The organism is Thioalkalivibrio denitrificans (assembly GCF_002000365.1).
In the GTDB taxonomy this organism is placed as follows: Bacteria; Pseudomonadota; Gammaproteobacteria; order Ectothiorhodospirales; family Ectothiorhodospiraceae; genus Thioalkalivibrio_A; species Thioalkalivibrio_A denitrificans.
Genome location: NZ_MVBK01000062.1, coordinates 1 through 52,435, shown reverse-complemented (window position 1 = coordinate 52,435; position 52,435 = coordinate 1). Strand labels below are relative to the sequence as shown.

The 52,435-nt window shown below is 66.2% G+C and carries 46 protein-coding genes and 1 pseudogene; 24 read left to right on the top strand and 23 right to left on the bottom strand.

From position 1 onward, the window contains the following. Positions 1-117: 117 nt before the first annotated feature. The 8 genes and pseudogenes from B1C78_RS11210 to gloA form a co-directional block, all read right to left on the bottom strand. The gene (locus B1C78_RS11210) at positions 118-543 is read right to left on the bottom strand and encodes a DUF4168 domain-containing protein (RefSeq protein WP_077279257.1); all 426 of its coding nucleotides are present in this window, start codon (positions 541-543) and stop codon (positions 118-120) included. 190 nt (positions 544-733) lie between these two features. Beyond that, positions 734-2,072 (bottom strand): annotated as a pseudogene (locus B1C78_RS11205) (sigma-54-dependent transcriptional regulator). Then, a complete protein-coding gene (locus B1C78_RS11200; protein ID WP_077279256.1) occupies positions 2,065-3,522 on the bottom strand; it encodes a sensor histidine kinase in 1,458 nt (485 codons plus the stop codon). Before B1C78_RS11200 ends, B1C78_RS11205 begins: the two are co-directional and overlap by 8 nt. 203 nt (positions 3,523-3,725) lie before the next feature. Then, complete coding sequence (locus B1C78_RS11195; RefSeq protein ID WP_077279260.1) at positions 3,726-4,184, bottom strand: YqaA family protein; 459 nt, start codon at positions 4,182-4,184, stop codon at positions 3,726-3,728. 16 nt (positions 4,185-4,200) lie between these two features. After that, entirely contained in the window at positions 4,201-4,575 is a 375-nt protein-coding gene (locus B1C78_RS11190) for a CoA-binding protein (protein WP_077279255.1), read from the bottom strand. Between the two features lie 10 nt (positions 4,576-4,585). After that, positions 4,586-5,056, bottom strand: coding sequence for a Cif family virulence factor (locus B1C78_RS11185; RefSeq protein ID WP_245795404.1), 471 nt, complete (start codon positions 5,054-5,056; stop codon positions 4,586-4,588). Positions 5,057-5,077: 21 nt separating this feature from the next. Continuing rightward, positions 5,078-6,001 (bottom strand): alpha/beta fold hydrolase, encoded by a 924-nt coding sequence (locus B1C78_RS11180; protein ID WP_077279259.1) that lies wholly within the window; start codon positions 5,999-6,001, stop codon positions 5,078-5,080. A gap of 97 nt (positions 6,002-6,098) precedes the next feature. Further along, the gene (gloA, locus tag B1C78_RS11175) at positions 6,099-6,638 is read right to left on the bottom strand and encodes a lactoylglutathione lyase (protein ID WP_077279253.1); all 540 of its coding nucleotides are present in this window, start codon (positions 6,636-6,638) and stop codon (positions 6,099-6,101) included. A gap of 290 nt (positions 6,639-6,928) precedes the next feature. Here gloA and B1C78_RS11170 point away from each other — a divergent pair, with 290 nt between their 5' ends. Next, on the top strand, positions 6,929-7,378 hold the full coding sequence (locus B1C78_RS11170) for a hypothetical protein (RefSeq protein WP_077279252.1): 450 nt from the start codon (positions 6,929-6,931) through the stop codon (positions 7,376-7,378). A 108-nt stretch (positions 7,379-7,486) separates the two neighbouring features. Here the strand turns inward: B1C78_RS11170 and B1C78_RS11165 are convergent, their stop codons facing one another. The 7 genes from B1C78_RS11165 to prlC all read right to left on the bottom strand — a co-directional run bounded on the left by B1C78_RS11165 (position 7,487) and on the right by prlC (position 14,043). Next, on the bottom strand, positions 7,487-7,690 hold the full coding sequence (locus tag B1C78_RS11165) for a tautomerase family protein (protein WP_077279251.1): 204 nt from the start codon (positions 7,688-7,690) through the stop codon (positions 7,487-7,489). Positions 7,691-7,745: 55 nt separating this feature from the next. Next, positions 7,746-8,060 carry a DUF1840 domain-containing protein gene (locus B1C78_RS11160; protein ID WP_077279250.1) on the bottom strand — a complete coding sequence of 105 codons (315 nt, stop codon included), beginning with the start codon at positions 8,058-8,060 and terminating at the stop codon, positions 7,746-7,748. Positions 8,061-8,067: 7 nt separating this feature from the next. Next, on the bottom strand, positions 8,068-8,394 hold the full coding sequence (locus B1C78_RS11155; protein WP_077279249.1) for a cupin domain-containing protein: 327 nt from the start codon (positions 8,392-8,394) through the stop codon (positions 8,068-8,070). A gap of 11 nt (positions 8,395-8,405) precedes the next feature. Further along, the gene (locus B1C78_RS11150) at positions 8,406-9,041 is read right to left on the bottom strand and encodes a ParA family protein (protein ID WP_077279248.1); all 636 of its coding nucleotides are present in this window, start codon (positions 9,039-9,041) and stop codon (positions 8,406-8,408) included. Between the two features lie 232 nt (positions 9,042-9,273). Beyond that, a complete protein-coding gene (gene ubiD, locus B1C78_RS11145; RefSeq protein WP_077279247.1) occupies positions 9,274-10,746 on the bottom strand; it encodes a 4-hydroxy-3-polyprenylbenzoate decarboxylase in 1,473 nt (490 codons plus the stop codon). Positions 10,747-11,139: 393 nt separating this feature from the next. Then, positions 11,140-11,907, bottom strand: coding sequence for an exodeoxyribonuclease III (xth, locus tag B1C78_RS11140; protein WP_077279246.1), 768 nt, complete (start codon positions 11,905-11,907; stop codon positions 11,140-11,142). A 54-nt stretch (positions 11,908-11,961) separates the two neighbouring features. After that, positions 11,962-14,043, bottom strand: a complete 2,082-nt coding sequence (gene prlC / locus B1C78_RS11135; RefSeq protein ID WP_077279245.1) for an oligopeptidase A — start codon at positions 14,041-14,043, stop codon at positions 11,962-11,964. Between the two features lie 256 nt (positions 14,044-14,299). Here prlC and B1C78_RS11130 point away from each other — a divergent pair, with 256 nt between their 5' ends. Further along, complete coding sequence (locus B1C78_RS11130) at positions 14,300-15,175, top strand: phosphate ABC transporter substrate-binding protein (protein ID WP_077279244.1); 876 nt, start codon at positions 14,300-14,302, stop codon at positions 15,173-15,175. A gap of 424 nt (positions 15,176-15,599) precedes the next feature. Here the strand turns inward: B1C78_RS11130 and gyrB are convergent, their stop codons facing one another. The 4 genes from gyrB to dnaA form a co-directional block, all read right to left on the bottom strand. Next, the gene (gene gyrB, locus B1C78_RS11125; RefSeq protein WP_077279243.1) at positions 15,600-18,020 is read right to left on the bottom strand and encodes a DNA topoisomerase (ATP-hydrolyzing) subunit B; all 2,421 of its coding nucleotides are present in this window, start codon (positions 18,018-18,020) and stop codon (positions 15,600-15,602) included. An 81-nt stretch (positions 18,021-18,101) separates the two neighbouring features. Next, entirely contained in the window at positions 18,102-19,172 is a 1,071-nt protein-coding gene (gene recF, locus B1C78_RS11120; RefSeq protein WP_077279242.1) for a DNA replication/repair protein RecF, read from the bottom strand. Positions 19,173-19,208: 36 nt separating this feature from the next. Next, a complete protein-coding gene (gene dnaN, locus B1C78_RS11115; RefSeq protein WP_077279241.1) occupies positions 19,209-20,309 on the bottom strand; it encodes a DNA polymerase III subunit beta in 1,101 nt (366 codons plus the stop codon). A 236-nt stretch (positions 20,310-20,545) separates the two neighbouring features. Beyond that, positions 20,546-21,907 (bottom strand): chromosomal replication initiator protein DnaA, encoded by a 1,362-nt coding sequence (gene dnaA / locus B1C78_RS11110; protein WP_077279240.1) that lies wholly within the window; start codon positions 21,905-21,907, stop codon positions 20,546-20,548. A 212-nt stretch (positions 21,908-22,119) separates the two neighbouring features. Between dnaA and rpmH the strand changes: the two genes are divergently transcribed. From rpmH to mnmE, 5 genes are read left to right on the top strand one after another with little or no spacing between them, the layout of a single operon-like run. Next, positions 22,120-22,254, top strand: coding sequence for a 50S ribosomal protein L34 (gene rpmH / locus B1C78_RS11105; protein WP_077279239.1), 135 nt, complete (start codon positions 22,120-22,122; stop codon positions 22,252-22,254). Positions 22,255-22,267: 13 nt separating this feature from the next. After that, positions 22,268-22,636 carry a ribonuclease P protein component gene (gene rnpA / locus B1C78_RS11100; protein ID WP_175628287.1) on the top strand — a complete coding sequence of 123 codons (369 nt, stop codon included), beginning with the start codon at positions 22,268-22,270 and terminating at the stop codon, positions 22,634-22,636. After that, positions 22,621-22,860: a membrane protein insertion efficiency factor YidD gene (gene yidD, locus B1C78_RS11095; RefSeq protein ID WP_077279237.1), complete on the top strand. Its 240-nt coding sequence runs from the start codon at positions 22,621-22,623 to the stop codon at positions 22,858-22,860. Before rnpA ends, yidD begins: the two co-directional genes overlap by 16 nt. 12 nt (positions 22,861-22,872) lie before the next feature. Then, positions 22,873-24,564 (top strand): membrane protein insertase YidC, encoded by a 1,692-nt coding sequence (gene yidC / locus B1C78_RS11090; protein WP_077279236.1) that lies wholly within the window; start codon positions 22,873-22,875, stop codon positions 24,562-24,564. A gap of 52 nt (positions 24,565-24,616) precedes the next feature. Continuing rightward, on the top strand, positions 24,617-25,957 hold the full coding sequence (gene mnmE, locus B1C78_RS11085; RefSeq protein WP_077279258.1) for a tRNA uridine-5-carboxymethylaminomethyl(34) synthesis GTPase MnmE: 1,341 nt from the start codon (positions 24,617-24,619) through the stop codon (positions 25,955-25,957). A gap of 70 nt (positions 25,958-26,027) precedes the next feature. On the opposite strand, the gene B1C78_RS11080 is transcribed toward mnmE, so the two are convergent. From B1C78_RS11080 to B1C78_RS11065, 3 genes are all read right to left on the bottom strand, one after another. After that, positions 26,028-26,216, bottom strand: coding sequence for a carbon storage regulator (locus B1C78_RS11080; protein ID WP_077279235.1), 189 nt, complete (start codon positions 26,214-26,216; stop codon positions 26,028-26,030). Positions 26,217-26,250: 34 nt separating this feature from the next. After that, the gene (locus B1C78_RS11075) at positions 26,251-27,303 is read right to left on the bottom strand and encodes a WD40 repeat domain-containing protein (protein ID WP_139349905.1); all 1,053 of its coding nucleotides are present in this window, start codon (positions 27,301-27,303) and stop codon (positions 26,251-26,253) included. Between the two features lie 104 nt (positions 27,304-27,407). Then, the gene (locus B1C78_RS11065) at positions 27,408-31,673 is read right to left on the bottom strand and encodes a contractile injection system protein, VgrG/Pvc8 family (protein WP_077279232.1); all 4,266 of its coding nucleotides are present in this window, start codon (positions 31,671-31,673) and stop codon (positions 27,408-27,410) included. A 362-nt stretch (positions 31,674-32,035) separates the two neighbouring features. On the opposite strand from B1C78_RS11065, the gene B1C78_RS11060 reads away from it, so the two are divergent. The 12 genes from B1C78_RS11060 (at position 32,036) to B1C78_RS11005 (ending at position 45,466) form a co-directional block, all read left to right on the top strand. After that, complete coding sequence (locus tag B1C78_RS11060; protein ID WP_139349904.1) at positions 32,036-32,650, top strand: hypothetical protein; 615 nt, start codon at positions 32,036-32,038, stop codon at positions 32,648-32,650. Then, on the top strand, positions 32,647-33,108 hold the full coding sequence (gene tssJ, locus B1C78_RS11055) for a type VI secretion system lipoprotein TssJ (protein ID WP_077279230.1): 462 nt from the start codon (positions 32,647-32,649) through the stop codon (positions 33,106-33,108). Before B1C78_RS11060 ends, tssJ begins: the two co-directional genes overlap by 4 nt. Before the next feature lie 25 nt (positions 33,109-33,133). Beyond that, a complete protein-coding gene (gene tssK / locus B1C78_RS11050; RefSeq protein WP_175628288.1) occupies positions 33,134-34,474 on the top strand; it encodes a type VI secretion system baseplate subunit TssK in 1,341 nt (446 codons plus the stop codon). Positions 34,475-34,482: 8 nt separating this feature from the next. Then, entirely contained in the window at positions 34,483-35,247 is a 765-nt protein-coding gene (gene icmH, locus B1C78_RS11045; RefSeq protein WP_077279228.1) for a type IVB secretion system protein IcmH/DotU, read from the top strand. Further along, positions 35,244-38,858 carry a type VI secretion system membrane subunit TssM gene (gene tssM, locus B1C78_RS11040; RefSeq protein WP_077279227.1) on the top strand — a complete coding sequence of 1,205 codons (3,615 nt, stop codon included), beginning with the start codon at positions 35,244-35,246 and terminating at the stop codon, positions 38,856-38,858. The genes icmH and tssM overlap by 4 nt, the downstream gene beginning before the upstream one ends. A gap of 10 nt (positions 38,859-38,868) precedes the next feature. Continuing rightward, positions 38,869-39,879, top strand: a complete 1,011-nt coding sequence (tagF, locus tag B1C78_RS11035; RefSeq protein WP_077279226.1) for a type VI secretion system-associated protein TagF — start codon at positions 38,869-38,871, stop codon at positions 39,877-39,879. A 2-nt stretch (positions 39,880-39,881) separates the two neighbouring features. After that, positions 39,882-41,420 (top strand): TssA family type VI secretion system protein, encoded by a 1,539-nt coding sequence (locus B1C78_RS11030; protein ID WP_077279225.1) that lies wholly within the window; start codon positions 39,882-39,884, stop codon positions 41,418-41,420. A 35-nt stretch (positions 41,421-41,455) separates the two neighbouring features. After that, positions 41,456-41,992 (top strand): type VI secretion system contractile sheath small subunit, encoded by a 537-nt coding sequence (gene tssB, locus B1C78_RS11025; RefSeq protein WP_077279224.1) that lies wholly within the window; start codon positions 41,456-41,458, stop codon positions 41,990-41,992. A 35-nt stretch (positions 41,993-42,027) separates the two neighbouring features. Further along, positions 42,028-43,563, top strand: a complete 1,536-nt coding sequence (gene tssC / locus B1C78_RS11020; RefSeq protein WP_077279223.1) for a type VI secretion system contractile sheath large subunit — start codon at positions 42,028-42,030, stop codon at positions 43,561-43,563. A 283-nt stretch (positions 43,564-43,846) separates the two neighbouring features. Beyond that, positions 43,847-44,332 carry an Hcp family type VI secretion system effector gene (locus B1C78_RS11015; protein WP_077279222.1) on the top strand — a complete coding sequence of 162 codons (486 nt, stop codon included), beginning with the start codon at positions 43,847-43,849 and terminating at the stop codon, positions 44,330-44,332. Positions 44,333-44,390: 58 nt separating this feature from the next. Further along, positions 44,391-44,798 carry a type VI secretion system baseplate subunit TssE gene (gene tssE, locus B1C78_RS11010; protein WP_077279221.1) on the top strand — a complete coding sequence of 136 codons (408 nt, stop codon included), beginning with the start codon at positions 44,391-44,393 and terminating at the stop codon, positions 44,796-44,798. A 38-nt stretch (positions 44,799-44,836) separates the two neighbouring features. Next, a complete protein-coding gene (locus B1C78_RS11005) occupies positions 44,837-45,466 on the top strand; it encodes a hypothetical protein (protein ID WP_139349903.1) in 630 nt (209 codons plus the stop codon). Positions 45,467-45,474: 8 nt separating this feature from the next. On the opposite strand, the gene B1C78_RS17430 is transcribed toward B1C78_RS11005, so the two are convergent. Then, entirely contained in the window at positions 45,475-45,738 is a 264-nt protein-coding gene (locus tag B1C78_RS17430) for a hypothetical protein (protein WP_139349902.1), read from the bottom strand. A gap of 277 nt (positions 45,739-46,015) precedes the next feature. On the opposite strand from B1C78_RS17430, the gene B1C78_RS10995 reads away from it, so the two are divergent. The 5 genes from B1C78_RS10995 to B1C78_RS10975 all read left to right on the top strand — a co-directional run. Beyond that, positions 46,016-46,561 (top strand): hypothetical protein, encoded by a 546-nt coding sequence (locus B1C78_RS10995; protein ID WP_139349901.1) that lies wholly within the window; start codon positions 46,016-46,018, stop codon positions 46,559-46,561. 61 nt (positions 46,562-46,622) lie between these two features. Further along, positions 46,623-48,365 carry a type VI secretion system baseplate subunit TssF gene (gene tssF / locus B1C78_RS10990; protein WP_077279217.1) on the top strand — a complete coding sequence of 581 codons (1,743 nt, stop codon included), beginning with the start codon at positions 46,623-46,625 and terminating at the stop codon, positions 48,363-48,365. Next, positions 48,329-49,339, top strand: coding sequence for a type VI secretion system baseplate subunit TssG (gene tssG, locus B1C78_RS10985; protein ID WP_077279216.1), 1,011 nt, complete (start codon positions 48,329-48,331; stop codon positions 49,337-49,339). Before tssF ends, tssG begins: the two co-directional genes overlap by 37 nt. Next, the gene (gene tssH / locus B1C78_RS10980; protein WP_077279215.1) at positions 49,336-52,011 is read left to right on the top strand and encodes a type VI secretion system ATPase TssH; all 2,676 of its coding nucleotides are present in this window, start codon (positions 49,336-49,338) and stop codon (positions 52,009-52,011) included. Before tssG ends, tssH begins: the two co-directional genes overlap by 4 nt. 27 nt (positions 52,012-52,038) lie before the next feature. Continuing rightward, positions 52,039-52,435 (top strand): hypothetical protein (locus B1C78_RS10975; RefSeq protein WP_139349900.1); only part of this gene is annotated, 397 nt, incomplete at its 3' end.

Here is a 52,435-nt window from a genome sequence, read left to right as displayed (position 1 = left end):
GGTCGGGCTTCAGCCCGACACGGACACCGCCACCCACTTGCCTCTTGTCTCTTGCATCTTGTCTCTGCCCACAAAAAAGCCCCGCCCTCGACAGAGGGCGGGGCCTTTTTGTGCGGCTTACATCCGTTCCTGAGCCATCTGCTGAACCTGCTGCATCATGGCGGGATCCTGCTGCAGAGCCATGGCCACCTGGTTGTACTCCTCGACGCTCAGACCGTTGTCCTCCACGGCGCTGATCATCTCTTCCTGGGCCTCCTGCTGCATGGCCTGGGCATCCGCCTCGCTCTCGACACCCTGCAGACGCTCGGCGAAGTCCTCGCGGATATGCTGCACTTCAACGAAAGCATCCACGAACCGGTCCAGGGTGTCCGGATCGATCTGGGCCCCGGGCTGCTGCTGGTCCATGCCGGGCTGGCCGGCCGGCGGGGCGCCTTCCTGGCCGGTCGGGGGCTGGCCCTGCTGCTGGGCGATGGCCGCGCCGGACAGCCCGAGCAGGGCAGCCATGGCCAGGGCGAGGGGGAGTTTGCGGAATTGACGGGTCATGTGTCTTGATCCTCCGGATCTTTGGGTGAAAGTTCACCCTTTACTGCCTACAAGGACCATGCCAGACCAGCGCGGGTGCCGATAATGCGCTCTAACCGATTCTTTTTAAGGAAAATCTCTACCCGACCTGCTGCCCGGTCGGAGCCGATCAAGCCGTGTCAGACTGGCACATGGGCCTGACTGACCCGTGTCAGTCCACCCCGAGGCGGCGGTAAAGCGTACGCCGGCCGATGCCCAGCACACGGGCGGCCTGGCGCTTGTTGCCGTCGACCCGGTCCAGCACATGGCGGATGTAGCGGTCCTCCACCTGGGCCAGTGTTGGCATGGCCTGTTCATCCCCCCAAAGGCCGTCAGCCGGCTGAGGCGCCACCGGGCCCGCCAGCACCCGGTCGGGCAGATCGGACTCGCCGATCTCCGCGCCCCGGCAAAACGCCACCGCGCGCTCCACGATGCTGGCCAGCTCGCGCACGTTGCCCGGAAAATCGTAACGGCGCAGGGCGCGCAGCGCTTCCGGGCTGATCCCGCCGATGTCCCGGTCCAGCGCGGCTGCGGAGCGCCTGAGAAACGCCAGCGCGAGGCGTTCCACGTCCTCGCCGCGTTCACGCAGGGGCGGGATCGTGATGTGGAACGTCTCCAGGCGGTAGAAGAGATCCTCGCGGAAGCTGCCATCGTCGATCATGGGGGCAAGATCGCGGTTCGTGGCCGCCAGCACCCGCACGTCAGCGGCCTCCTCGCGATTGGCGCCCACGGGGCGCACGCGCCCGTCCTGCAGCAGACGCAGCAGCTTGGCCTGCATCGGCGGCNNTGCCGCCGTGCGCCTCCGCAAACAAGCCCTTGCGGGCGCCGGTGGCACCGGTGAACGCACCGGGCGCATGACCGAACAGCTCGGATTCCAGCAGCTCCGTGGGAATCCCGGCACAGTTGATGGCCACGAAGGGGCCGTTGCAGCGCTCGCTCTCGGCGTGCAGTGCGCGGGCCACCAGTTCCTTGCCGGTACCCGATTCTCCGGTGATGAGCACCGGCCCCGGGGCACGGGCGATCCGGCGTATGGCATCGAACAGCGCCAGCATCGCGGGGCTGGCGCCGATGAGCCCATGGAAATCCGACATGTTGAGGAGTTGGCGGTAGCGGGCCACTTCCGCCTGCAGGGCGCGGGTGCGCAGCACGCGCCGCACGGCCAGGCCGAGGTGGTCCAGATCCACGGGCTTGGTGAGGAAATCATCGGCCCCCTGGCGCAGCGCTTCCACCGCTTGGGGGATGGTGCCGAACGCGGTGATGATGATAAAGCCGGGGGCCGCCGGCAGGCGCCGGCAGTGACCCAGCAGCTCCATGCCGTCGGCCCCGGGCAGACGCAGGTCGCTCACCACCAGGTCGAAGTCCCGGGCATCCAGTCGGGCCACGGCCTGCTCCGCGTCACCCACGGCCACCACCGGGTACCCGGCATCGACCAGTTCGTCGTGCAGCAGGGCCCGATGGCCCGCGTCGTCCTCCACCACCAGAATGCTCGCCGTCGGGACAGGCTCATCCATGGGGCACCTCCAGAGGCAACAGGAGGGTGAAGCGGGCACCGCCCAGGGGGCTTCGGTCCACCCGCAATTCGCCGCCATGGTCGTTCACAGCCGCGTGGGCAACGGAGAGTCCCAGACCGGTGCCCTGCCCCACCGGCTTTGTGGTGAAGAACGGCTCGAACAGGTGCTCGCGAATGTCCGGGTCAACCCCCCGGCCATCGTCCTCCACAACCAGGCGCAGGGCCTTCCGTTCCAGCGCCCAGCTCAGCGACACGCGCTGCCGCGCCGCTTGGACCCCGTTCTCCAACAGGTTGCCCAGGGCCTGTTCCAGGCGCGGACGGTCAAGGGGCAGGTCCGGCATGTCTTCGGGGCCGTGCAGGGCAATCTCCACGGGCGCGCCGGCCTCCTGCAATCGGCGGGCGACGGCCTGCGCGATCACGGGGACCTGCTCCGGTCGCCGGTGCAGCGGGTTGCGCCGCCCGAAGTCCATGAGCTGGCGCACGATGCGCTCCATGCGTGCCACCTCCGTGCGGATGCCGGTCAGGTCACCGTGCAGGGCGTCGCCGTCGGGCAGCCGGCGCAACGCACGCTGGGCCGTGCCGTCGATGACGCCCAGGGGAGAACCCAGCTCATGGGCCACACCCGCCGCCAGCTGACCGATGGCCGCGAGCTTCTCCGATTCCCGTAACCGGGCCTCCAGGGCCTGTTGCTCGGCACGCTGGTGCGCCAACGCCGTCTCGGACCGGTCCGTGCTGTCCAGCATGGCATTCATGGCCTTGGCCAGGGTGCGCAACTCGTGGGGCCCGGCGGGACTGACGCGGTAGCCGCGCTCGCCACGGCCCACCCGCGCCATGCCCTCCACCAACTGGTTCACGTGACGCCCCACGGCCCGATGGTGTCCGAGGGTCACCACACCGAAGAACAGGAGCGCCAGCGCACCGAGCACCATAAGGGCCTCGCGCCGCAGCTGGGCGAGGTCGTCCTGGAAGTCCGCACGGTGACGCGTCACCTGCAGCAGCCCGCTGATGCGACCCCCGGCGTCCGACAGGGGCATGAAGAATGAGTACACGGGCTTGCCCGCACGCTCTTCGAACAGGCCCCGGGTGCCGCCGGCGGTGATGTCGCGCGCCTCCCGGCGAATCACCATGGACGGCCCGCGCGGACCGCTGGCGGCCACCAGCTCACCGCGCTCGTCGTAGACGTAGGCGCCGTAGACCTGGTCGATGCGAAATGCGGAGTCCAGGGCCTGTTGCACGCCGCCGCGTTCGCCCCGCTCCAGTGACCGGCTCAGCGGCAGCTGGATGGCCCGGGCCACCAGCTCAATATCCTCCTGAAGCCGTTCCTCCATACGGGCCTCCACGGCCCGCAGGCCCCACGCCCCGACCAGCAGCATGACGCCGAGCAGGGGGACGATCACGAACGCGAGCAGGGTGGTGCGCAGACTGTAAGGGGAGAGATAGGGAAGACCCATGACCTGCGGTCCCCTGGGATGAATGAATGTGCCATTTTAGCACACTGGGCGGCGTCGTTCTTTGCGGACAGGAAAAGCAACTTCCAGCGCAAAGGCGCGAAGACGCAAAGGACGCGAAGAAGATCTTTTTGAACAAAAACCCTTTGCGATCTTTGCGTCTTCGCGCCTTTGCGTTGGAAGTATTCTTTCCTGCCCCCCCCCCCTCAGCCCCCGAACGGAACCAGCCACAACAGGACCGCATACCGGGCCGCCTTGCCGATGGCGATGGCCAGGGCGCTGAGCCAGAAGTTGATGCGCAGCCACCCGGCCGCGAGGCACAGGGGATCACCGATCACCGGCAGCCAGGAGAGCAGCAGCACCGGCCAGCCATAGCGGCGCACGCGAAACAACGCCTTTTCCTGTTCGGGGCGGACCAGCCGGCGGGCCGGGTAGCGGGTGGCGATCCACCAGCCGATCCACCAGTTGGTGAGCCCGCCCAGCGTATTGCCGAGCGTGGCCACCCAGAGCAGATGGATAGGTGTGAAACCGCTCAGCGCCGCCGCCACCAGCACGCCTTCCGAGGAGCCCGGCAGGAGGGTGCTGGAGACGAACGCACTGGCAAACAGCACCCACAGGGCGTTCTCCTCGCTCCACCAGGACATCGGTCGCCACCAGTCACCCATGGTCATGGCCCGCCGTTCAGAAGCGTCCGCCGTCGAGCATGCGCAGGATGCAGTCGTGGGCCCAGGGGATCCCGGCGTCGTTCAGGGCGGCCTCGAGCCACGGGGATTCGGTGCCCGGGTTGAGGATCACCCGGCCGGGGGCGAGCGCCACGATCTCCGCGATCCGGGCCTCGCTGCGCGCGGGACCCAGGTACAGGGCGAGGGTGTGTACGGGCCCGGTGACCGCGTCCAGGGCGGGCACCACCGGCCAGCCGCCGATCTCCCCGGGGCGCGGATGCACGGGGATCACCCGATGGCCGTGGCGCGTCAGGGCCAGCACGGCCTGGTGGGCATAGCGTTCCGGCTTGGGGCTCGCGCCGAGCACCACCACCGTCTCTTGCATGGGTGTCATGAAGGTCTCGCTAGAAGGGCAGATCGCCGCGATCGGGGCGGCGCCAGTCGATCTCCACCGCCTGCCACTTTCCGCCGCCCGCGTGGCGCAGCGTCAGGTCGAAACGGTGCAGGTCGGCACGAAGCAATCCGATGTCCTGCTCCGGGAACGGGCGCCCGGCCATGGCCACATAGACGGTCAGGTGCGCCCGATCCGGCTCCGGGAAGCGCAGATCCTGCACCCGCGTGAGCAGATGAACCGACTGGTGCCGGAGAAACACGAGCCGCAGGATGTTGACCAGATCGTCTTTCCCCCGGCCCTGTGCGTCGCTGTAGTCGTCGGCGATGAGCGCGCGCAGGGCCGACAGGTTGCGCGCTTCCGCAGCCTCGCGGGCCTCGGTCACCAGCGCGCGGATCTGCTCTTCGGCGGGCGGCAGCTCGCGACCGCAGGCCGAGAGGAGCAAGGCCGCAAGGACCATCAGGACAACCAGGATCCGGTTCATGGGGCGCATTGTATGGCATGCCTAGTGTCCTGAGTCAGCGCATTCGCGATGCACGGCGCCTTCGTGCCGCTCGCCGTTCATCCAGGCCAGGATCTCCGTGGCCACCCTCTCCCGGTCGGGGCCATGCAGGAGCAGGTGCGGCCAGTCTTCCCGGATTCGCAGGTCCACCGCGCCGGTGGCATGGTGACGGACCAGGTGGCAGATGGCCACGCGCCGGATGGTGCGGTCACCCGCACCGTAGAGCACGAGCATCGGAGTCTCCACCGAGGCCGCGCGCAGCGATGCGGTCTCGGCGAGCCACACCACACCCGCATAGGTGTCCGCGCGAATGCGCCGCAGGACTTTCGGGTCATGGCGAAAACGTTGCACCGCCTCGGGTGCGAGCACGCCCTCGTAGTCTTCGCGCACGGTGACGGCGAAACGCGGCATGATCCGCTCCGCCAGCCACAGCCCGCCGTCCCACAGAGGTTTGACGGGAATGCCCTCGCGCACACCGGGCGCCGCGAGCACGATGCCGTCCACCGGCGGCGGATCCTCGCCGCCCATGAGCGCCACGGCCACGGAGCCACCCATGCTCTCGCCCAGCACGAACAGGGGCGTGTCCGTGTCCTCTCGGCGCAGGACTGCAATCAGGTCGCGCAGGTCGTCCACGAGGGCGTCGCTTCCGGCCCACAGGCCGGGATGCGGCGCGTCGCCGAAACCGCGCTGATCCATGGCGATCACCGACACGTCGCGCGCGGCGAACCAGGGGCCCAGCTGATCGAAGGCGCCCCGGTAATCCCTGAAACTGTGCAGCGCCACCAGGCGCGCCGCAGGCGTGTCCGCCTCCCAACGCGACACCGGCAGACGAGCCCCGTCACGAGCCACCAGCGCATCGGCTTCGAGGATCGGGCGTTGCACCGCTTCACCCGGCGGCACACGCACCGGCGTACACGCAGCAGACATGACGACGACCACAAGCACAAGCCAGCGCATCACTGTTCATCAACCGCCACGAGGGCCTGCAGACCCGGTTCCCACTTCCCAATTCACCCTTCCCACTTCAGGACCGTCCCAGCCCGGTCAATCGTGCCGGCTCCAGGATCTCGATCCAGTAACCGTCGGGATCGGTGACGAACGCCACATGTTTGATGCCGCCCTCATCCGGGCGCTTCACGAACGGCACCTCGTGGCTGTCCAGCCACTGCACCGCCGCATCCAGGTCGGGCACCGAGAAGCAGATGTGCCCGAACCCCTGAGGCTTGGAATTGCCGTCGTGATAGCGAAAGTCCGCATCCTTTTCCGTGCCCCAGTTGTGGGTCAGTTCAAGGATTCCCCGCTGTGAAAAGGTCCAGCGCGTGCGCTCGTCCACATCCTCGGGAACAACCTCCCCCTCGTCCAGGGCGGCGAGAAAATAGAGCGAAAAATCCAGTTCCGGGAAGTCCAGCTTGCGCAGCAGGCGCATGCCGAAGACCCTGCTGTAGAACGCCAGCGACCGCTGGGGGTCCTTGACGCGCAGCATGCTGTGATTCAGACGAAACCCGCGTGTCTCGGGCGCGACGGACTCCGTCATGCCCGGCTGCTGCTCGGTGTTGAAGGCCATCAAGGTATCCTCCGGTATGAATGGACTGGCACACAAACACTGACACCGCGGCGGCGGCGGGGTTTCCATTGGCGCGTCAATTCGTCGCCGTTGATCATGCTCGGCACATGGGCTTTCGGCTCGCTTGGTTGGTCAATGCAATGTTTCGGTTGCCGACATGAGTCACGGGAAGGGGATGTTTCGCGTGCGCGGCGGTTTCGCGTTTCTCCCACAGTGATATAGACTCCCCCTGATCGCGTGACAAAGCGACTGCAACTGCAAGGCTCAATACACACCACGGGAGTGACAATATGGCCGCAAAGAAAAAGGCTCGCAGGAAGGCACAAAAGAACATCGCACCGGGGACCACCTTCAATCGCGCCATTGAACGTGCGCAGAAGGCCGTCGATCGTGCCGAATCAAAGATCGAGTCGGCCAACAACAAGCTGGCACGCATGATGGACCGCCTGGAAAAGGCCAAGGCGCGCGTTATGAAATCCAAGGGTGCGGCGAAGGAAAACGCAAGGGCATCTGCTGCCAAGGCGCGCGATGAAGTGAAGAGCGCCAAGCAGGCCATCCGCGAAGCGACCGCCGAACACAAGCAGGCCGCAGGCTGGCTCGCGCAACTTCAGACCCGCGCCACGCGCCTGGAAACAGCCGCCACGCGGGAACTGAAAAAGATGGAAGCGGCGCTGGAAAAGAAGCTGCGCAAGCTCTCCAAACCCAAGCGTCGTCGCGCCAGGAAGAAGAAGTCCGCCTGAGGAAATCCGCACCGGATGCGGCGGCTGCCGCATCCGGTCGGGTGCAACGGATTTACAGGTCGGCGCAGCCGGTCATCGCGCAACGGGCCGGGCCGGCGCGCCATGCGTTCACTCCCCGCGGGCTCGCCTCACGGTGATGCTCTCGCCCGCGACGCCCCAGTTATCCGTATCCACCTCGTCGATCACCACCACGGTGGTCTTCGGGTTCTTGCCCAGCACATCCACCAGCAGCTGCGTGGCGCCCTGAATCAGGGCCTGTTTCTGTTCGGGTGTCGCACCCTCGCGGGTGATCTTGATGTTCACGTAAGGCATGGGCGGACTCTCCACTGAATGGTCTGTTGGCGACGACGCCGGTGAGCTATGCGGGTTAGTGTGCGTCCCACAGAACATACTCACCCTGCTGTTCGGCGGCTTCCAGCAACGCCAGCAGGGGCAGCGCGCGTTGTGCGATCGGCACCGGCGGGTCCTCGTCGTCTTCACTATCCGGGACAGCCCCCGAAGGCGGCGGCGCGCCTGCAACGCGAAGACCGGCACGCAACCTGGCCAGCGCCCGGGGCACATCCTCGGCCGCCAGGGCGCCGGGTATCGTGCCACTGTGGCCCATCAGCCGGATGAGCTCCTCGGCCACCTCCCGGAGATAGGTGATATCACCGTGTGCCGGGCTTTTGAAAGTGACCGGCACAGCAGCGTCAGGTGAACAGGATGGTCAACAGCGCGGTGGCGTCGGTCTGCGCGTGCACCGCGTGGACTTCGCCCCCCTGCAGGTAAAGCAGCTGTCCGGCCGTCAACAGCCGGTCCTCCGATCCGACCCGAAAACGGAAGCGGCCCGAGAGGCACTGGAACACGAGCGGGCCGTCGACGCGGTGTGCCTCCCAGGATTCGCCCGCACGCAGCACAATGCGTGCAAGTTCCATGTGCGTCTGTTTCGCAATGGTCTTCGAGTGGGCGCCGGGGAGCTCGTCACCCCAGGTGGCGAGATCCACGACTTCACCGGGCCGGGCGTGACGGGTCGCCATGGCGACCCCGATCAGGGACGACTGCGCTTGCTGTTGAGCCAGCGGATGATGGGGGCCCACTGTTCCCGGTCCACCGCCGTGGCGTAGGGGGCCATCTCGTGGATGCCGATGCCACGCTCCGCCGCGCGGATGTAGTTCATGGAATCGCGCAGGTGGGTCAGGAACGGAACCTTCAGGGTGCCCAGGAACTCCTCCAGCTCCCAGTAAATGTTGGTCACCTCGCGGGCCCGGTTGGCCACCAGCGCGAGCTTGACCTTTTTGCCGGAGACCGGCGCGGAGGCCTTTACCTCCTGGATGAATTTCGCCACGGCGCGCATATCGATGGGCGAGGGCAGCACCGGGATAAGCACCGTCTCGGCGCGCCGCAGGAGCGCCGTCAGCTCCTTGCCGTGCACCGCGGCCGGTGGATCCATGACCATGATGTCCGCCTTGCGCATGCCCTTGAGCCCCTCGCTGGCGGCGGCCATGCCGTGGATCTTCGGCCGCCCGCGCCCGCGCGCCTCCAGCCACGACAGGCTCGAGCCCTGGGGGTCGAAGTCGGCGAGGATGACGTCCTTGCCGTCCTGGGCATAGTAGGCGGCGATGTTGGTGGCCAGCGTGGTCTTGCCTGAGCCCCCCTTGGCGTTCAGAACCATGATTCGGCGCATGTGGATCTCCCCTGCTTCTTATTCGTGTCCGATGGCCCGCTTCAGAGTGTGGACCATGCCGGGGGGGATTTAAAGGCGATGGCCGTCTTCAGTGGCTAGTCTCAAGTGGCAAGTGGCAAGGGAAACCACCCTCACCCCAGCCCTCTCCCTGAGGGAGAGGGAGGATAAGACCCCCTCCCCCGCGAAGCGGGGGAGGGCTGGGGTGGGGGCCCTTGCCTCTTGTCTCTTGTCTCTAGCGCTTTCCTATCTTCAAACTCTCCCACAGTTCGTCGACCCGCTTCTTCACCGCCTCGTCCATGACGATGGGGCGGCCCCATTCGCGGGTGGTTTCGCCGGGCCACTTGTGGGTGGCGTCGAAGCCCATCTTGGAACCCAGGCCGGAGACCGGGGAGGCGAAGTCCAGGTAGTCGATGGGCGTGTTCTCCACCATGACCGTGTCGCGGGCCGGATCCATGCGCGTGGTCATGGCCCAGATGACGTCCTTCCAGTCCCGGGCGTCAACGTCGTCGTCGGTCACGATGACGAACTTGGTGTACATGAACTGGCGCAGGAAGGACCACACACCCATCATCACCCGCTTGGCGTGCCCCGGATACTGCTTGCGCATGGTCACCACGGCCAGCCGGTAGGAGCAGCCTTCCGGCGGCAGGTAGAAATCCGTGATCTCCGGGAACTGCTTCTGCAGGATGGGGATGAAGACCTCATTGAGGGCCACGCCCAGGATGGCGGGTTCGTCGGGCGGGCGGCCGGTGTAGGTGCTGTGGTAGATGGGGTCCTTGCGCGAGGTGATGCGCTCCACCGTGAAGACGGGAAAATCGTCCACCTCGTTGTAGTAACCGGTGTGGTCCCCGAAGGGGCCTTCCGGCGCCGTGTCCCCGGGGCGGATCACGCCCTCGAGCACGATCTCCGCAGAGGCGGGCACCAGCAGATCCGAGCCCAGGCACCTGACGAGTTCTGTTCGCGAACCGCGAAGAAGCCCGGCAAAGGCGTGTTCCGAGAGGCTGTCGGGCACAGGGGTCACCGCGCCCAGGATGGTGGCCGGGTCAGCCCCCAGGGCCACCGCGATGGGGAAGGGTTCGCCCGGGTGCGCCTCGCACCAGTCGCGGAAATCCAGCGCGCCGCCCCGGTGGGAGAGCCAGCGCATGATCACCCGGTTCGGGCCGATCACCTGCTGACGGTAGATGCCCATGTTCTGGCGGTCCTTGCGCGGCCCCTTGGTGACGACCAGGCCCCAGGTGATGAGCGGCCCCGCGTCGCCGGGCCAGCAGGTCTGCACGGGCAGGGTGGAAAGGTCCACCGCACCGCCCTCGCGCACCACGGCCTGGCACGGGGCGCTGCCCACCTTCTTGGGCGCCATGTCCAGCACCTTCTTGAACACCGGCAGGGTCTTCCAGGCATCCTTCAGCCCCTTGGGCGGATCCGGCTCCTTGAGAAACGCCAGCAGCTTGCCCACCTCGCGCAATGCCTCCACAGAATCCTCGCCCATGCCCAGCGCCACCCGCCGGGGCGTGCCGAACAGGTTGCCCAGAACAGGGATCGTGTGCCCCTTCGGCTTCTCGAAGAGCAGGGCGGGTCCTTCGGCGCGCAGGGTGCGGTCGCAGATCTCCGTCATCTCCAGATGCGGATCCACCTCCACGCTCACACGCCTGAGTTCACCCAGCGCTTCCAGCTGGGCAATGAAGTCCCTGAGGTCACGGTATTTCATGATGCGCCGATGTTACCGCGAATGCGGCTTTGGGAGGAAAGGCCTTCCTGCTTTGGCGAAGCACACGATAGACGCCAGGAAAGAAAAAAATCGTTCTCTCGCAAAGAGCGCAAAGTACGCCAAGAAAGGCCAAGAGGGTCTCTTATAACAAACAGAAAAAATGCGTAGAGACTCCGTTTCCGGTCAGTCCTCGTCGAGGCGCTGAGTGCTATACAGCGCTTGGGAGCATGTCCCAGTCATCGAACGGATTCGGGGTCGGGTTCGCGGCACTCACCCAACCTAAAGGATTCCTTCTTTTCTTGGCGTACTTTGCGCTCTTTGCGAGAGAACATTCTTGTCCTTACGCTTCGTGGTCAAGAGGCATACGGTCGGCACTGCGGGCGGTGGGACGGTTTACAGCACGAATTCGGCCACCACCGGCGCGTGGTCGGACGGGCGTTCGAGACGGCGCGGGGCCACGTCGATGGTGCAGGCGGTGCAGGCCTCGGTCATGGGGGGGCTGGTGAGGATCAGGTCGATGCGCAGGCCCATGTTGCGGCGGAAGGCGGCGGCGCGATAATCCCACCAGGAAAAGCTCTGCTCGGGCTGCTCGAACTTGCGGAAGCAATCGCTCAGGCCCAGAGCGAACAGCTTTCCCAGCGCCTCACGCTCGGGCGTGGAACACAGGATGCGTTCGTGCCATGCCTCCGGATCGTGGACGTCCTGATCCTCGGGCGCAACATTGAAATCCCCGAGTACCACGAGACGTTCGTGGCGTTTGAGCTCCCCGGCGATCCAGGTGGTGACCTTGTCCATCCACGCGAGCTTGTAGGCGTATTTCTCCGAACCCACTTCCGAACCGTTCACCACGTAGAGGTTGATGATGCGCACCCCGTCCACGGTGGCGGCGAGGATGCGGCGCTGGGGGTCGTCCAGCCCCTCGATGTCGGTCAACGGATCAACGGGTTCAGACTTCGCGAGCACGGCCACCCCGTTATAGGTCTTCTGCCCCGAGTACACGCAGCGGTAGCCGGCCTCGGCGATGGCCTCCACGGGGAAGGCGTCGTCGGTAAGCTTGGTCTCCTGCAGCGCGAGCACGTCCGGGCTGTTGGCAGCCATCCAGTCGAGCACGTGGGGCAGACGCACCTTGAGGGAGTTGACGTTCCAGGTGGCTATTTTCATGAAGGCAGGGACAAGGGCAAAGGTCCAAGGGTAAAAGGGAAGGCCAGGACAGTGCTACGCTTTAATCCCCGTTGTACCTTGTATCTTTTCCCTTGTATCTGCCGTCAACCCCGAATGACGGAGCAGGGCCTCGATGTCCGGCTCGCGCCCCCTGAATGCCTTGAACAGATCCATGGCGGGCTGTGAGCCGCCCCGCTCCAGCACGTTTTCGAGGAAGGACCGGCCCACCTCGGGGTTGAACAGGCCCTCCTCCTCGAAGCGCCCGAAGGCGTCGGCGGAGAGTACCTCGGCCCACTTGTAGCTGTAGTAGCCCGCGGCGTAGCCGCCGGCGAAGATGTGGGAGAAGCCGTGTTGGAAGCGGTTGAAGGCGGGCGGCTTCACCACGGCCACCTGGGCGCGCACCTGGTCGAGGATCTCCTGGATGCGCCCGCCTCGCGCCGGATCGTATTCCCCGTGCAGCCGCATGTCGAACAGCGAGAACTCCAGCTGGCGCACCAGCTGCATGGCCGCCTGGAAGTGGCGGGTGGCGATGAGCTTGTCGAAGAGGTCCTCGGGAAGCGGCTCGCCGGTCTCGTAGTGGCCGGCAAACAGATCCATGGCTTCGCGCTCCCAGCACCAGTTCTCCATGAACTGGCTGGGCAGTTCCACGGCGTCCCACTCCACGCCGTTGATGCCGGCGATATCCGGATAGTCCACCCGGGTGAGCATGTGATGCAGACCGTGACCGAACTCGTGGAACAGGGTGATCACCTCGTCGTGGGTGAACAGCGCCGGCTTGTCGCCCACCGGCGGCGTGGAATTGCAGGTCATGTAAGCCACCGGGATCTGCACCCGGTCGCCGTCCCGCAGCCGGTTGCGGCATTCGTCCATCCACGCACCGCCGCGCTTTTTCGGCCGTGCGTAAAGGTCCAGGTAAAAGGCCGCGCGTGGCGCGCCGTCCGGATCGCGAATCTCGTAGAAACGCACATCCGGATGCCAGACATCGACGCCTTCGACCTCCACGATGCTCACCTGGTAGAGGCGCTCCACCAGCCGGAACAGGCCGGGAACCACCCGGTTCACCGGGAAGTAGGGCTTGAGGTCCTCCTGGGAGAGCGCGTAGGCGTGCTGTCGGAGCTTTTCGCTGGCATAGGCGATATCCCAGGCCTGCAGATCATCGAGGCCCAGGTGCTGTGCGGCAAAGTGGCGCAGTTCGTCCAGCTCCTCCTGGGCACGGGGCCTGGCACGCTCGGCCAGATCGGTGAGAAAATCGATCACCGTGGCCGGCGAGTCCGCCATTTTAGTGGCCAGGGACAGGTCGGCGAAGCTTTCGTAGTCGAGCAACCGGGCCTGCTCATGGCGCAGGGCAAGGATCTGTTCCATGAGCGCGCTGTTGTCGTACTGGCGGTCGTGCGGCCCCTGGTCCGAGGCGCGGGTGACGTAGGCGGTGTACACCGCCTCGCGCAGCGCACGGTCATCAGCGTGTGTCATGACGGCGTAGTAGGAGGGGAACTCCAGGGTGATGAGCCACCCGTCCAGGTCCGCGTGACCCGCCGCCTGGGCGAGCATGTCCAGGGCCGAGTCCGGCAGGCCTGCGAGGGCGGCGCGGTCGGTCACGTGCTGCTTCCAGGCGTGCGTGCTGTCGAGAATATTTTCCTCGAAGCGCGACTGGAGGTTCGACAGCTCCTGCGCAATGGCCTTGTAACGGGATTTCTTCTCCTCGGGCAGATCGACGCCGCTCAGGTGGAAGTCCCGCAGCGCATCCCGGATCACCTTGCGCTGCGCCGGGTCCAGGCGCTCGGCGCCCGGACCCTCGGCAATCGACTGGTAGGCCCGGAAAAGCGCCACGTTCTGGCCCAGCTCCGTGCCGTACTCCGAGAGCTTGGGCAGGCAGGCGTTATAGGCCGCGCGCAGGGCCTCGGTGTTGACCACGGAGTTCATGTGGCGCACCGGAGACCAGATGTGCCCGAGGCGGTCCTCCATGAGACCCAGGGGATGAATCAGGCTGTCCCAGGTGAAGGGGCCGGGTGCTTCGACCAATTCTTTGATTTTCTGTCGGTTTTCTTCGAGAACCTGGTCGATGGCCGGCTCCACGTGTTCCGGACGAATGCGTGAGAACGGCGGCAGATCAAAGGCTTCCAGCAGGGGATTGCTCATGGGGTACAGGTCGGCTTGCTCAGAGGACGGGGGCTAAATGTAGCACGCGTGCGGTGCGGGTATGGAATATGCCCGGTGCACCGACCTGCTCAGGAGCTTAAGTCCTTATTAGAAAAGTGGTTTCTAGCTACGCTTGGCGACGTTTTGCTACCGAATAGTGTGAACTAAGTTGCACTTTGGGCCAGCAGGGTGTTTAAGGAAACTTGGGTAAAAGGGGCCGCCAGAGCCCTGTAACCATAACGGAGGACAGAGAGTCATGTTTCGCAAACTACTCGCCGTACTGATGCTGGGGTTGATGGCCAACCTGGCCCACGCCGAATCCACGCTCACCTGGGCCGGTTGCGGCATTTCGCGCAACGCCTTCATGGACGAACTGTCCGCGGCCTTCAAGGAACAGACCGGAATCACCATCGAGGTGGTGGGCAGCGGTGCCACGCAGGGCATTCGTCAGCCATCGGCCGGGATTTCGGACATGGGCGGCACCTGCCGCCTGCCGCTACCCAACGAGCCCGCCGAGGCCCTGGCCCACCTGGAACCCGTGGCCTGGGACGCACTGGTGGTGATCGTGCACAAGGACACCCCGGTGGACAACATCACCCTGGAGCAGGTACGTGACCTGTTCCTCGGGCGCATCACCAACTGGAACCAGCTGGGCGGCCCGGATCAGCCCATGGAAGTCTTCGCCCGCCAGGGCAAGATCTCCGGCGTGGGCCGTATGGTGCGCCACCTGGTCTATGCCAACTTCGACCAGGAGTTCACCGCCACGCGCTTCTTCCCGTCCAGCGGTCCCCTGGAGCGTGCCGTGGAGGAAACGCCCTGGTCCATCGGTATCACCGGGATCAGCAGCGCCCAGCGCCGTGATCTGAAGATCCTGAACCTGGACGGCATGGAGCCCAGCTACGACAACATCCGCACCGGCGCCTACACCCTGTACCGCCCGCTGTACATCGCCTACGACCCGAGCAACCCGAAGGCCGACCAGATCCAGGACTTCGTGCGCTTCGTGGGCAGCCGCGAGGGTCGTGAAGTGATCCGCCGCAACGGCTGCGTGCCCTACACCGATGCCCTGGCCCTGATCATGAAACAGCTGGACCAGGAACGCCGCGCCCGCGACATGGGGGTTTACAACTGATCGACGCTTGACACCCTCCAGTGCAAGCATTAGGCCCGGCTGTGAACACAGTCCGGGCCTTTTTCTTTGGGCTTTCGCGATGTTTGTCTAACCACGAAGCACACGAAGGGCACGAAGAAAAGATGATGTGCTGTGGAGATTGGGGCTCCGGCTGATACCGAAGATCCGCCTGTCCGTTGGGTGGCTTCGTTGACAAAAAAAGCGGGACTCTCGCAAAGACGCGAAGCCCGCAAAGAAATGATCAATTCATGATTCTTGTGTTTTCTTGGCGGGCTTCGCGTCTTTGCGAGAGACATTTTTCCTGCCCCAACGAAGCCGCCGAACGTCAGTGCGGGTCGGAAAGGTGAGAGAAATCCCGGATCTCCACAGCCAAAAAATCCTTTCTTCGTGCCCTTCGTGTGCTTCGTGGTTAAAGCAAGTCCGTTCAGATATCGATATTGGCCGCCGTCAGGGCGTTGGTCTCGATGAATTCGCGGCGGGGTTCCACCTGGTCGCCCATGAGCGTGGTGAAGACCTCGTCGGCGCGCACGGCGTCCTCGATCTTCACCTGCAGCAGCCGGCGGGTGTCGGGGTTCATGGTGGTCTCCCAGAGCTGCTCCGGGTTCATCTCGCCGAGGCCCTTGTAGCGCTGCACGCTGAGGCCGCGCCGGGCCTCGCCCAGAAGCCAGTCCATCACCTCGCGGAAGCCGGATACAGGCTGGCGGCGCTCGCCGCGCTGGACGTAGGCGCCCGCGTCCAGCAGGCCGTCCAGGCGTTCGGCCAGGTCGCGCATGGCGCGGAATTCCGGTGAGGCGAAGAAATCCCGTCCGAAGCGTTCCACCTGCTCGGCGCCGTGCACCGTGCGCACCACGTGGACCTCGGAACCGCCCTCGCCATCGGGGTTGGCGCGCACCGCGTAGCGGGTGGCTCCGGCGGCGTCACTGCGCAGGCTCTCCACCAGGTCGTCGAACCATGCGCGCACGGCCTCAGGGTCCTGGATCCGGGTGGGGTCCAGGGGCGGGGCGAACACCATGCGCTCCAGGAGCGTGCGGTCATGACGGCGGGCGAGACGATCCACGGCCCCCATGACACCGATGTAGCGGCGCGCCAGGTCCTCCAGGGCCTCGCCGCTGATGGGCGGGGCCTCCGGATTGATGAGCAGCTGGGCGCCTTCCAGAGCCAGCTGGAGGAGCAGGTTGTTGAGCTCCACTTCGTCCTTAACATATTGTTCTTGCTTGCCTTTTTTCACCTTATAGAGGGGCGGCTGGGCGATGTACACGTGCCCGCGCTCGATCAGCTCCAGCATCTGCCGGTAGAAGAAGGTCAGCAGCAGGGTACGGATGTGGGACCCGTCCACGTCCGCGTCGGTCATGATGATGATGCGGTGGTAGCGGAGCTTGTCCGGGTTGAACTCGTCCTTGCCGATGCCGCAACCCAGCGCGGTGATCAGGGTGCCCACCTCCGCCGAGGAGAGCATCTTGTCAAAGCGGGCCTTCTCCACGTTGAGGATCTTGCCCTTGAGCGGCAGGATCGCCTGGGTGCGCCGATCGCGCCCCTGCTTGGCGGATCCCCCGGCGGAATCGCCCTCCACCAGGAACAACTCGGAGAGCGCGGGATCCTTTTCCTGGCAGTCGGCCAGCTTGCCGGGCAGACCGGCCACGTCCAGCGCCCCCTTGCGGCGGGTCATTTCCCGGGCCCGGCGCGCGGCGTCCCGGGCACGGGCGGCGTCAATGATCTTGCCGGTGATGATGCGGGTTTCGGGGGGATTTTCCAGCAGGAAGGACTGCAGGTGGTCGTAGAGGATACCCTCCACCACGGCCTTGACCTCTGAGGACACCAGCTTGTCCTTGGTCTGGGACGAGAACTTCGGGTCGGGCACCTTCACGGACAGCACGGCCGTCAGACCCTCGCGGGCATCGTCCCCCGTGGTACTGACCTTCTGCTTCTTGAGAATCCCTTCGGCCTCCATGTACTGGTTGAGCGCCCGGGTCAGCGCCGCGCGAAAGCCGGCCATGTGGGTGCCGCCGTCCCGCTGCGGGATATTGTTGGTGAAGCAGAAGATGTTCTCCTGGTAGGAGTCATTCCACTGCAAGGCCACTTCCACGGTGATGCCGTCACGCTCGGCATTGCAGTAGATGACCGTGGGGTGCAGCGGCGTCTTGTTCCGGTTCAGGTGCTGCACAAAGGCGCGGATGCCGCCCTGGTACTCGAACACATCCTCCTTGCCGTCGCGCTCGTCGGTGAGCTGGATGCGCACCCCGGAATTCAGAAACGATAGCTCCCGCAGCCGCTTGGAGAGGATGTCGTAATGGAATTCGGTATCGGAGAAGACCTCCGTGCTGGGGCGGAAATGGACCCGTGTGCCCGTCAGCTCGCTGTCACCCACCACGGCCAGGGGCGCGTCCGGGACCCCCATGCGGTAGATCTGCTTGTGGACCTTGCCATGACGGTAGATGGTCAGCTCCAGCCACTCGGACAGGGCATTGACCACGGAGACGCCCACGCCGTGCAGGCCTCCGGAAACCTTGTAGGAGTTGTCGTCGAACTTGCCGCCGGCATGCAGCACGGTCATGATCACTTCCGCCGCCGAGCGGCCCTCCTCCGGGTGGATATCCACGGGGATGCCGCGGCCATCGTCGGAGACGCTGACCGAGTTGTCGGTATGGATGGTGACCTGGATCTTCGAGCAATACCCCGCCAGGGCCTCGTCGATGGCGTTGTCCACCACCTCGAACACCATATGGTGCAGCCCGGTGCCGTCATCGGTATCCCCGATGTACATGCCGGGGCGCTTGCGGACTGCGTCGAGTCCCTTGAGAACCTTGATATTGGAGGAATCGTAGGTCTTGACCTGGGGTTCCGTCATGCCGTTTCCCTTTCGAAGCACAAGCGGGCATTATACCACTTCACACCCCCTGAACGGTGGCCTTCACCGGGTCTGCAGCAATCAGCTCACCACCCGAACCTGGCCATGTTCCACGTGGAACATTCGCGCCTGCGCCCAGCCGCTGACGTCCAGTGACCCGGCATCGATCACCGTCACAAAGACCTGCGCCCCCAGCTCCCGAAGCAGCTGCAGCACTCGCTCGCGCCGCGCCGCATCCAGTTCCGAGGCCAGATCGTCCACCAGAACGATGGGCGCCCGCCCGGTTTCCAGCTGCAGCACCCGCGCCTGTGCCAGCTTGAGCAATATCACCAGGGATTTCTGCTGGCCCCTGGAGGCCACCTCCGCTGCCGGACCACCATCCAGACGCCAGACCAGTTCCGCCCTGTGCGGTCCGGCGTGTGTGAAGCCCCCTGCCACATCCCGGGCCATCTGGCGCTCCAGTGTCTCGCGAAGGGTCGTGCCTTGCGCCCACCCCCGCCGGTACTCCCAAGCCAACGCCGCCATCTCCGGCCATCCGGCCAACAGTGATGTCAACGCGTTGTCCAGGGCCGCCACGTACGCCGCCCTGCGCTCATGCAGTCGCTCCCCGGCTGACGCCAGTTCGTCATCCCAGGCACGCAGCAACCGCGGATCAGCTCCGGATCGCAGAGCGGCATTGCGCTGTTGAAGCAGCTTTCGATAGCGAACCCAGATCCCGTGAAAGTCCGCTTCCCGATGAAACGCCCCCCAGTCCATGAATGCCCGCCGTTGACCCGGCGGCCCCGCCACCAGCACATGGCTTTCCGGATGGATGGCCAGCACGGGAAGCTCCCGGGCCAGTTCTGCCATCCCGGCCGCCCGCCTGCCACGAATCCGCACTTCCGTCCCGCCGGCGGACTTTCGGATCCCCACCGGATACCCACCCTCTCCGACGGTGCCGCTGACCAACAGGGCATCGGCACCGCGACTCAACACGGGGTCCAGTTGACGTGTGCGAAAGGAATGGCCGGTCGCCAGCAGATGAATGGCTTCCAGGAGACTGGTCTTGCCGGCACCGTTCAGGCCGGCGATCACATTGATCCCGTCGACGGGGTCCAGGCGCATGTCGCGCAGGATGCGCACACCGTCCACCTGCAGCCGAGTCAGGGTCATTGAGATCCAGGCCCCCCGCGGGGGGCGAATGGCGGGTTACAGGCGCATGGGCATGACCACGTACAGGGCATCCTCGGCGCCCGGGTCACGCAACAGCACACTCGAACTGGGATCCTTGAACGTGGCTTCCACCGTATCCCCTTCCACCGTGTTCAGCACGTCCAGCAGATAGGTCACGTTGAAGCCGATCTCCATGGCGGTGCCGGAGTAGTCGGCCTCGATCTCGTCCTCGGCCTCTTCCTGCTCCGGGTTGTGGGCCTGGATGCGCAGCTGACCCTCGCCCAGCACCAGGCGAATCCCCCGGTACTTTTCGTTGGAGAGGATCGACGCCCTGGACAGGGCCCGGCGCAGGCTCTCCCGCTCGACGACCATGACCTGGTCGCCGTCCCGGGGAATGACCCGCTCGTAATCCGGGAAGCGCCCGTCGATAAGCTTGGAGGTGAAACGCAGCCCCGGCAGCGTAGCCCGCACGTGACTGGACCCGATCTGGAGCTGCACCCGTTCGTCGCTGTCCTCCAGGAGCCGCAACAACTCCTGAACCCCCTTGCGCGGCACAATCACCTGCTGGGACGAGGCCGCTTCAATGGTGGTCTTCAGTTCGCACATGGCCAGGCGGTGCCCGTCAGTGGCCACGGTGCGCACACCGTTCTGCTCGACTTCCAGCATCAGGCCGTTCAGGTAATAGCGCACGTCCTGGTTGGCCATGGCGAAGGCGGTCTTGAGTATCAGGTGGCGCAGTTCACGCTCGGAGAGTTCCAGCTCCTTGCTGACGGCGATGTCATCCACCGCCGGAAAATCAGCCGCCGGCAGGGTGCTCAGGGTAAACCGCGAACGGCCCGAAGTGAGCACCGCCCGATCGCCATCCACGTTGAGCGTCAGTTGCGCCTCCTCCGGCAGGGCCCGGCAGATATCCAGCAGCTTGCGGGCCGGTACGGTGACCTCACCATCCGAGGCATCCACCTCGTCCACCTGGGCCACCAGTTCCACCTCCAGATCGGTGGTGGTCACCGACACACGCCCGTTCTCGGCCCGTATCAGCACATTGCCCAGGATCGGCATGGTTTGTCTGCGCTCCACCGCACCAATCACCTGTTGCAGGGGTTTGAGCAGGCCTTCCCGCTGGATGCTGAATCTCATGTGTGGCCCCGAAAAGTTATTAAGTGTTTATTGCTTATAGCAGTAATAAGCTCGGCCGGTATTCCGGAACAACTTCATTATTTATTCTAAAATCAGTATGTTACGGATAAAACTTCTGTGTGTGACCTGTCATTGGAGCCGTCCACAGGCTGTGCATGATATGTGGATAACTTTTCAGGCCCATGTTCTCCCCGAGATATCCACAGCCTGCCAACAACTTGTCTCGTATCAGCGCCTCAGTTGCTCAGGGTGCGCAAGAGGTTCGTGTAATCCTCATTGATACGCGCGTCCGATTCCCGCAACTCCACCATCTTGCGGCACGCATGCAGGACAGTGGTATGGTCCCGACCGCCGAAGGCCTCGCCGATTTCCGGCAGGCTGTGATTCGTGAGTTCCTTGGCCAGCGCCATGGCCAGCTGCCGCGGCCGGGTGATGGATCGACTGCGCCGGGTGGAATGCAGGTCAGACACCCGGATCTTGTAGTACTCCGCCACGGTCTTCTGGATGTTGTCGATGGTGATGAGCTTGTCCTGCAGGGCGAGCAGGTCGCGCAGGGCCTCCTTGGCAAAATCCAGCGTGATGGGTCGGCCGGTGAAATGGGCGTTGGCGATCACCCGGCGAAGCGCCCCTTCCAGCTCACGGATGTTGGACCGGATGCGCTTCGCCACGAAGAAGGCCACTTCGCTGGGCAGTTCCGCGTTGGTCTGCTCCGCCTTGCGCTGCAGGATCGCCACCCGGGTCTCCAGTTCCGGCGGCTCGATGGCCACCGTCAGGCCCCAGCCGAAGCGCGATTTCAGCCGCTCCTCCAGGCCATCCACCTCCTTCGGGTAACGGTCACAGGTGAGGATCACCTGCTGCTGGCTTTCCAGCAGGGCATTGAAGGTGTGGAAGAACTCCTCCTGGGAGCGTTCCTTGCCGGCGAAGAACTGGATGTCGTCGATGAGCAGGGCATCGACGGAACGGTAATAGCGCTTGAACTCGTCGATGGCATTGTGCTGCAGCGCCTTGATCATGTCCGCGACGAACCGCTCGGAATGCAGATACACCACCTTGGCGTCGGGGCGATGGGCCAGGATCGCGTTGCCGATGGCGTGCATCAGGTGGGTCTTGCCGAGGCCCACGCCACCATACAGGAACAGGGGGTTGTAGGCGTGGCCGACATTGGTGGCCACCTGCAGGCTGGCGGCACGCGCCAGCTGGTTGGACTTGCCTTCGACAAAGTTCTCGAAGGTGAAATTGGGATTCAGGTTGTTGGTGAACTGCGGCGAGCTGGCCGCGGGCCGGTGCGCCGGCGGGGCCTCCTGGACCACCTGCACGGGCGACGCGCTGCCGCCCCCTGGGCCCGCGGGCACAGGCGCGCCGGTGCCCACCTCCAGGAGAACGCGACGGCTGCCGCTGAGATTTCCCACCACCTGGTCGATGCGCTGGAAGAAATGATCCCGCACCCAGTCCAGCACAAAACGGTTGGGCGCAAGCAGGCGCAGGGCGTTATCGTCCTCGATGGCGTGCAGGGGGCGGATCCATGTGTTGAGCTGCTGTTCCGAGAGTTCTCGTTCCAGCTTTGCCACACACTGTTGCCAAAGGGGACTGACGGCCAAGGTCGACCTCTCCGTGACGGTGGCTGTAGGCTAAAAGGGGAAACAAGGCCCAAGAGTCTACCCCCAGCGCCAGCACTTATCCACACCCCTGAACAAGGCCGTTTCGGGGCCTCAGGATTGACAGCCCGCGGCGGACTGGGTACTTTAGCCCGCTTTGGCCGGGCGGCATTTCCCTCGGTCCGTCGGAATAAACGCAACCGGTCCAAGCGCACATGAAACGTACATTCCAGCCAAGCAATCTGCACCGCAAGCGCACCCATGGCTTTCGTGCCCGTATGGCCACCCGGGCCGGGCGCAAGATCCTGGCCGCACGGCGTGCCAAGGGCCGGGTTCGCCTCTGCCCCTGACGCGCGTCGCCTCTTGGCCGCGTCCCGGGCGCAGGCGTTTCCCCGGTCGGTCCGGCTGACGCAGCCCGCCCAGTACCGACAGGTCTTCGCGCAAGCACGGCGCCTGAACGACACCGGCTTCACGCTCCTGGTGCGTGACAACGGGGGCGAGGGCGCCCGCCTCGGACTGGCCATCTCGCGCAAATGTGCGCGTCGCGCGGTTGACCGGCAGCGCATCAAGCGACTGGTGAGGGAGTCCTTCCGGCGAAACCGCGAGCAGCTTGTGTCGGTGGATATTGTTGTCATGTGTCGGCCGGCCGTCACAGACTGGGACAACCAGCGAATCCGGGCATCCCTGGACCGCTTCTGGGCAAGGTTGAGCGCCGCATGCGAAAGCCCCTGATCCTGCTGATACAGGCCTATCGGTTGTTGCTGTCTCCGTTCGTGGGTCAGCATTGCCGCTTCACGCCCTCGTGTTCCTGTTACGCCATCGAAGCCATTGAACGCCACGGCGCCCTGCGTGGCGGCTGGCTCACCGTGCGCCGCCTTGGCCGCTGTCATCCCTGGTGCGAAGGCGGATATGATCCGGTCCCCGAAACCCACGAACGTAAACACGCGCACCGATAGCGAAACCCGCTCATGGATAACCTTCGTCCCGTCCTCTACATCTCGCTGTTGCTGGTGTTGTTCCTCATCTGGCAGGCGTGGCAGCGCGACTACGGCCCTCAGCCCCCCCCGGTCGACCCGGCGGAAGTGGCCGAAGTCGAGCGGGACCGACCGGATGCACCGGAGGCGGCGCCGGCACCGCGGCCCATGGATCTGCCTGACGCCCCGGCTGCCGAGGCGCAGGACGTCCCCGTCGAAGCCGTGCCGGAACGGGATCGCGGCCGCATCCGCGTGGTCACCGATGTCCTGGACATCGAGATCGACACCCGCGGCGGCGACCTGGTGCGTGCCGATCTGCCCACCTTTCCGACCAGTCTTCGAACCCCCGATGACCCGGTGCGCATCCTGGACGAACGCGTGCGCCAGTACGTGGCCCAGTCGGGGCTGATCCACGACCGTGTGCCGGGCATCGAACACGAGGACCGTGCGCCAAGCCACCATGCCATCTTCTCGGCCCCGCAACAGGAGTACCGTCTGCGTGAAGGGCAGGACGAGCTGCGTGTGCCGCTGACCTGGACCAGCGACACCGGCATCCGCGTCACCAAGACGTATACTTTCCGCCGCGGCGATTTCCTGGTGCAGATGGACCATCACGTGGAGAACCACAGTGACGACCCGTGGATCGGACGCCAGTACCGCCAGTTGCGTCACGGCGCCACACCCAGTCGAGAGACCTGGTTTCTCTACACCTTCACCGGCGCCGCCTATCACGACGGCCGCTATGAAAAACTCTCCTTCGAGGACATGGCCACGAGCCCCCTGGACAAGGACGTGGAGGGCGGCTGGATCTCCATCATCCAGCATTACTTTCTGAGCGCCTGGGTCCCGTTCGAGGACGAGATCAACCAGTTCTACACGCGCGTGGTGGGTACCGCCACGCGCCCAGAGCACATCATCGGCATGCGCTCCGAGGCCCAGACCGCCGAGCCCGGCGAGTCCACCACCTTCACCAGCCGCTTCTGGGTGGGCCCCAAGCTCCAGGAGCAGCTCCGCGCCGTCACCCCCGGCCTCGAACTCACCGTGGACTACGGCATCCTGTCCTTCCTCGCCAAGCCGCTGTTCTGGGTGCTGGACAAGATCCACGACTTCGTGGGCAACTGGGGCTGGTCGATCATCATCCTCACCCTGCTCATCAAGCTGGTGTTCTACAAGCTGTCCGAGACCAGCTACCGGTCCATGGCCCGAATGCGCGCCGTGCAGCCGAAGATGATGCAGCTCAAGGAGCGCTACGGCGACGACAAGCAGCGCATGAACCAGGCGCTCATGGAGCTCTACAAGAAGGAGAAGATCAACCCGCTGGGCGGCTGCCTGCCCATCCTGGTGCAGATCCCGGTGTTCATCGCGCTGTACTGGGTGCTGCTGGAGAGCGTGGAACTGCGCCAGGCGCCGTGGATCCTGTGGATACAGGACCTGTCCACCCGCGACCCGTTCTTCGTGCTGCCGCTGCTCATGGGCGCCACCATGATCGCCCAGTACAAGCTCAACCCGGCGCCCATGGACCCGGTTCAGCAGAAGCTCATGATGGCCCTGCCGGTGGTGTTCACCGTCTTCTTCGCCTTCTTCCCGGCCGGGCTCGTGCTCTACTGGTTCGTGAACAACCTGCTGTCCATCGCGCAACAGTGGTACATCACGCGAAACATCGAGCAACAGGCCAAGAAGGCCTGACGCGGCTCCCGGGCACTCGCAGGTCGGCCTGAAGGCCGACTTGGACGCCATCATGGCCGACTCCCCCGAAGACACCATCGCCGCTGTCGCCACGCCGCCCGGCGTCGGCGGCATCGGCGTGGTGCGTGTTTCCGGGCGCCGCGCCACGGCCGTGGCCGAGGCGGTTCTCGGCCGCCTGCCCGCCCCGCGCCGCGCGATCCATGCCGTGTTCCGGGGCGCAGAGGGCGAAGTCATCGACGACGGCCTCGCGCTCTACTTCCCCGGCCCCCGTTCCTATACCGGCGAGGACGTGCTCGAACTCCAGGGGCACGGCGGGCCCGTGGTCCTCGACCTCCTGCTTACGCGCTGTCTGGCACTGGGCTGCCGCGCGGCACACCCTGGCGAATTCACCGAGCGCGCCTTCCTCAACGGCCGCCTCGATCTCGCCCAGGCCGAGGCGGTGGCCGACCTCATCGAGGCCGGTTCCGCCCAGGCGGCGCGCAGCGCACGTCGCGCCCTTGAAGGTGCGTTGTCGAATCAGGTGGACGAACTGCTGGAAAGGCTCACGGCGCTGCGTGTCTCCGTGGAGGCGGCCCTGGATTTTCCTGACGAGGACGTGGACATCCTGCGTGAGGCGCAGGTGGCCGAACGTCTCAACGCGCTCGACGAACGACTCGACACACTGAGGGCCGGCGCGTCCCAGGGCGCGCTGCTTCGCGAAGGCATGCGCCTGGTCATCGCCGGCCGCCCCAACGCCGGCAAGTCCAGCCTGCTCAACCGTCTCGTGCAGCGTGAAGCGGCCATCGTCACCCACATCCCCGGCACCACCCGCGACGTGCTGCGCGAAACGGTGAGCCTCGACGGCCTGCCTTTGCATGTGATCGACACCGCCGGCCTGCGCGAGTCCGACGACCCAGTGGAACAGGAGGGCATTCGTCGCGCGTGGTCCGAGATCGAGACCGCCGACGCCGTCCTGCTGGTCATCGACGACACCCTCGGCGAAGGCGATGCGGAGGCTGCGATGCGCGCACGCTTCCCGAAATCGCTGCCCGTGATCACCGCGCATAACAAGATCGACCTCAGCGGTGCGGCCCCCGGTGAGCGCGATGCGCGCATCTACCTGAGCGCGGTCACGGGGGAGGGCGTGGACCACCTGCGCGCACATCTCAAGGCACAAACGGGCTATGCTGGCGGCGAAGGTCTGTTCCTCGCCCGACGCCGCCACTTGGACGCGCTCGACCGAACCGCCAGCCACGTCGCCAATGCCAGCCGCGCCCTCGCCCAGAGCCGCGCCCCCGAACTGGTCGCCGAAGATCTGCGTCTCGCCCAGGAAAGCCTTGGCGAGATCACCGGCCGTTTCAGTTCCGACGACCTCCTCGGGAGGATCTTCTCCACCTTCTGTATCGGCAAGTGAGTCGGGCGGAATGGCCCTGCGCTACCCGGTGCCTCACGGGGCGAACTTGCCAGCACGGAAACCCCGTGTATCAACGAACGGCCGCATCCCTCGTGCGGATTCTGGGAGGGTGCGCGAGCAGTTCCTCGCGCAGGATGCGCACCTCATCGGGCGCCTCGATGGCCACCTTGACCTGGGAGCCGTTGACGCCCGTAACGTAGATCACCACGTCCTCTCCGATGCGAACGGCCTCGCCTGCACGGCGTGTGAGTACGAGCATGAAACACCTCCTTGTGTGGTGGTGAAGGGACTGTCTATCTGCCCACCCAGACCCGCTCCAGGGTGAGTGCCTCGGGATCGAAGCGATAGACCAGAATGCCTGAGCCGTCGCGCTGCCCCATCACCAGGATGCCGGCCTCGGGGGCGGTGTCGATGGCGAGGTTGCGGGAATACTGGGAGACGGCGGGGAAGGGTCGCTTACCCAGATCGAAGTACTTGAGCGGCCAGGGGTTGTCCACTTCGAACAGGGCGGCGTAGTGACTGTCGTAGCCAAAGCGCAGGTAGTAGCGGCTGTTGTGGATGAATTTCACGGCAATGGTGGTATCGGTGGCGTCGTCTGGAGCGGGAATCAGGCCTGAACGATCCCGGTTTCTGGGATCGCCGGGCTCATGAGTACCGAGGAACAAGCCATGGAAGTAGCTTGCCATCCGAAAGCGCTCTTCAGGACGATCGGTATTCCAGTACAGCCCGATCCCGTTCTCATCCCCACTGACCACCCACTGCCCGTCGGGGCTGATGGTGGCGTGGGTCTTGGCGGTGTTGCCGGAGAGCTTGGCGATGGGTTCGAGGGTTTCCAGGGACCAGAGGACTGTTCCAACGAGATCCTCATATCCGATCTCGGCCTGCTCATCCAGGGGCCAGTGGTCCCGATCATGCGGTGAGCCGAAACCCCCTGTGACCAAGTACCGTCCCTCCCGGTCCATTGCCAGATTCAACACCTTCCCGAAACCCGGAAAGGACCCGCCCTCGCGCTTCAAGAGATGCGTTTCTTGCCCCAGCCGAACACGTATGGCATATCGCTCGTCAGAAGAGACATAGACACTGTCGTCGGCAGTACTCACATGCCCGTAGGTCGGCACGTGTGCAAAGGTCTCCAACACGGAGCCATCCACATGTTGGCGTCGAACGACGTTCTCCATGTCCTGCCACAGGAATACATGCCCGTCAGCGGGAAAGTGTGCCGAGTAGAGATTGGCATCATCAGCGATGCGAGAATTGTCCTTACTTGCCAGATCCCACAGAACGAGTGACGTGTCGCGATGAACCGATATGGCGAAGAGTCCGTCGCCCGATACGGAAACGGACATTACCGGTGCTCGGGGAGAGTCCGCATAGGCATAAAGCCACACCAAGAGCACCAGGGCGGCGCTGATCCCGGAAAGCGCCCAAACCAGTAATCGCCTGCGTTGCATCATGAGTAATGGCCAAACCCTGACGTGCGAAGGAACCGCCTCCATATCTGATTGACGTAGACCTCCTCAAACAACCGGTCGTCCGGAATCCTCATCCCGCTGTGGGTGAAAAGCCACTGGTCTTGTTTGACGAAGGCGAATCGCTCCGCCTCCAATTGGTCACGAACAAACTGATCCACTTTCCGTATCTCCTCAAAGCCCACATGCCCCAACGCCGGTCTCGGCGCTGTGCCGGTTGTGAAGCCGTTCTCGATCAGTGCCCGCAGATGTTCCAGGTAGCACTTCACATGGTGTTCGCGGATCACGCCACGCGTAGCGATGGGGTTGAGCAGGCGGTATTCGGGCACCGAGTCCGGGTCGTCCATCGCCATGTCCAGGTGTTCGTGTTCATGCATTTCCTGCATGAGCGCGAGCTCGAGCCGCTTCCAGCTCTCCGGGTGCACCCAGCGCGACGCACCACCGCTGCCCGGGGTGCTGAACGCAAGCGGCGCATAGTCATCGTAGAGCCCCGCAAGCGGCCCGCCCAGTCCGGCCGTGGGGACGGGCCACCACTTCTTCGGGTAGGCGCCGCCCAGGGTGCCGATGGCCGCCTCCCACAAGGTGGCCTCATGCTCGTCGGGGCGCAGCAGGGCCGCCGCCCATGCGTTGATCGCCTGACTCACGGAGTTGCGGGTCATCGTGGCGACCCGCGCATTGAGTTCAGCGGTGGACACCCCCAGGTGACGGGCGATCAGGGCCAGGCGCGGGCGCCCGCCCAGGATCGGGTCGTTGACAGAGTGCAGCACCACGAACTGCCTGGCGGCGCGGTGTGCGTAGGGAAACACCCCCACCTTGAAGGGATTGGGGTCGCTGGCAGGCGAGTTGCTCAGCGCATTGTCGGCCACCGCCGGCTGCCAGAGGAAGGCGTGGTCGAGGAGGTCGGTGTGCTGCTCGCCGAGGACGTTGAGGGCGGTCAGCAGCACGCGGGCGCCCAGGCTGTGGGTGATGACGTTGATTTTGAGGCCCGCCTCGTGCAGCTGCCAGAGCAGCGGTACGAGGCGTCTGCCCGCGCGCTGGGCATTGAGTTCCGAGCGATGGAAGTCATGGGCGAGGACGTCGCCGCTCCAGGCGACCGCGAGGATGCGGGTGTAGGGCTCGTAGTCCCTGCCGTCAAAGCCCGCGGCGCGGTTGAGCTGGTACTCCAGGTGCACGCGCCAGTTGTGGGCGGCGGTACCGTTCAGGGCGTGATCGGTCAGTTTCTCGGCGTGGCGGGGGTAACGCCTGCGCAACGCCTCGACGTCCTGATGAACGGTGGCCGGGCGCGCGGCCCAGTCCGCGCGTTCCCAGCGCGCATGAAAGGCGCTCATGCGCGCGGATACCTTGCGGACCCCCTCGAAGTGTCTGCCCGGCTCACCGAGCGCAACGTTGTAGCCGTGAATGAAGACGAGCGCATTGTTGCCCTGCTCACGGAAGTAGTCGAGTTCACGCTCGCTGAGCAGGCGGGGGGCATCATCGGGGGCATCGTCGCGGATGTTGATCATCACCGGCGGCGGCAGGTGATGGGACTTCGTGTGAATCAAGGGTGCGCCGTCGATGACCTGGCAGCCCACGTGGCGACAGGGATCGATGAGCGTATCGTCCACGCGCACCGTCTCGGCGGCAGAGGCGCTCCCGAACACCCAGTCAACAACGCCGACGGGCACCCGCCGGTAAAGGCTGCGGCCCTGGGCGTCGGTGTACGCGCTGTGAATAGTGCCCTCGGCGTCGGCAAGCCGGACCTCGATGCCCTCGTCCAGGGGCCTGTCCTGGGTGTCGCGGTGTTCGATCTCCAGATCGGCGGTGAGCAGCAGCGGGCCGGAGGTCTCGCTCGGGAGTCCGTCCATCAGGACCCGGAAATGAAGTCCCTCTGGACCACGGAGCTCGTCGTCGTGCGGATCGGCCTCCAGGGGACGAATCTTCGCCTGATGCGCGGCGTCCGGGGCCCAGGCGAGCGTCTCTCGGCCGTGGCCCTGGGTAAGGCGGTGCTCGATCCGATCGACGGGATCGCCATTGGCATCGAGAATCTCAACCTCGACGGCCTTGCCGGCCTCGGCGTCGCGCACGGTGAAGGCCAGGTGTGCTTCTTCGCCGAGCGCGACGCGCGCCTGCACCCAGGCGGGGTGGATGACCGCCGGCTCGCCCGCCGGCACCAGCGGCGCGGTGGGCTGTAGCACCGGAACATCGTCGATCTTTGGCGTATCGGGGGCGCCCGGGGCGCCGGTCGAGTAGTTGACCTGCCCGAGGATCTCCACGCGCTCGCCCTCGATGTCGATGTCGCGCCCGTGGATGGTGACCTCCTCGTTGGCGGTGTCGATGGTGATGCCGCCCTCGGGGGTGCCCACGAAGATGGGGCTGCCGTCCAGGGATTCGATGATCAGGTCTCCGTCCGCCTGGATGCGCAGGTCACCGGAGACGGTGGCGGTGAAATCCCCGCGCCTGACGCTCAGGCGCATGTCCCGGCCGCTCACGAGTTCCGTGTCGGTGCCGGCCTTGAACTGAAGGTCCTGCCCGGCCAGTACCTCGACGCCCGCGTGGGCGAGCGCGCTGAGCGTGGTGGCGGCCTGGTGGTGGATGGGGCCCTGGCGGGTCTCGGTGTGCGCGGCCTGCTCGATGAGGTGGGTGCGGCTGTCACCGATGCGCTCGTTGACGTCTGCGCCGGTGGTGATGGAGAAGCGCCCATGGGCGTAGGCGGCGGCCGGGCCCTGGCGGCAGATCATGCTGAGCGTATGGGCGTCGTAGTGGGCGTTGAGCGAGAGCAGGTGCTGTTCGCCGGCGGTGTGCAGCCTGATGACCTCTTCGCCCTTGAGGTCGTCCATGACCAGCGTGTGGCCGCAGACGGTCTGGTAGCGGTGCTCGCTGGGGTTGTCCGCAGTGACCGGATTTTGCTGGGCGGCGTTGAAGGCGCCCGCCGAGAGCACGGCGAAGCCGTCCGGGTCGTTGCCCAGACAGATCAGGCGCACCTCCTGGCCCTCGTGAAAGGGCGTGACCCAACCGCTTGGGCGGGCGTCGTCCTCGCCGGGGGGCGCGGCGTAGGGGGTGAGCCGTGACAGCCAGGGGCGCGCGCTGCCGCCCACGGGGGCGATGGCCTCGAACAGCGCGCGGGCCTGCTGATGGCCTTCGCCATCCAAGCTCGGGCCGGCACCTTCGATGCGCGCGGCGATGAACTCGGGCAACGGACGTTCGCGCTCGGGCGCCTCGGGGCGGTAGGCCTGGGCGCGGGGCTTGAGGGTGAGGCGGTTGCGATAGGCCAGCCAGCCGTCGTCTGCGGCCCGCGCCTCGTGTTCCACGGCCTCGATCAGCCAGGGGCGGGGGAGGTCTGCGCGCGCACCGGGCAGCTCACCGATCTCGAGCCAGCGGCCCGGGCCGGGGATGAGTGCGGTGGTCTCAAGCGAGAGGGTGAGGTGGCGGGTGCGGGCGCGTTCGCACAGGACCCGGGCGCGCTCTGCGAGGGCCTCGGGGGTGTGCAGCCCGTAGGCGATGCTCGAGGCAGTGCCTTCGCCGAGCCCGGTGTCGGCCTCGGCCCGGTACGGCCGACCGTCCGCGAGGCGTCCGTGCACGTGGATGCGCCGGTGTACGGCCTCGGTGCGCTCGGCGAAGCCAAACACGCCGGGGCTGCGCCGCGCCCAGCCGGCGTCCACGCCCTGCCAGGGCAGCAGCGCATCGAGCGCGGCCGCCACCGCGCCCGCATCGTCATGGAGCACCAGGGTCTCCACGCCATCGACGGGCGCGCAGTAAAACCAGATGCCGGCACGGGCGAGCGCTCGCGTGAGCACAGCGTAGTGGTTTTCGTTGCACTGCAGGATGCCGGTGCGCACCGGGTAGCGCGCCCGCAGCCCCCCGGCCTGCACCGCAAGCCCCGAGGCGGCACCAAGCAGATGCGCCAGATTCACATCGCTGATGCCCACAAACAGCCGGTCGTCCTCGCCCAGCGTCAGGCGATGGAGCGCCGAGGAAAGCGTCACGCGAAAGGGGTGCTCGCCGCACCAGTCGGCCGCCGCGTCGGGGTTGGGGCCACAGGCGGTGAGGAGGCCGGCAAACTGCCAGGCCCCGCCCTGTTCGCCGGCAAGCGAGAGCCGCGCCGGGGCGCCCATCAGGGCCGAGACGGCAAAGCCGTCGCCGACCACGTCCACGTCCAGTGAGGCCAGGCGGCTGATGCCCTCGCGCCCGTGGATGCGCTCCACGCGCAGGGGCTCGCCGGCAATCTCGAGGTGGGCGCGTACGCGCTGGAAGGGAACGTCCGTGCTCATGTCGCGTTGTCCTCCGTGGCGACCGGGGTCCTGGTGAATCCGTTTCAGGGGTGTTGTCTACCATGCCTTCGCCCCCCGTGTCCATTCCATCTGCGTGGCGGCAGCAATGTGAACTTCCCCACTTGATCCGATGCGGCAATCGGGTATATCTTGCGACCCCTGTCACATTGACAGCCGGCTGGAAAGCTTGCTATCAAAGGTGACCGCATCACCGAATCGCTGTACGCGAGCGGATGCGCAAGGCGCGGCGGCCGGGAAGGTCAGCCACGCAGGAAGTGCAGGGCGCACGGAAGAGCAGTTGGACCATCAGCGCCCACGGATCACATCGGATAAGGCACATCGCCTAGGGAATGGCACCGACCATGGAGCATCAGACCGCCAGGCTGCATGACGCGGCACCGGGCGATCCCGCAACGGGATCCGCCGCACGGGCGTCCACGCGCCCGCACTCCCCCGAACAGACCCGACAGAAACCTGATGTGCGCCTGTCCGCGCGCGAACTTGTGCGCGGCGTGGCACGCCTCGTGGAAGGCCAGCGCCGCCTCGCCCGTGAGCTGGGCCTCAACGACGAGCGCGTCTTCCTGAGCGATGTGGAGCCCTTTCGCAACGGCGACGCGAAAGCCGTGCTGCGCGACTGGATGCTCGCCGGCGCCGATGGCGTCGACCCCATCCGCAACCTCTTCGATGATCTCTGCGAACACCAGCTGGCGCTGCTGCGCGCCGTGGACGGTGTCGCGCTCTCCGCGCTCGAGGCCCACGCTCCGAGGGGCCCCATGGCGTGGCTGCACCGTGCGAAGGACCGCCTGTTCGGTGTCAGCCGCCTGCGCGCACTGGTCGAGGACGATCAGGCCCGTTTCCAGCGCATCGTCGCGCCGGCGCTGGCCTGCTCCTATGCCCGGGCGCGCGAACAGGACCTGAACCGCCGGTCCGCGGCCGACGAAGCCCAACCCTCCTGCCGACACACAGGTGATTCATGAATCCACTCACGCTTCGATCCGGCGTGCTCGTCCTGCTGGTCCTGCTGCTTGCCGCCTGCAGCGGGCCCCAGGTGCGCGTCGACCTCTCCAGCACGGCGAACCTCAACATGAGTGACGAGGGCAACCCGTTGCCGGTGGTGGTGCGCGTCTACCAGCTCGCCGACGCCCGCAACTTCACCAACGCCACCTTCGAGTCGCTGTGGAAACAGGACGTGCAGTCCCTCGGCGACGCGGCCCTGACCCGCGAGGAGATGATCCTCAATCCCGGCACGACCCATGAACTGGAGCTCAAGCGCAACCCGCAAGCCGAGTACGTGGGCGTGGTGGCCATCTTCCGAGCGCCCGAAGACGACGGCTGGCGGGCGATCAGGCCGCTGCCCATGGGCCAGATGGGCCGCCGGATGAATCAGCGGGTGACGGTGAGCCTGCGCGGCAACTCCCTGAGCATCGTGGACTGACCGCCGGCGGCGCAAGGGAATGCCCATGAAGACACTTCGCAAAGTCATCTGGACGGAAGGCCTGCTGCTGGGGCAGCAGCACTTCCAGCAGTGGGATCGCCTCAACGAGGAGTCCGTCAACCACCGCCTGCGCAGCCTGGTGCCCCTGGGCTGGGGCATTGCCCACCTGGACTACGACCCCGACGCCCTGGAAAGCGGGCAGCTCCGCATCCGGGCCGTCCAGGGCCTCTTTCAGGACGGCCGCACGCTCGCCTTCAACGAGGCCGACGACGGCGTGCTCTCCTGCGGGCTGCCCAGCCCTGCGCAGGAGCCGGTGGTGGTGTCGATCGCCATGCCGGCGAATCGCGAGGCCGTGGGCATCAACGGTTATGCCTCGGGCAGCGGCCGGCAGGGCGCCTGGGTGGTGGACTACGCCGAGGTGCCCGACGAGTACGACCCGTCCCGGGAGCGCGAGGTGGCGCTTGCCCGGGCCAACCTCTCCCTGCTGCTCGACCTGCAGCCCGGCGAGCCGTACGCGCACATGCCGGTGGTGCGCCTGATCCCCAAGGGCGATGGCGCCTACCGCGTGGACGACACCTTCGTCGCGCCCTCCATGTTCCTGTCCGCCGCGCCGCGACTGCAGGTGCTCGCCGAACGCATGCTGGAACTGATGAGCGCGCGCAGCCGGGCGCTCGCTGAGCTTCGCCCCGTGCGTGCGCCCCAGGGCCGCGAGGGCTACGGGCGGGATCCGGTGGTGGCGGTGGTGCTCAGTGTGCTTGCCCGCACACAGATGCAACTCACCCATCTCCTCGGCCAGGGCCGGGTGCACCCCGAGCGGCTGTTCGAGTGCCTTGCGCACTGCTGCGCGGAGATCCAGGTGCACGTGGCGAGCGACCCTTTCTGGGCGCCGCCGCCCTACCGCCACGGCGACCCGGGCCCCTGTTTCGACGCCCTCGAAACCCGTCTGCGCGAACTGATCGACGCCGCCATGCCCGCCCCTCGGGCGCAGCTCACTTTGGAGCGCACCTCCGATGCCCAGTACGAGGCGCGCGGCATCGAGGAGGCGCTCGGTGCCGGCGGGCACCTGTATCTCGCCGTGCGCATGGACGCCGGCGACCCGGCATGGGTCACCCCGTTCACGCGTCAGGCTAAGGTGGCGGCCGCCGATCAGCTCGAGTTCCTGGTCTCCAGCGCGCTGCCCGGTGTGCCGCTCACGTACGACGCGCATCCCCCGAGCACGCTCGCCATCAAGGCCGGTTACGAGTACTTCCGCCTCGAGCCCGGGGGCGACTCGTGGAAGGACGTGCTGGAGAAGCGCAGCCTGGCCCTGTTCGTGCCGGCACCTTATCGAAGCGCCCAGTTCGAGCTGGTGCGCGTGGATGACTAGGTGATCCCATGCTGAATCCTTACCTCGAGTGCAGTGCCAACCTGTTCAGCCTGGTATCGCGCCTGCGCTGTGAGGATCGTGGTGCCGGTCTGCCCGACAGCTTCCGCGATTCGCTGCTGGCGGGGTTCGACATGCTCGAGCGCCGCGCTTTCGAGCTGCAACTCCCGCTGTCGGACGTGCAGGACGCCAAGTACGCGCTCACAGCCTTCGTGGACGAGGCGGTGCTCTCCTCCGACTGGCCGGGCCGGAAGGCATGGATGGACAAGCCCCTGCAGATCGAGTTCTTCGGCGACCACCTGGCAGGCGAGCGCTTTTTCGAGCGTGTTGCGTCGCTGCGCCAGAATGCCGAACGCCACCTGGATGTGCTGGAGCTCTACTACGTGTGCCTCCAGCTCGGCTTCGAGGGGATCTACCGCATCCGGGGCGTGGAGCAACTCATGGCTTTGCAGGTGGACCTGCGCAGCCAGATCGAGACCCATCGCGGCGCCGCCGAGCCGAAGCTCTCGCCCGCCGGCATCCCGAACCAGGGCTTCATGGCGCGGGTTCAGCGCGACGTCCCCTACTGGGCCATCGTGAGCATCAGCGCCGCGCTGGTGGTGGGCGCCTACAGCCTCTACACCGTGCGCGCCGAGACGCTCGCGCGAGAGAGCGTGGCGCAGGTGGACACCCTGGTCACCGCCATCGCCAGTGCCCCGGTGCACGCGCCTGCGCCGCAGCTTGTGTCGCAACCCGAGCCCGAAGCAGCCGCCGAGCCGCAGCGAGGTGACCCATGAACCGCGCGATCTCCCTTCTGGCGCCGCTGATCCTGAGCCGGGCCGGCAGCATCGCCTTCGGCCTGATCGCGCTGGTGGCGCTCATCTGGTTGCTGGGGCCGATCCTGGGGCTCACCAGCGCCCAGGGCCGCCTGCTGCTCATCGGCGCGCTGATCGCCTGCGTGCTGATCTACCAGCTCGTGCGCTTCCTGATCGTGCGCCGCCGCGGCGCACGCCTGGGCCGGGAACTCGCTTCCGAAGACTCCCACATGCTGGACATCCAGGCCCTGCAGGAGAAGATGAAGGAGGCCATCAGCGCGCTGAAGTCATCTGATCTCGGCATCAAGCACCGCGGCAGCGCCGCGCTCTACGCGCTGCCCTGGTTCATGATCATCGGTCCGTCCGCGGCCGGAAAGAGCACGCTGCTGCGCAACTCCGGGCTGCATTTCCCCTATGCGCAGCACGGCGACCAGCACATCCAGGGTTTCGGCGGCACCCGCAACTGCGACTGGTGGTTCTCCGACGAGGCGGTGATCCTCGACACCGCCGGACGCTACACCACGGAGTCCGAGGATCACCCGGAATGGATGGCCTTCCTGCGCATGCTGCGCAAGTACCGCTCGCGCCGTCCGGTCAACGGCGTGATCGTGGCGGTGAGCATGCCCGACATCCTCACCGCCGACGCCGCGCAGCTCGAGCGTCACGTCAAGATCATCCGCGAGCGCATCAACGAACTGATCACCACGCTCAAGCTGGTGTTCCCCGTCTACCTGGTGTTCACCAAGGTGGACCTGGTCAAGGGCTTTACCGCCTACTTCGAGGATCTGGGCGCCAACGACCGCGAACAGGTGTGGGGTTTCTTCCTCGACCCGCGCCACAAGGAGACCGATCTCGCGGCCCAGTTCGACGCCCACATCGAGTCGCTCCAGACGCGCCTGGAAGGCCAGCGCTTCCACAAGCTGGCCCTGCAGCGCCGCCTCGACCGCAAGGCCGAGGTGTTCGATTTCCCCAACCAGTTGAGCGCTGCGCGCGAGCGGCTGCGCGACTTCGTCACCCTGCTGTTCAAACCCAATCCCTACCAGGAGATGCCCGAGTTCTCCGGCGTCTACCTCACCAGCGGCACCCAGGAGGGCAAGCCGCTGGAGCGCGTGATCGGTTCGCTCAGCGACGCCTTCGGCTACAGCGAGAGTGCGCCCGCCACCGAGAGCCGCGCCTACTTCATCAAGGACCTGTTCTCGCGGGTGATCTTCCCCAACCGGGAGGCCGTGGCGCGCACCCGCAAGCTCCTCTGGGGGCATCGCATCGGCAAGGCGCTGACCGCCGTGGCCGGCATCGCCGCGGTCACGCTGGTCTCCTTCGTGCTGGCCGGCTCATACACCGCCAATGCCGTGTTGCTGCACCAGGGTCAGGCCGTGCTGGAGGGTCTGGAGAAGGCCGTGCTGTCGCCGCGCGTCGAGCCGGCGCAGGCGGGCAAGGCGTTGCTCGACGCCTCCGCCCATCACCAGCGCCTGCTGGCTTACGAGGCGCATCGGCCCCTGCGCCTGCGCGGCGGCACCTACCGTGCGGGGCGGCATGTGGAGCCGCTCGAAGAGGCGATGGTGCACGCCATGCACAGGGCCTTTTACAGCGAGGCGGTGCAGGTGCTGGAGCATCGTCTGGGAAGCGTCTCCGCTCGCTGGGCCGAGGCGGATGCGGCGGCGCGCGACGATCTGCGCCAGCGCTACTACGACACCCTCCGCCTTTACCTGATGATGACCGACCGCGAGCGCATGGACCGCGACGAGGTCGCCGCGGCCCTCAAGGATCTGTGGTCCGTTGCGGGGTTCGCCCCGGTATCCCCGGACAAGGGTCCCGCCAACGATGCTGCCGAAGGGGCGCCGCGCAACGGTGACGATCCCGCCGCCGCGCTGGTGGCCATGTTCATGGAACGCTTCGCGGTGGATGACAGCGACTTTGCCACCGCGCCACGCGACGAGACCCTCATCAGCGTGGCGCGCACGCACCTGTCCACCGATCCGAGCCCCGAGTATCTCTACGCCCAGGTGACGCGCAAGGCGCGCGCCCGCTACGCGGAGATCCCGCTCACCCAGGTGATCGGCCGTCGCGGGGCGCACCTGGTCAGCTCCCAGGTGTCGGTGCACGGCATGTACACCCACGCCGCCTGGCAGGAATTCATCTCCGGCGAGATCGACGCCCTCGTCACTGCCGCCACACAGGGCGACTGGGTGATCGACGGTGATCGCCTGCCGGGCAATCACCCCGTGGAGAACTCCGGGGAGCTGGCGGAAGAGCTGACGCGCCGGCTGCGCGCGTTCTACTTCGACGAGTATCGCGAAACCTGGACGGGCTTTATCGGCGGCCTGCGGGTCGGTCGGCTCTCCGGCCTCAACAGCGCCGTGGAAGACCTGCTGGTGCTCTCCGACGTCCAGGGACCGCTGGCCCAGGTGGCGCGCTGGATTGCCCAGAACCTCTACGTTCAGGAGCCTGCCGGCAACACCGCGGTGCTCGCCGAGGCGGCTGGCGCATCCGGGCGCTCCGAACCGGCCGTGGTGCCCGAACTGGACCGGCCGTTGCAGGACATCCGCCGCGTGTTCACGCCCATGGAGGAGCAGCCCGTCAGCGAGCGCATGAGCCAGTACCTGGCCCTGCTCAGCGCTGTCCAGGGCGAACTTCAGGCGCTCGCCTCCGCGTCCGACCCGGCGCGTGACTCGCGGCTGTACTCGGCCGCGTTGCTCTCCGGCCGTGCGCTGGACACCGAGCTCTACAAGAGCTGGGTGACCATTTCCTCCCTGTTCAGCGGCATCGACGCGGGCACGCGTCGCATGGTGGAGCCGCTGTTCCGTTCCCCGGTGCGCGAGGCATGGCGCACCGTCGTGCATGAAGCCTCCAGGGACATCGAGCGCGAATGGCAGAATGCGGTCACGCAGCCCTTCCAGCGCCGCCTGGCCGACCGCTTCCCCTTCGACCCCCGCGGCGAGGATGCCGCCATCGTGGACGTGGTGGATTTCTTCCACCCCGATCAGGGCATCCTGTGGCGTTTCGCCGGCGAGAATCTCTCCGCCTTCATGCACGAGCAGCAGGGGCGCTGGCGCGCACGAGATTGGATCGGCATCGGCCCGCGCTTCAGCCCCCAGTTCTTCACCGGCCTGGAGCGGGCCCGCAACGTCTCCTCCAGCCTGTTCGCGGGCGGCGGCCGTGAACCCGTGGTCACGTTCCATCTCTACCCGATCCCCACGCCGGGCATGAGCGAGGTGGTGTTCGAGAGCAACGGCCAGACCTACCGCTATCGAAACGAACCCCAGGAGTGGCGCCGCTTCGTCTGGCCCGGAGAAACCGGCGCGTTCGGTGCGCGCATCCGCGGCCTCGATCACACCGGGCGCTACAGCGCCGAGCGCCAGGTGGACGGCGTGTGGGGTCTGTTCCGCCTGCTCTCCGAGGCCAACCTGCAAAACCTGAGCGGAGACGTCTACGCCACCGAGTGGCGGCTGCAGGACAACGCCGGCAACCGCCACGAGATCCGCTTCCGGCTGCGCGCGGACCGGCAGCAGAACTTCATCCAGGAACGGTTGTTCGCGGGTTTCCGGCTGCCGTCCTCCCCCTTCGGCGAGGCCGCCCTGTCAAGGGCGGAGTGAGAGGCGCGCCATGTGGAAGGAACTGTTCGCCAGACAACCCGCCATCCCGCAGCGCCGCGAGGCCGCGGATGCCCCCCGGCTGTTCGGCAAGCTCCCGGGCCGGGACGACTTCGTGCGCGTGGGTCACCAGGACGCCGTGGGCAGGAGCCTGGTGGAATGGCTGCAGGAGGGCATGAACATCCTTGGCCGGCGCATGAACGGCGCCGGCTCGGCCGGGGATCTGCATTTCCCGGCGACGCGATTCCTGTGGATGGGCGACGAACAGCTGCCCGCGTGCGCGGGCCTTCTGGTGCCCAGCCGCGATCGTGCGGGGCGGGCCTATCCGGCGGTGATCTATCGGGCCGCGGACGCGACGGGCGGCACCGAGATGACCTCGGTCTACGCGGACATGTTCGGCCGTTTCCAGGAGGCCGCCGAGCAGTGGTGGCGGAGCCTGCCGAACGACGCGGGGCGCGAAAACCTCGACCAGGGCCTCGCCGCCCTGCACGAGGGCGAGGCGCGAAGAAGCCGTGCTGCCATGCTCGAGCATGTCGCACACACTCTGCGCGCTTCGCGCACGGACGATCTCGGGGAACACTGGTTTGCGGGCGATTCCGCCCGCCGCATGCGCGATTTCACGACGGGGTTCCTGCGGCTCAGGGAGACGCTGCTCACCCGCGGTGCCGCGCGCATCAACTGGGGTGTGCGCCTGCCCATCGGACCGCGCAGCATGGGCCACCGCTGCGTGCTGTTCTGGCTGTCGCTGTTCGATGCGCTGTTTCGCGACCGCCCCTGGCGCGCGCACGCCTTCTGGCGCTGGAGCCAGGCCGAGCTGCCGGGAGAGATCACCGTGTTCTTCCGTCCGCCGCCGCCGTCCTACTTCATGGCGCTGGCGGGGTTGGGCGGCCATGACGGCACCACCATGGACGTCACCACCCACTTCCAGGGCGACATCTCCCAAGCGGCGGCACCGGTGGGCGCCATCCAGTTGCCAAGCTGCACGCTGCTGGAACTCATGTACCACTGGTCGAGGCCGCACTGAGCATGGAACCGGAAGCGCTTTTCGAGTCCACGGATCTCGCGCCCATGCTGGCGGCGGTGCGCGGTGCCTGTGCGCCGCTGGCGACCGGGCAGCCCGACGAAGATCCCCGCTACCGGGACAGCTTCGTCGACATCAAGCAGGAGATCGACAAGCTGCAGGGGGCGGATCTGGGCCGGGTGGTCCAGGCATCGCTGGCCTTTCTCGCCGACGAGGCGAAGGACCTGCGCATTGCCGGTTACCTGGCACTGGCGCTGGTGGCGCGCTTTGGCGCCAGCGGCCTGATGACCGCGGCACTGGTCTATCGCAGCGTCCTGGCCCAGGACGCGGACAGTCTGCATCCGCGCAAACCCGTCCAGCGGGCCGCGGCCGTCGCCTGGCTCAACAGCGCACGCATGGACGCCCTGCTCGGCGCCGCCGCGCCTGATCTCAGGCCCGAGCAATGGCAGAGCCTGGACGAGAGCCTGGAGGCCATCGCCCGATTGTGCGCCGAGCACATCCAGAGCGACGCGGACGAACCTGCCGGGTGGAGCGCGGCGACACGCTGGCTGGAGGAACACCGCCCCGCCGACCCGACACCCGGGGCCGGGTCGGCGGCAAGCCCCGCGTCGGTGCCGGTGCCCGATGCGCCCATCCTGGGGCCCCCGCCCAAAGGCGACCTGTCCCAGGAGCAGTTCCTGGCCCATGGGCGTGTCCTGCACGACGCCCTGCTGGACCAGGGGCTGCTGTTGCAGGCGGCGGCCCTTGCCCGCGCCGTGCGCTGGGGCGCTCTGAACGAGCCGCCCCACGAGAACGGCGTGACGCGCATTGCGCCCCCGCGCGAAGGGGCCTGGACGGAGATCGATGGCGCGGCGCGCGACGGCGACGCCCGCGAGGCCTATGTGGTCGCTGCGCGGCTGATGTTCGAGCCGGGATTCCAGTGGTCCCTGGATCTCCAGCAGCGTCTCGCCGAGTTGGCGGCAGGGATTCCGGATGCAGCGCTGAAGGATTACATCGAGGGCGAGGCCGCCCTGTTTGCACGTCGCCTCCCTGCCGTGCTCACGCTGCACTTCGCCGACGGCGGCCCCTTTGCCGGCGAATCCGCCCGCGCGTGGCTGGCGGGTTTCGACGCACAGCGCGGCCGGGGGCAGGCGCACACCGATGCCGGCGACAGCTTCGCGCAGCGCCTTTCCGAGGCGCGCGCCGAGCCGGACCTCGGGCGCGCCTTCGCGCTGCTGGATGCCGTGCCGGCGGCCACCGCCCGGGAACGCTGCCGCATCGATCTGCTGCGCGCGGAGCTTTGCCTCGGGGCGAAGCGTGCCCACGTGGCTTACGGACTGCTGATGGAACTCAAACGCCGTGTGGAAGGGATGCAGGTCATGGAGTGGGACCCCGAGGTAGGCACCCAGCTCTATGAGTCGCTGCGGCGAGCGGCCATTGCGCTCAGAAAGACCAGCAACGGCAATGGTGTCGCGCAGGGAGGCATGCACCCCGGCGCGGTGGTCGAGGAGTGCGAGCGCCTGATCGCGGGATTGAACCCGACGCGGGCTTTGGAACTGGTCTGAACCGTCATTACTTACGAAGCAAAGGAGGGCCTCCCATGGCACAAAGCTTCCAGAACGAAATCCCCAAGGCGCGCGTGAACATCACACTCGACGTCGAAACCGGCGGCGCCAGCAAGAAGGTGGATCTCCCCTTCAAGATGCTGGTGGTCGGCGATTACAGCAACGGCAAGGGCACGGGCCGCATCGGCGAGCGTGAGCGCATCAACATTTCCGGCGACAACCTCGAATCGGTGATGTCCGAGCTCAAGCCCTCGGTGCGCTACACGGTGCCCGATCGCATCGGCAACGACGGCGCGGATCTCACCGTGGACCTGAGCTTCGAGAACCTCAAGTCCTTCTCTCCCGAGGCGGTGGCGAGCCGGGTGCCGGAGCTGGCCAACCTCATCGCCATGCGCAATCTGCTCAAGGACCTCAAGTCCAACCTGCTCGACAACACCCGCTTCCGCCGTGAGCTGGAGCGCATCGTGCAGACCCAGCCGGAACTCGAGGGTCTTTCCAAGGAGCTGGAGGCGATGGTCGATTCCTTCGCCGCCGCTGAAACCGACAACGGCACCGGCGGCGAAGACCGCTGAATCCGCCGCCGCGACATCAAGAGAGGTACCAGACCATGAGCGTCAAGGAACAAGTTGCGCGCCAGGAAACCGAGGCACTCGAAACCACGCAAAGCGTCTACGAGCGTCTCTGCGGCCTGGCTGATATCGAGCCGTTGTCCGGGCCGGTGAGTCTCGACCGGTTCAGCGATGCCGGCAAGATGGCCGATGCGCCGAAAGAGGAACGCGTCACCGCCGGCCTGCAGGTCTTTCTGCGCCTGCTATCCGGCGCCAGCAGCCGCACGGGCCTGGAACGCATCGACAAGGGGCTGCTCGATGAGTACATCGCGCAGGTGGACGGCCTGATCAGCGCCCAGCTGGACGAAGTCCTGCACCATCCGGAATTCCAGCGCGTGGAGTCCGCGTGGCGCAGCCTCAAGTTCCTGGTCGACCGCTGCGACTTCCGCAGCAATGTGAAGGTGGAGCTTCTCGACGCCACCAAGGAAGACCTGCAGGACGACTTCGAGGATTCCCCCGACACCACCCAGAGCGGACTGTACCGCCACATCTACGTGCAGGAATACGACACTCCGGGTGGAGAGCCGATCTCGGCGATCATCTCCAACTATGAGTTCGACAGCTCCATGAAGGACATCACCCTGCTCACCGAGATTTCCCGGGTGTCGTCCTCGTGCCACTGCCCCTTCATCGGCGGCGTGGGCGCGTCGTTCTTCGGCAAGGAGCGCGTTTCCGACTTGCCGCGGATCAACGACATGGCGAGCTACATGGACAAGGCGGAGTTCATCCGCTGGAACGCCTTCCGCGAGACCGAGGATGCGCGCTACGTGGGGCTGACCCTGCCCCGCTTCCTGCTGCGCCTGCCCTATGGCGAGGCCAACCCCGTGCGCACCTTCAATTACTCGGAAAACGCCGTGGGCGAGGACTCCGACCGCTATCTCTGGGGCAACGCCGCCTTCTCATTTGCCGCCAACATGGCGGCGAGCTTCAAGAAGCACGGCTGGGCGGTCAACATCCGCGGCCCGGAGTCGGGCGGCAAGGTGGAAGGCCTGCCGGTGCATCAGTACGACATCGGGCAGGGACTGCAGACCAAGATCCCCACGGAGTTCATCATCTCCGAGACGCGCGAGCTGGAATACGCCAACCTGGGGTTCATCCCCCTGAGCTACTACAAGAACAGCGACTACGCCTGCTTCTTCTCGGCCAACTCCGTGCAGAAGCCCGCGGAGTACAGCACCGCCGAAGCGACGGCCAACAGCCGCATCAATGCGCGGCTGCCCTACATCTTCCTGGTCTCGCGCATCTCCCATTACCTGAAGGTGCTGCAACGGGAGAACATCGGTGCCTCGAAGCCGCGTCAGGAGCTGGAGAACGAGCTCAACGACTGGCTCCAGACCCTGGTCACCAAGATGAAGGATCCGGACGCCGCGCTCATCGCCACGCATCCGTTGCGCGACGGCAAGGTCAGCGTGCAGGAGATCGCGGACAACCCGGGGTTCTATGCAGTGAACCTGTTCGTCATGCCGCACTTCCAGATCGAGGGCGTGAACGTGCGCCTTTCGCTGGTGGCCCAGATGCCCAAGGAAACGGCCTGACGAATTCCAGCACGAGATTGAGTTCTGTACCGGCCGTGTGCCCGGGAGCCTGTAGGGCCCGGGGACGCACAAGGTCAGGGCCGATGCCGGTGTCGGATGGCCGGCTGCAGTGACGCAGGGCATGAGGCCCTGTATGACCGGAGGCGCCATTGGCGCTTCGGACCCCGGTGGTCGTCGTACGACTGCCCGGTGTTCGGGGTGCGGTGGCTCCGCCGACCGAAAGCGGGGTGGCCCTGCCGCCTCGCCACTTGAAACTTGACATGGACATAAATGGAGGTAACCCATGGCAATCCCTGCCTATCTGACCATTCGTGACGACCAGGGCGCGACCATCGAAGGCCCGGTGCAGATCGCCGGCCGCAATGGTTCCGTGGAGGTGCTGCAGTTCGATCACCAGATCCGCATCCCCACGGACTCGGACACGGGCGCCCTGACCGGCACCCGCAAGCACGAGCCCCTGACCTTCATCAAGGCCTTCGACAAGACGTCTCCCTATCTCTACAAGGCCTGCAGCAACGGTCAGACGCTGAAGGAAGTGATCATCAGCTGGTTCCGCATCGACGACAGCGGCACCGAGCGCGAGTACTTCCGTCACCGCCTTGAAGACGTGAAGGTCACGTCCGTGGCGCCCACCATGCACAACGTGAAGGACCTGGAGAAGGAGCGCTATCCGCACCTGGAACAGGTGGCCATGCGTTACGGCCGCATTACCTGGACCTACGTGGACGGCAACATCGAGTTCCAGGACTCCTGGGTGGAGGGCCGTTGATGGACCCGGTGGCGCGGCCGCGTGCCGCGCCACCGGACTCATTCAATCGCGTCATCACATGAACATGGATCATCAGGCCACGGATCTGCTGGATGCACTGTTGTCCCCGCCCGCGGGGGAGGGCACGCGCAAGCGCGCAACGCTGCACGACAGCCTGCGCATTCACCTGGAGCGACTGCTGAATTCGCGCCAGGGCACGCTTGTGCACCAGCCTGAATACGGCCTGCCGGATCTCTCGGACATCTACCTGAACATCCCGCACTCGCTGGAGCGGTTGGCGCGGGAGGTCAAGCACTGCATAGACGCCTATGAGCCGCGGCTCAGGAACGTGCGCATCCAGTGCGATGCGCCCGATCACGGCGAAGCCGTCATACAGTTGAACATCGAAGGCACGATGCCTTCTGGAGAGCATGTCAGGCTCGAAAGCCGATTCCTGCGCGAAGGGCGCACGACCGTCGGCGAATGAACTGGATAGAATGAACGCACGCAATGCGAGACGACATCATGACTACCGCCATCCGCACGATGATCTTTATCGGCATTTACCTGATATTGGTGCCCCCGAGCGCGTTCGCGGACGCCGAGTGTCCGCACTGCTACCACATCGCCAGCGAGGCCCCATGGCCGGAGAACAGGGTGATCGACGGGCGAACGCTCACCTTCAGTATGTTTCAGGTCACCATCCCTGATGGTTGGGACAGTCTCGCAATTCTGCCCGAACAAACCGCCGTGGCCAGGTATGCGGAGAAATACCGAATAGCCCTCGCCCTCGAGAGCTATGAGCAAGTGCCCTTGGGCGACGCTCGAAAATCGTTCGAGGTGGCCGGTTATCGAATGATCGATTACCCGCGCCTCATTTACCTGGAGAGACCTTCGGACGACGCCGGTGCCGTGCACCAGGCCGCGAGACTTGAAAAGCGTCTTCGATACCAAGGCATGCAGAACGCCAGGGTGTTTCGAAGAAACGGGGTCACAGCCTACGTTGCCGACATAGGTGTCGGTGACAATACCGTTGATGCCACAGTCACCTTCAGTAGTCAGCCAGACTTCGTCGTGAGAATACTGGGAAGTAATCTTCCGTCCGGAGTGATCGAGGCGATCATCGGTTCCGTGGAGGTCAAGGAGGCCCACTGATGTCGTTGTCACCGGAAGACAGTAAAGAACTCAAAGAAATACTGGTCACGCTTTATGGGAGCGACGCTGAGCGCCTTAGTCCCACACGAGAAACGCTGCACTTGACCGAAAAGATGTTGCTGGAAATTCACCGCTGTCACGGTCGAATAACCAAGCTCTTCAATTCCCTGCCGTGCGCCATGGTGGGGCGTGGGTTTCTCGCGCGATGCCTGAGGGCGACGAACAAACTCATCAAGGAGAATCGGTTGGATTTTCAGGGATGCGCCAGCCATGCGTTGCGGGTCTACCGTTCCCCAATCTTCATTTCCGGCACATGACATGGGTAAGGAGCAGTTCAATGCTTAACGAGGAAGAAAACCCTGTGTCTGCTGAAGAGATCCGAAAGAACCTGGTTCCGGTAACGGAATGTGCGCGGAGGTCACTCGCGTGAGAGGGAGAATATGTTGCCTTCTAATCATGGGCTTGGTGGCTCTTGGGTCGGGCGGGGAAGTAATTGCCAATGTCGCTGTGCGTACCGGGTTCCCGGCCATCGACAAGGAATGGCCGGCCGTGGCCGAACAGGCAGACAGGGTGGCCTTTGTCCTGGGAAAGCTCTCACTCCACCTTCCGCTCGGATTTGAAAGAATCTCGGTGAGCCAGGACCAAGTGACGGACCCCAGACCCTATATCATGGCACTCGACTATCCGGGCGACAGACGTATCAGCATTGCATGGGTAGGCAAGGATTATGCGAACCTCCTTGACGAGATTCTCGGAGTCGTCAATGCAGACCCGAGAAGGTATTTCGATCTGGTGTTTGGTGCCAATCCCGAGGCGCCGCCTCCCGAGGCATCGTCCGAACATGTTCTTTGGCAGGACGCGCTCGAAACGCGCCGGCTCCTATTTGCTACGGGCAGCAATCCAGCCCGTTACGTATCCGATTCAGCCTCGGCTTACGTGGCGGATACGGGCACGCATCTGAGCGCCAGGATGTTTGTCGTCGACCATGAAAATCGCCTGAACGTACTCGAAATCCTGGCGCGAGGCTTCGACTCGTCGGACCTGGCGCGGTTGTTGGGCTCCATCTCGAGCCCCAAAGACGCGGTTGATCAATGACGGCTGCATGGCCGCTTAGGATGCAACGGGAAGTCGACCAGCATAAGGACGTCGCTCACAAATGAATCGACACGGAAAGGACTACTTCGAATCCGAGATGCGCGTGCTCAACGAGGCCGCGCGGGATTTTGCCCGTGCGTTTCCGGAGCAGGCCGGGCGACTCAATCTCTCGGACCCTTCCGGGCGCGACCCCTACGTGGAGCGGCTGCTGGAGGGCATGGCCTTTCTAAGCGCGCAGATCCGCCAGAAGATCGACGACGACATCCCCGAGATCTCGGCGACGCTCCTGAACCAGCTCTGGCCCGACGCCCTGCGCGCCTATCCCTCGTGCAGCATCCTCGAGTGCGCACCGGGCGTCGGCGCCAAGCCGCCTATGACCATCGAGGCGGGCGCGGCTGTGCAATCCAAGGCGGTGGGCGATGAACACACCGTGTGCCGATTCCGCACCGTGGCGGATCTCGAACTCACGCCCCTGCGCCTGGCGGACGTGCGCGCAGAGGAACGGCGTGCCGGCGGCACCCGCGTCATTCTCGACGTGCAGCGCCTGCCCGCCACCTCCGTGCGCAACTGGTGCCCTGAATCGCTTGTGCTGCACGTGGGCGGCGATGCGGCGCTTGCGCTCACCCTGCTGCATCTGCTCACCACCCGCCTGGAGGCGGTGGAGGTGGTGCTCGAGCGCGAAGGGCGCACGGTGCGCCGCCGCCTCGGCGGGCAGGAATGCGTCAGCTTCGACGAGGCCCTCTGGAACGCCCCTATGACACCCCTGGAGGGGTGCGCATTCTCGGGCTTCCACCTGCTGCAGGACTACTTCCACTTCCGCGAAAAGTTCCAGTTCCTGCGTGTGCGCCTCGATGCCGCGCAGTGGCTGGAGGCGACGGACCGGGAATTCAGCCTCGAACTGCATGTGCGCGACCTGCTGCCCCCCGACCACCACGTCAACGAGGACACCCTGCGCCTTCACTGCGTGCCGGTGGTCAATCTTTATGAGGCTTCCTCCGAACCCATGCGCCGCGACGAACGTCGGGGGGAGTACAAGGTGGTGGCGGACGCCTCGGCGCGGGAGTCCGTGCAGGTGTTCCGCGTCGACTCGCTGACCGGCATCGACGCGCGCACGGGGGAGCGGCGGGAATACCGCCCGTTGTCCACCCGCGGCCATGCCGGGTCGCGCGCCCGCTACTTCCAGGCGACGCCGCGCATGGGGCTCGACCGGCACCTGGACACCTGGATCGGCCTGGATGCGGAGCTGGAAGATGCCCAGGAGACACTCTCCTGCGACATCCTCGCCCACAACGGCAGCTACCCCCGGCGCTTCCTCTTCGAGGGATCGCTGAGCGAGTCGGGCCCCGGCATGCCGGGTGGGTTGGAGTTGCGCAACCGCACGCGTCCGACGCCATTGCTCGCGCCCCCCGAGCGGCGTGACTGGCACTGGGCGCTGATCAACTTCATGGCGCTCTCCTACGAGAGCATTCGCGATGCCGAAGGGTTGCGCAGGCTGCTCGGGCTGTTCGACTGGTCGGGCGCGCCGCAGAACGCGCGTCGCATCGAGGGTCTGTCCAGGCTGGAGGTCTCGCCGGTGGACGTGGTACGCCGCGGCGCCGTGCTGCACGGCGTGGAGCTCGAGATCACGGCCACGGAATCCCTCTATCGCTCCGAGGCCGACCTCTATCTGTTCGGTACGGTGCTGGAGCGTTTCCTCGCCGAGTACGCCAGCCTCAACACCTTCACGCGGCTGCGCATCCTGCGCCAGCCGTCCAACCGGGAGATGCTATGGACGCCAAGGTTCGGCAACAGTCTGCCGATCTGATCGAGTCCCTGGCGTTCGCGCCCCGGGAGTACGCGTTCTTCCAGCTCGTGCGCCGCCTGGAGCGCGCCTGCCTGGACCGCGGGCTGCCCGGCGCGCCGGTGGACCGCTGGCTGCATTTCGCGCCGGGCCCCGACCAGAGTTTCCCGCCCTCGGATGTGCTTGACTGCCGTGCCGAGGGAAAACGCATCCGTGTCGAACTGGGCTTCATGGGTCTGTACGGCGTGGATGCGCCGCTGCCCCATTACTTCCTGGATCTCGCCGCCGGCGACAACGCCGAGGCCCGGGTCCTGCGCCGCTTCCTCGACCTGTTCAGCCACCGCTTCTACGCCTTGCTGTATCTCGCCTGGCGCAAGTACCGGCCCCACGTGCACGCACAGGACCGCGACAGCCCCTTTCTGCGCTACCTCACGGCCATGGCCGGCAGCGGCGCGGGCCGCGGCGAGAGCGCGCTGGCCTATGCCGGGCTCTTCGGTGCGCGGCGGCGCACCGCCGCCGGACTCAAGGGCATGGTGTCCGAGTGGCTGGGCGGCATGCCCGTGGAGGTGCGTCAGTTCCAGCCCGTGTGGGTGCCGCTGGCCGACCGCACGCGTGTGGGGGGCGGCGGCTGCCGCCTTGGCCAGGACACGATGCTGGGCGACCGGGTGCTGGACTGTGCCGGGCGGATCTCGCTGCGCATCGGGCCCGTGCCGCTGGATGCGGTGCGCCCCCTGTTGCCCGGCGCCGAGCGCGGTGAGGGCCTGTCGGCGCTGGCACGCCGTTACCTCGGCCCGGCGCTGCCGTTTGATCTCGTCTTTCTCGTGATGGCGCCGCAGGGCGGCGAGTCCCGCCTGGGCGAAGCCGGGCTCGTGCTCGGCTGCGCCGTCTGGCTCGGTCGCGCCGAGGGCGGCGCGCGACCGTATCCGGTCCGCATACCGGGAACCGCCTATCGCATGGCCGAAGCCAACGGCCAGGCCCAGACAAGGAGTGCAGCATGACCACCAGCCACATGAAGGCGCTGATCGAGCGTCTCAACGGTTTCGTCGCCGAGGCCCTGGAGGGTGCCGCGGCGCTGGCCGCCGCCCGCACCCACCACGAGGTGGATGTGGAGCACCTGATCCTCAAGTGCCTGGAGCGCGGCCACGGCGATCTGGACCAGATGCTGCCGCGCCTGGGCGTGGACGTGGACGCCTTCTGGCAGGCGCTGATCGACGATCTCGCCACCCGCCCCGCCGCCAGCCAGTCGCGCCCGCGCCTCTCCGCGCGCCTGGCGAACCTGCTGGAGACCGCCTGGGTGGGCGCATCGCTGTCCTTCGGCGAGTCCCGCATCCGTTCGGCGGCGCTGCTGGACGTGCTGGTGCAGTGGGCGCCCAGCCTTCGCGGCACGGCCTTTGAACGACTGGCGGAGATCCCCGCCGATGCCTGCCGACAGTCGCTCCCCTGGCTTGCCAGCGTCTCCGTGGAGGGCGAGGAGGCGGCGCCGGCCGAACCTGCGTCGCGCAGTGCGCCAACCACCTCCGCCGCCGCGGCCCCGGAGGCGACCGGTGCACTCGCCCGCTACACGGAGGATCTGACGGCGCGTGCCCGGGCGGGCGAGCTGGATCCCGTGCTCGGCCGTCATGGAGAGATCCGCTCGGTGATCGACATCCTCACCCGGCGGCGCAAGAACAACCCCATCCTGGTGGGCGACCCGGGCGTCGGCAAGACCGCCGTGGTGGAGGGGCTCGCCCTGCGCATCGCCGAGGGCGACGTGCCGGAGATGCTTCGCAACGTGCGCCTGTGCGTGCTGGATCTCGGCCTGCTCAAGGCGGGCGCGTCCATGAAGGGCGAGTTCGAGAAGCGCCTCAAGCAGGTCATCGACGAGGTGAAGCACGCCGCCGAGCCGGTGGTGCTGTTCATCGACGAGGCCCATACCCTGATCGGCGCCGGCGGCGACGCCGGCGTGGGCGATGCCGCGAACCTGCTCAAGCCCGCGCTCGCCCGCGGCGAGCTTCGCACCATCGCCGCCACCACCTGGAGCGAATACAAGCAGTACTTCGAGAGCGACTCGGCACTTGAGCGGCGCTTCCAGCTCGTCAAGGTGGATGAGCCCGACGAGCAGCAGGCCATCGTCATGCTCGGCGGCATCAAGGACACCTACGCCCGCCACCACGGCGTGCACGTCACCGACGAGGCCGTGGAGGCCGCGGTGCGCCTGTCCATGCGCTACATCAACGGCCGTCAGCTCCCGGACAAGGCCGTGGACCTGCTCGACACCGCAGCCGGGCGCGTGTGCATGGCCCAGGCCGTCACGCCGCGCACGGTGGAGGCCGAGCGCGAGCACCTGGCCTACATCGAGCGCCGTCTTGCACAGCTGGAGGCGGATCGGACCGAGGGCGCGTCGGTCAATGAAAAGACCGTCGAACGCCTCCGCGCGGAACTGGAGGAAACCCGCGAACGCCTGGAGGCCGCACGCGGGCAGTGGAACCGCGAGCAGACGGTGCTGGAGCGCATCCGCGGCGCCAAGGAGGCCGCCGATGCCAGCCGCGGCCGCGAGGAACTGGCCCGGGTGCAGGGCGACGATCCCATGACCTATCCCGAGGTGAACGCCGCCGCCGTGGCGGCGGTGGTGGCGGAGTGGACCGGCGTGCCAGTGGGCCGGATGCTCAAGGATGACGCCGCCGTCTTGGCCGACCTGGAGGAGCGCCTCGGCGAACGCGTGGTCTCCCAGCCCGAGGCGCTGGGCATCATCGCCAGCGGGCTGCGCACGGCACGTGCCGGACTGCGCGCACCCCATGCACCGCTCGGCGTGTTCCTGCTGGCAGGTCCCAGCGGTGTCGGCAAGACGGAGACGGCCCACGCCGTGGCGGACCTGCTCTTCGGCGGCGAACGTTTCCTCACCGTCATCAACATGAGCGAGTACCAGGAGTCCCACACCGTCTCGCAACTCAAGGGCTCGCCGCCGGGCTACGTGGGCTACGGCAAGGGCGGCGTGCTCACCGAGGCGGTGCGCCAGCGGCCCTACTCGGTGGTGCTGCTCGATGAAGTGGAGAAGGCGCACCCGGACGTGATGGAGTTGTTCTTCCAGGTGTTCGACAAGGGCATCATGCGCGACGGCGAGGGCCGCGAGATCAGCTTCCGCAACACGGTGATCTTCATGACCACCAACCTGGGCGCCGAGCAGATCATGGCCCTGTGCGAGCCGCCCGCCGAAGGCGATGCCGACGAAGCCGAAGCGCCCCCGCGCCCCACCGCCTCCGCCGTGCTCGAAGCCATTCGCCCCGCGCTCACCCGTCGCCTCTCTCCGGCGCTGGTCGGGCGCCTTGAAGTGGTGCCCTACTACCCGCTGGACGACGCGGCCCTGAGCGACGTGGTCGCGCTCAAACTCGACGCGCTGGCCCAGCGTCTGGCCGAGCAGCACGACATTGCGTTGCACTGCCAGCCCGATGTGCTCGCGCTTCTCGGCAGCCAGTGCCGGCGCAGCGACACCGGCGCGCGCGCCGTGAGCAGCCTCATCGAGCGGCGCCTGCTGCCCGGCATCGCCCGGGAGCTTCTGCAGCGCATGACCGAGGACCGGCTACCCGAGGCCCTGTGCCTGGAACTGGACGAGCACGGCGGACTGGCCTGCGATTTCGTGGAGGCCGCCCCCGCCGGGGAGGAAACGCCCGAACCGCGCATCGCCCGGGCCTGAATTCGCACCTGCTGACAGGAGTCACCCATGAGCACGCCAGCCAAGTCCGTCGTCGATGTCCTTGCCTCCGGCGCCACTGCCGCACAAACCCAGTACGGCCTTTGGGTCCAGGGCCACGAAGGCGACGCCCTCTCGGTGCTCGGCTTCACGGCTCAGGACTACGGCCTGAGCGCCGAGTACCGGTTCGAGATCGAGTTCGAGAGCCGCGAGCCGCTCTCCCCCGACGTGGTGGGCCGGCGTACACGCCTTGATCTGGAGGCACTCCCGGGCGACGCGTGCGTGCACGGCGTGATCAGGGCGCTCGAGGCCCTGGAGGGCGGCGGCGACGGCGTGCGCCAGCGTCTTTCGCTGGTCTCACCCCTGAGCGTGCTCGCCGAGTCCGCCCAGACCCGCGCCTTCCCCGACCTGTCCGTGCCCGGGATCA

Excerpts from the sequence above, each read along its gene's own strand:
- B1C78_RS11210 (WP_077279257.1), bottom strand. The coding sequence starts at position 543 with ATGACCCGTCAATTCCGCAAACTCCCCCTCGCCCTGGCCATGGCTGCC.
- B1C78_RS11200 (WP_077279256.1), bottom strand. The coding sequence starts at position 3,522 with ATGGGTCTTCCCTATCTCTCCCCTTACAGTCTGCGCACCACCCTGCTC.
- B1C78_RS11195 (WP_077279260.1), bottom strand. The coding sequence starts at position 4,184 with ATGGGTGACTGGTGGCGACCGATGTCCTGGTGGAGCGAGGAGAACGCC.
- B1C78_RS11190 (WP_077279255.1), bottom strand. The coding sequence starts at position 4,575 with ATGACACCCATGCAAGAGACGGTGGTGGTGCTCGGCGCGAGCCCCAAG.
- B1C78_RS11185 (WP_245795404.1), bottom strand. The coding sequence starts at position 5,056 with ATGAACCGGATCCTGGTTGTCCTGATGGTCCTTGCGGCCTTGCTCCTC.
- B1C78_RS11180 (WP_077279259.1), bottom strand. The coding sequence starts at position 6,001 with ATGTCTGCTGCGTGTACGCCGGTGCGTGTGCCGCCGGGTGAAGCGGTG.
- gloA (WP_077279253.1), bottom strand. The coding sequence starts at position 6,638 with ATGGCCTTCAACACCGAGCAGCAGCCGGGCATGACGGAGTCCGTCGCG.
- B1C78_RS11170 (WP_077279252.1), top strand. The coding sequence starts at position 6,929 with ATGGCCGCAAAGAAAAAGGCTCGCAGGAAGGCACAAAAGAACATCGCA.
- B1C78_RS11165 (WP_077279251.1), bottom strand. The coding sequence starts at position 7,690 with ATGCCTTACGTGAACATCAAGATCACCCGCGAGGGTGCGACACCCGAA.
- B1C78_RS11155 (WP_077279249.1), bottom strand. The coding sequence starts at position 8,394 with ATGGCGACCCGTCACGCCCGGCCCGGTGAAGTCGTGGATCTCGCCACC.
- B1C78_RS11150 (WP_077279248.1), bottom strand. The coding sequence starts at position 9,041 with ATGCGCCGAATCATGGTTCTGAACGCCAAGGGGGGCTCAGGCAAGACC.
- ubiD (WP_077279247.1), bottom strand. The coding sequence starts at position 10,746 with ATGAAATACCGTGACCTCAGGGACTTCATTGCCCAGCTGGAAGCGCTG.
- xth (WP_077279246.1), bottom strand. The coding sequence starts at position 11,907 with ATGAAAATAGCCACCTGGAACGTCAACTCCCTCAAGGTGCGTCTGCCC.
- prlC (WP_077279245.1), bottom strand. The coding sequence starts at position 14,043 with ATGAGCAATCCCCTGCTGGAAGCCTTTGATCTGCCGCCGTTCTCACGC.
- B1C78_RS11130 (WP_077279244.1), top strand. The coding sequence starts at position 14,300 with ATGTTTCGCAAACTACTCGCCGTACTGATGCTGGGGTTGATGGCCAAC.
- gyrB (WP_077279243.1), bottom strand. The coding sequence starts at position 18,020 with ATGACGGAACCCCAGGTCAAGACCTACGATTCCTCCAATATCAAGGTT.
- recF (WP_077279242.1), bottom strand. The coding sequence starts at position 19,172 with ATGACCCTGACTCGGCTGCAGGTGGACGGTGTGCGCATCCTGCGCGAC.
- dnaN (WP_077279241.1), bottom strand. The coding sequence starts at position 20,309 with ATGAGATTCAGCATCCAGCGGGAAGGCCTGCTCAAACCCCTGCAACAG.
- rpmH (WP_077279239.1), top strand. The coding sequence starts at position 22,120 with ATGAAACGTACATTCCAGCCAAGCAATCTGCACCGCAAGCGCACCCAT.
- yidD (WP_077279237.1), top strand. The coding sequence starts at position 22,621 with ATGCGAAAGCCCCTGATCCTGCTGATACAGGCCTATCGGTTGTTGCTG.
- yidC (WP_077279236.1), top strand. The coding sequence starts at position 22,873 with ATGGATAACCTTCGTCCCGTCCTCTACATCTCGCTGTTGCTGGTGTTG.
- mnmE (WP_077279258.1), top strand. The coding sequence starts at position 24,617 with ATGGCCGACTCCCCCGAAGACACCATCGCCGCTGTCGCCACGCCGCCC.
- B1C78_RS11080 (WP_077279235.1), bottom strand. The coding sequence starts at position 26,216 with ATGCTCGTACTCACACGCCGTGCAGGCGAGGCCGTTCGCATCGGAGAG.
- B1C78_RS11075 (WP_139349905.1), bottom strand. The coding sequence starts at position 27,303 with ATGTCCGTTTCCGTATCGGGCGACGGACTCTTCGCCATATCGGTTCAT.
- B1C78_RS11065 (WP_077279232.1), bottom strand. The coding sequence starts at position 31,673 with ATGAGCACGGACGTTCCCTTCCAGCGCGTACGCGCCCACCTCGAGATT.
- B1C78_RS11060 (WP_139349904.1), top strand. The coding sequence starts at position 32,036 with ATGGAGCATCAGACCGCCAGGCTGCATGACGCGGCACCGGGCGATCCC.
- tssJ (WP_077279230.1), top strand. The coding sequence starts at position 32,647 with ATGAATCCACTCACGCTTCGATCCGGCGTGCTCGTCCTGCTGGTCCTG.
- tssK (WP_175628288.1), top strand. The coding sequence starts at position 33,134 with ATGAAGACACTTCGCAAAGTCATCTGGACGGAAGGCCTGCTGCTGGGG.
- icmH (WP_077279228.1), top strand. The coding sequence starts at position 34,483 with ATGCTGAATCCTTACCTCGAGTGCAGTGCCAACCTGTTCAGCCTGGTA.
- tssM (WP_077279227.1), top strand. The coding sequence starts at position 35,244 with ATGAACCGCGCGATCTCCCTTCTGGCGCCGCTGATCCTGAGCCGGGCC.
- tagF (WP_077279226.1), top strand. The coding sequence starts at position 38,869 with ATGTGGAAGGAACTGTTCGCCAGACAACCCGCCATCCCGCAGCGCCGC.
- B1C78_RS11030 (WP_077279225.1), top strand. The coding sequence starts at position 39,882 with ATGGAACCGGAAGCGCTTTTCGAGTCCACGGATCTCGCGCCCATGCTG.
- tssB (WP_077279224.1), top strand. The coding sequence starts at position 41,456 with ATGGCACAAAGCTTCCAGAACGAAATCCCCAAGGCGCGCGTGAACATC.
- tssC (WP_077279223.1), top strand. The coding sequence starts at position 42,028 with ATGAGCGTCAAGGAACAAGTTGCGCGCCAGGAAACCGAGGCACTCGAA.
- B1C78_RS11015 (WP_077279222.1), top strand. The coding sequence starts at position 43,847 with ATGGCAATCCCTGCCTATCTGACCATTCGTGACGACCAGGGCGCGACC.
- tssE (WP_077279221.1), top strand. The coding sequence starts at position 44,391 with ATGAACATGGATCATCAGGCCACGGATCTGCTGGATGCACTGTTGTCC.
- B1C78_RS11005 (WP_139349903.1), top strand. The coding sequence starts at position 44,837 with ATGACTACCGCCATCCGCACGATGATCTTTATCGGCATTTACCTGATA.
- B1C78_RS17430 (WP_139349902.1), bottom strand. The coding sequence starts at position 45,738 with ATGGCTGGCGCATCCCTGAAAATCCAACCGATTCTCCTTGATGAGTTT.
- tssF (WP_077279217.1), top strand. The coding sequence starts at position 46,623 with ATGAATCGACACGGAAAGGACTACTTCGAATCCGAGATGCGCGTGCTC.
- tssG (WP_077279216.1), top strand. The coding sequence starts at position 48,329 with ATGGACGCCAAGGTTCGGCAACAGTCTGCCGATCTGATCGAGTCCCTG.
- tssH (WP_077279215.1), top strand. The coding sequence starts at position 49,336 with ATGACCACCAGCCACATGAAGGCGCTGATCGAGCGTCTCAACGGTTTC.